Genomic DNA, 57,671 nt, shown 5'->3' with positions numbered 1-57,671 from the left:
CAGCCGGGCGACGAACATCATCATCTGCGGGAACGAGCGGAAGTAGCCGGAGCGTGCCATGGCCGACGTGGGGATCAGGGTCGGGTAGCGGTACTCCCGCGCGCCGAACTCGGCGGCGACCTCGCGGGTCAGCAGGACGTCCAGCCCGTCCATGAGGGACAGCACCGGCTCGCCCAGCGCGACCTGCCCCTCGCCGACCTCCACCGCGGCGCCGGACGCGAGCAGCTCGGCGAACACGTCGCGCGGCGCCGTGGCGGTGTCCACGGCCCAGAGCACCTGCTGGTCCACTTCCCGGCGGGCGAGGACGTCGGTGGCGACGACGTAGGCGAACTTGCGGGCGAGCTCCGCGGTGTCGACACCGTCCGCCAGCACGACGTCCACGCCGTGCACGTACCCGTCGGCGCGCACGAGCGTGAAGTCGAGGATCGACTCGGAGATGAAGAAGACGCGGGTGGCGAGGTGGTCGGCCTTCGACTCCGGCACCGGCGGGGACAGCTCGACGCGGTGCGCGGTGACCGGATCCGCGGGTCCTGCGTGGTGGCCGGTCATCCGGTCAGCCCTCCCCGCACGCCGAGGAGTTCGGCGAGCACGCCGCGCTGGACGGCCGAGGACCCCGCGTAGATGGGGCCGCCGAGCGCGTCCCGCAGCTCGCGTTCGATGCCGTTGTCGCTGATGTAGCCTCGTGCGCCGTGCACCTCGACGGCGGCCATCGCCGTCTGCACGAGGCTCTCGCTGACGAAGACCTTGGCGATCGTCGAGTCGAGCAGCGAGAAGCGCCCCTGCGTCTTGAGCCAGCCGACGCGGTAGAGGATCAGCCGCGCGAGTTCGAGGCGGATCTTCATGTCGGCGATCTTGTGCGCCACGGCTTGCAGCGCGCCCAGCGGCCTGCCGAACTGGCGGCGGGTGCTGACGTGCTCGACGCACCGTTCGAGCAGCCGTTCCATCGCGCCGACCTGGTTGGCGAACATGAACGACCGCTCCCACTCGACGGTACCGGTGAAGATCGCGTAACCCGAGCCCTCCCGGCCGAGCCGGTCGGCGGCCGGCACCCGGCAGTCGACGAACTCGACCGCGCCCATCTCGGTGGTCCGCAGGCCCATCTTGTCGAACTCCCTGCCCTTGCGGACCCCGGGCAGGTCGGCGGGCACCAGGAACGCCGAGAACAGGTCCTGCTCCCGACCGGGTCCGCCGGTGCGGGCGAACACGACGTACAGGTCCGCGGTCGGACCGTTGCTGACGAACCACTTGGTGCCGTTGAGCACGTAGTGGTCGCCGTCGCGCACCGCCGAGGTCCGCATGTTGAGCACGTCCGACCCGGCCTCCGGCTCGGACAGCGCGTGCGCGCCCACCACCCGACCCGAGCACAACGGCTCCAGGTACCGGGCGCGCTGGTCGTCGTCGCCGTGCTCCAACAGGTAGATGACGCAGCCCCACAAGTGGTTGTTGATGGCGAAGACCAAGCCGTTGTCGGCACAGCCGTAGCCCAGGGCCTCCAGCGCGATCATGGTCGTCAGGGGGTCGTAGCCGCTGCCGCCGTGCTCGACCGGCACCGGCCAGCCGAGCACGCCGAAGTCGGCGCACCGCTGCCAGTCCGCGCGGGGGAACGCACCGTCGCGGTCGTGCGCGGCGACCTCCTTGCCGAGTTCAGCCTGGGCGAACTCGACGATCCCCGCCCTGATGTCGCGCTGCTCCTGTGACAGTTCGAAGTCCACGTCGTGCCCCCTACCGGTTCAGACGGCGCCGCTCGTCCGGCTGCTCTTGCGTGCCGCGAAGTCCGCGATGGTCTCGATCGTGCGGAAGTTGTCGAGGTCGAGGTCCGTGCCCTCCACGACGACGCCCAGGGTGCGTTCGAGCCACATGACCAGTTGCACGATGAACAACGAGTTGACGTGGCCGCCGTCGAACAGGTCCTCGTCGTCGTCGACCAGCACGCCGTCCAAGTGGCCGAGGACGAACTCCCGGATCCGGGTTGCCGCGTCCTTCACAGCGTCACGCTCGCCTTCCGGTCGACCGGCTCCGCGACCTCGTAGGTGTGGAACCCCCGACCCGCTTTGCGCCCGGTCCGGCCGGCGTACACGAGCTTGCGGAGCAGGGGACAGGGTCGGTACTTGGGATCGCCGAACTCGTCGTACAGGACTTCCAGGGATCGGAGCACGGTGTCGAGACCGATGAGGTCCGCGGTCGCGAGCGGCCCCATGGCGTGCCCGAAGCACTCGCGGAAGAGCCGGTCCACGTCCGTCGCGGCGGCGACCCCTTCCCAGACCAGGAACACGGCTTCGTTGACCATGAGCATCGCCACCCGGTTGGTGACGAAACCCGGTGAGTCCTCGACCACCACGCACGCCTTGCCGACACCCCGGAGCAGCGCGACCGTCTCGTCGACCACCTCGGGAGAGGTGTGGGCGCCCCGGATCACCTCGACGGTCGGCTTGAGCGGCGCGGGGTTCATGAAGTGGGTGCCGATCACCCGTCCGGGCCCCCGGACCAGCGCGGCGATCTTCGTGATGGGGATGGCGGAGGTGTTGACGCCGAGCACCGCACCGGGCCTGCACACGTGGTCGAGCTCCAGGTAGAGCTCGCGCTTCACCCTCCAGTCCTCGGTGACGTTCTCGACGACGTAGTCGACCGGGGCGAGCTCGCCGAGCGCGGTGGTGAAGGTGATCCGGTCGAGCACGTCGTCCGGCGCGTGGTGCTTCGCGCCCGGCCGGATGAGAGGGCCGAGGCGGACGGTGCGCGCGATCTCGCGCCGCGCGCGGTCGAGGACCTCCTCGGCGACGTCCACCAGCACGACCTCGTGGCCCGCCTCGGCGAACAGCTGGGACACCCCGATCCCCATCGTGCCGGCGCCGGCGACGCCTATCCGTTTCATGTGGACGTCCTTCGGTCGGTTCGGATCAGGTCGGTGGTCACCGCGTCGGTGAGCAGGCGGCACAACCCGTCGAGGTGGTCCCGGGTGTGGAAGTGGCCACCTCGCCGCCGGTGCAGGTCGAACGGGCCCGCGGTGTGCTCCCGCCAGCCGGTCATCCGCTCCGCGCCGTCCACTTCCCGATCACCCACCAGGGCGGTGATCGGGGAGTCGACCGGCTCGCCCGGCACGTGCCGGTAGGTCTCGAGCACGGTGAAGTCGGCGCGGTAGCACGCGAGTGCGGCGGCGAGCAGCCGGTCGTCCGCCCCGACGGACGCGGGCAGCGGTCCCCATCGCCGCTCGATCTCGGCCCGCAGCGCCCGGTCGTCGAGCACGTGCAGCGGCGCTCGCGGCGCCGGCAGTGGCGGCGCGGTGCAGGACGAGACGAACAGTCGCAGCGGCGCCGAGCCACGTGCGCGCAGCTTCCTCGCCACCTCGAACGCGACCAGCGCGCCGAGGCTGTGCCCGAAGAGGGCGAAGGGCTCGCTGAACGCCACCTCGCGCACGACGGCCTCCACCAGCGGCGCCATGGCGGTGTGCGCCTGCTCGCCGAGGTGGTGGGCGCGGCCTGGCAGGTTGATCGCCGCGACCCGCAGGTCCGGCAGGTGCGCGGCCCACCGGGCGTACTCACCCGCCGCGCCACCGGCGTGGGGGAAGCAGTACAGGGTCGCCCGCGGGCTCCGGTCCACGGCACGGTCGATCACCCACCGCCGGGGCTCACCCATCGTGGACCGCCGCGGCCGTGGCGCCCTCCGCGAGCCTCGCGTCGATCAGGGCGGCGAGCTCGCGCACCGACGGTGCGACGTACACCGACCGGAGGTCGAGCACGACGGGGATGATCTCGCCGACCCGCGCGACCAGGCGGGTGGCGACCAGCGAGTCGCCGCCCAGGTCGAAGAAGCTGTCGTCGGGGTCGATGTCGTGGATGCCGAGCATCTCGGTGAAGAGGCCGGACACGACGTGCGCGGTGTCCCGCCCGGCGCCGGCGAGCGGGTCCGGTCCGGCCACCCGGCGCTGCTCGGGCTCCGACTCGACCAGGAAGCGTTGCCGCTGGAACGGGTACGTGGGCAGGGGCACCCGTGCTCGACGTGCTCGGTGGACCTGGTCCCAGCGAACCTCGACGCCGGCGAGCCACAGCTCGCCGAGGGCGGCGAGCGGGTCGGCCGCGACGACCGCGACGTGCTGGTTGGTCCACAGCGGATGGTCGGCGAGCGCGGCGCACAGCGCGCCGTCGCCGATCTCCACGAACACGCGGGCGGGATCGGCGAGCGCCTGCGCGAGCGTGTGCTCGGTCAGGACCACGTCGTGCGGCGCTGCGTCGCCGGCGCACGTTCCCGGCAGGTCCAGGGCCGCCGCGGTCGACGCGCCGCTCCCGCGGCCGAGGGCGAGGTCCGGGTCGAGGCCGAGAGCAGCCCACCACCGCGCCCGGGCGTGCTGATCGGCTCGGTCGTGCGCCGGGACGTCGGGGAACAACAACGCCACGGGCCGGTCCTCGCGGGCGTGATCGCCCGTGACCAGCCGTTCGGGCGCACCGCCCGTGAGGACGTGCACGGCGTCGTCCCGGCCGGTCACGACGGCGTACCGGCGGTACCCGTGCCGACGCCGTCCGACCTGGAGCGTCCACGCCACGTCCGCGAGGGCCTGCTCCGGGTGGCGGTCGAGGTGCTCGGCGAGTCGCCTGGTGGTGGCGTCCAGCGCCGCCGGGGTCCGCGCGGAGAGCACGAGGACCTGTTCGGCGGGTGCGGAGCCACGTGGCGCCGGGGCGGGTCGCTGTTCGAGCACGACGTGCGCGTTGGTGCCGCCGAGGCCGAACGAGCTCACCCCCGCCCGGCGCGGCAGCCCCGCGGGCGCCCACCGCCGCGGCTCGGTGACCACCGCGAACGGGCTCGCGTCGAAGTCGATGTCCGGGTTCGGCTCGGTGAAGTGCAGGCTCGGCGGGATGACCCCGTGCTCGACGGCGAGGACGGTCTTGATGAACCCCGCGATGCCCGCGGCGGCGTCCGTGTGGCCGATGTTGGTCTTGACCGAGCCGAGCCAGCAGGTCTCCTGCCGGGCCGACTCACCGAACGCCCTGGTCAGCGCGGCCACCTCGATGGGATCGCCGACCGGCGTCGCGGTGCCGTGCGCCTCGACGTAGGTGATGCTCGACGGCCGCACGCCCGCCACCCGCTGTGCGGCGCGGATCACGTCGGCTTGTCCCTCCACGCCCGGTGCGGTGAAGCCGACCCGGCCCGCGCCGTCGTTGTTGACCGCCGTGCCGCGGACCACCGCGTGGACGTGGTCGCCGTCCGCGAGGGCCTCCGACAACCGCTTCAGCACCGCGATGCCGCACCCCTGCCCGCCGATCACGCCGTCGGCGCTCGCGTCGAACGCGCGGCACGTGCCGGTGGGGGAGAGGATGCCGCCGGTCGTGAACCGGCCGAGCCTGGGTGGCACGTGCACGGAGGTGCCGCCGGCCAGCGCGAGGTCGCACTCGCCGGCCAACAGCGCCTGCGCGGCGAGGTGCACGGCGACCAACGACGTCGCGCAGGCCGCCTGCACGGCCACCGCCGGACCGCGCGTGCCGAGCTTGTAGGCGACCTTGCTGCAGAGGAAGTCGGCGGCCGTGCCCATCCGGATGTCCCAGTCGGTGACCGAGGGCATGTCGTCGCGCCGTGCCCGCAGGATCCGCGCGTACGAGGACTCGCTGCACCCCGCGTAGACGCCGATCGATCCCGGATAGCGCCCCGGGTCGTAGCCCGCGCTGTCGAGCGCCTCGACCGCGCACTCCAGCAGGACGCGGTGCTGCGGGTCGATCAGCAGTGCTTCGCGAGGCGTGTAACCGAAGTAGCCCGCGTCGAACCACTCCGGGGATCGCAGCACCCCGCCCCCCGGCACGTACTCCCGCCCGCCACCGGGCCCCGCGGCGGAGCGGGGCGGGAACCGGGTGACGCTGTCGACACCCGAGGACAGGTTGTGCCAGAACTCGGCCACCGTGTCGGCGCCCGGGAATCGGCACGCGAGGCCGATGACGGCGATGTGCGTGCTGTATAGGTCGTCTTCGGCGTCCCACGCCGGGTTCGGTGGATCAGCTGAGCGAGTCACGGTCGTCGCCCGCTTCCGGTGCGCGTCGGCTTCGCAACCGCGCCAGTCGGGAGCGCCCGTTCAGGCGTTGGTCGTCGTCGGTCGGGCCTACCGGCCGGGCCGCCGGGATCCCGTCGAGAAAACGGCCGAGCGCGCGAATCGACGGGTGCTCGAACAGGTCGGTCATGCTCGGTCGCACATTCATCCGCCGCGCGATCCGGTCCCGGACCACGTGCAGGAGCAGAGAGTAGCCGCCGACGTCGAAGAAGTTGTCCGAAATGCCCACTCCGTCGATTTCGAGCACGTCGCACCAGATTTCGTGGAGGACCTGTTCGGTTGCCGTGGCAGGCGGTTGTGCCTGTCCTGGCGCGCGGTCGTCGGACGACGTTGTCCGAGCTCTTGCGGTGCGCACGAAACAATCACGCCTCTCCGTGGGGTTGATCGAGTTCACTCGGACCGATTCCTGTGCGCCCGGCCGTCGCTCGACACGCGCGGGTGTGAAATCACGACGGACGTGAGTGTGAATTGCGGGAAGTGGGTCGGTTCGGAGGAGCGGCTAAGTGGACGCGAAACGCCCGGCCGATCGACTCCGGCGAAAAATGCGCCATTCCTGGCGAGCAAGCATGAACGTCTCCCCCTGGCACCTTCAGGCGGCCCCCGGTATCGCCGTTACAGCGATGCAGGGCCATTCAATCGGAAAACCGACAAGGGGGACACACCCGACCGGGTGAACCTGGCGGGTGGGATTCGAAATGACCGAGAATAAATGTGGCCGGTGCGAAGAGGGGCGTTATTCCATGATCTCGCGCCCACATATCTTCGTCGATCACCCGTGACGCGTTGATCGGCAGCAGGTTCAGTGATCTCCGCTGCGACGTTTGTCCGACCTCAACGCACCAGTTGGGTCGTGACCTCGTCGACGACGAGCCAGGAGAACCCGCCCGGCGACCAGTAGCCGACGAAGGCGGTGTAGTCGTTGCTCGCCTCCGACGGGAACCGCACTGACAGCCGCTGGTAGCCGACGTTCAGCGGACCGAACCGCACCTCTCGGTGCACCGCGCCCGTCGCCTTGTGCCGGACACCGAAGTAGCCGGCGGTGACGCTCAACGAGGTGCGTACGTAGGCGGCCAGCTCGATGGTGTCGTTCCGAGGGACCACGAGGTGCTGGGTGAGCGCGTTCCACTGCGTTGTGGTGGTCGCCTCGATGTAGGCGTTGTTGGCGCCCGCGTACGACCACCCGATCCCCCGGTCGACGCCCTTGGCATCCGGTCCTTCGCCGGTGCACCACGCCGGGACAGCCGATCCGTCCGTTGATGCTTCGAAGTCCGCGTTGACCATGTACATCATCCACCCCTGGCAGCCGTGCGCCGCCGTGGCGGCCGGGTTCGGCGCGAGGGACGCGGCCAGGGCCAGCCCGGCCGCGATGACGGCCCGCAAACCGTGACGGTTCCTCATCATCCACCTCTGGTTTCGTCGCCATGCGATGCCGGAACACCCGATCAGCCCAACTGGGTAGCGCCATCAGGCGTGCGATCGCGAGTATCGGAGCGGCTGTCAAAGTGGTGTCAAAGTCGGACTCCCGGAGGGTCGAGTGCACGATCTGCTGCGTGGACGCCTGAGCGTCGTGGTCGCCGCCGCCGGGTACGGCAAGACCACCGCGGTGCGGCAGTGGCTGCGCGACACGGGCGAGCAGGCGCTCGTCGTCGACGACGTGAGCGCCGATCACCTGCCGAGCCCGCAGCGCAGGCCCGACCGACTCGTGCTGCTGTCCCGCCGCCCGATCCCGGTCGCCGCGCTGCTGCGCTACGACCTCGGCGCGCCGATCGAGATCGGACCCCGGCAGCTCGCCTTGTCGCCGCGGCAGGTCGCCGTGCTGCTCGCCGGGCAGTACGGCGTCGACAACCCCGACACCGCCGCTTCGGTGCACGCGCTGACCGCGGGCTGGCCCGCCCTGGTCCACCTCGCGGCTGCCCACGTGGTTGCCGCGGGAGTCTCCGAGCCGTCCACGGACCTGCTGTCCCAGCCGGACAACCCGCTGTACGACTACGTGTGCGCCGAGGTGCTCGACGACCTCACCCCGGACGCGCTGGAGTTGCTCGCCCACCTGTCGGTCGTCGGCGCCGTCTCGGCCGAGCTGACGGCGGACATCGGCGAGGGCGGGCTCGGCGCGCAGATCGGCCTGCTCGCCCGGCTCGGCTTGCTGTTGCCCGAGAACGGCTGGCACCAGGCCGTTCCGCTGATCGCCGCGATCGCCGAGGCCCGACACCCGATGCCCCCGATGCGGCGGGCAGCGTTCGTCGCGCTCGCCGCGGACTGGCACCGCGACCACGACCGCCTGGTCGACGCACTCCGCTTGGCGACAGCGGCGGGCGACCAGACCCGGTGCGCGGACCTGCTGCGCGACCACGGCGCGGACCTCCTGGCCACCGGCGCGGGTAGCGGCATCGTGGCTGCCGCAGCGGTCCTGCCGGACGTGCTGCGAGACCCCGCGATCGACCTCGTCCACGCCGACGCCTTGCAAGCCACCGGCCGGACCCGGGCCGCTGTCGCCGCCTACGCCCGGCTCACCGGCGGCGCCGATTCCTTGCCACCCGGCCTGGCCTGGCGATACGGGGCGGCGCTCTACCTGTGGGGCGACCCGAACGACGCGCTGGCCGTGCTGCGCCGCGGCCGAAGCGGCGGCGACTCCGACCCCGACACCGCTCTGTTGCTGGCGTGGACATCGGCCGCGCACTGGCTCGCGGGCGACGAAGCCGAGTGCACCGCGTTCGCCGGCAAGGCCGTCGAAGCCGCACGCGCCACGGGTGACCAGCGCGCGCTCGCCGCCGCGCACGTCGCGCTGGCACTGTGCGCGGACCTCACCGGCGACCCGGTCGGGTTGCGCGCGCACTACAGCCGGGCGCTGGAGTTCGCCGAGGCGGCGGGCGACACCGCCCAGGTGCTGCGCATCCGGGTGAACCTGGCAGCCGGGCTGGAACAGGAGGGCAGGCTGATCGAGGCCCTCGCGGTCCTGCACCCCGCGGTGGACCTCGCCCGGTCCGCGGGCTACGACAGCTCGCTCGCCCTCGCCTTGGCGAATCAGGGCTCGCTGCTGCACAGCCTCGGGAGGCTCGACGAGGCACTCGCCGGCTACCACGAAGCCGTCCGGGTCTACGAGCGAATGCACTCGATGAAGGTCGCCTACCCGCTGACCGGACTCGGCGACGTCCACCGCCTGCGCGGGCAGCCCGCCCAGGCGAAAGCCTCCTACACCGAGGCCCTGCGCGCGGCCGTGCGCGACGGGCACCACCGGCAGAGCATGGTCCCCGCGCTGTGCGGCCTGGCCCGGGTGGCCGCCGCGACAGACCAGGAGGAAGCCGCCGTGCTCGCCGACCGCGCCGTCGAGCACGCCCACGGCCGCTGGGTCACGACCGCCCTGGTCGCCCGCGCCTGGGTCGCGTGGCAGCGCGGCGCGAGCGACGACGTGCGCAGGGACGCGCGGGCCGCCGCCGAGGTCGCCGCCGTGCACCGCGATCGCGGTGGGCTGGCGCGGGCGCTGGAGGTCGAGGCTGCCGCGACCGACGACCCGGCCGCGGCCAGGGAACTGCTGCGCGAGGCGTTGTCGATCTGGACCGAGTCGCAGGCGGTGCTGGAGGCCGATCGCATCCGGGTCGCGCTCGGCCGCATCGCGGGTGACAACGGCGACTTGCGGCTCAACGGCAGGCTCGCCGAGTCCAGACTCGCCGCCGCGGGCGTGGCGGATACGCCGCCCACCCGGCCGGGAGCGCCGCGACGGGTGGAGATCCGGGTGCTCGGCGGGTTCACCGTGCTGGTCGACGGCCGCCGGCTGCCCGCGCGCGCTTGGCAATCCCGGAAGGCCCGCGACCTGCTCCGCGTGCTCGTCGCCCGGCGCGGCGCTCCGGTTCCCCGCGAGGAACTGGCCGACCTGCTGTGGGGGCGGACCGCGCCCGCCGAGCGGCAGAAGGTGGCGCACCGGTTGGCGGTGGCGCTGTCGACCCTGCGCGCGGTGCTCGACCCGGACCGGCTGGGGCCGGTGGACCACTTCGTGCTGTCCAGCCAGAAGGACATCGCCGTCGACCTCGGCATGCTCGACGTCGACGTCGAAGACCTGTTCGCCCAAGCCCAGTACGGGGTGCGGTTGCAGGAACGGGGCGAGTTCGCCGACGCCTGGGCGGTGCTGACCGCAGCCGACCGCGCCTACACCGGCGAGGTCTTCGCCGACGATCCGTACACGGACTGGGCACGCCCCCTCCGCGAGGAGGCCAGGGCCGCGCACCTGCGGATCCTGCGGACCCTCGTCGACCTGGCCCGGCGCGCGGGGGAGGTCGACGACGTCGTGCACTACCTGCTGCGCATCCTGTCCGTCGATCCGTTCGACGAGCAGTCCCACCGCGACCTCGTGGCCAACCTGTCCGAGGCGGGCAGGCACGGCGAGGCTTCGCGCGCGTTCAACCGCTACGCCGAGGCGATGCGCGAGATCGGCGTGCTTCCACGGGAAGTGCTGGGCGTCACTCGCCACCCGGCGCGTTGACCGCGCTTTGACCCTCCCCTGACACCGGTGAAGACGCTGGTCGGCGACGGCCGATGCCCGGCCGTGAACCGAGTCGAAAGGAACGACCGTGATCAGGTTTCGCACCCCTGTGCGCGTGGCGCTGGCCGCGTTGGCAGCGCTGTTCGTCCTCTCCGCCCCACCTGCGGCGGCCGCGGCGAGCCCGGCCTCGGACACCGTGTCGACCATGTCCACCTGCGTGCCCGGCGCGTGGACGCAGGTCCACTGGTACATCACCCCGATGTGGGTGGCCAACTACCGCTACCGGGTCGCCGACGGCGTGCACGTGAAGTGGCGCTGGTTCTCCGGCGGCGTGCCGCCGTACTGGGAAGGCAGCTTCACCACCAGCGGCGACATCTGGACCCCGCCCAGCTGGTACACGAGCGTCGAGTTCATGTGCTCCAGCCCGACGAGCGTGGTGATCACACCGCTGTAGCGCGACCGGGTGCGTGCGGCTGCTCGGCCGCACGCACCCGCACCAGAAGCACCACCACGATGAGCGAATGGCATGTCCGGAAGGCGAAGATGCGACGGAGTGCCACCGAGGGTCTGAGTTGGGGCGTGGCCCATGACACCCCGATGAATTCCCTGAACACCCCGGCGGTTCGCGCATTTCAAGGCAAGCTTTAGTGTGCATACGTCGATTGGCGTGCGCAGACCGACCCGCCCCCTGACGGCGGCGCGGAGGTGTTTGCGGGCTGCCGGGTTCCGCGAGGTCGGCGTCGTCTGGCGGAGTGGTGACGACGTCGTGCAGGTCGCCCTGCGCTGAACGGGGTTCCGCCCGTGTTCAGGTGAGTTGTTCGCGGGAGCCGGGGAACGGGTCGGCGAACCGCAGTTCGGCCGCCAGCGCCAACTCCTCGTCGGTGAGCAGCGCTTCCCGCAGCGCGGAGGTGATCACCTCGGGTGAGGAGCGGTGGGAGACGACCACCAGTTCCTGAGCGCGGCCGCCGATGTCGGGGTCCCGGGTCGCGACGGTCGCGGGCCGGCACTGTTCGTCCACTTCGGACCAGTCGTCCGCGGCGGCGAGCCACGGGCCCGCTTCGCCGATCCGCAGGGACCGGCCCGCCGCTTCCAGCCACATGACCGTGTCGTGGCGGCTGGCCAGCCAGACCCGGCCCCTGACGCGGACGACGCCTTGGCAGAGCGCGGTGAGCACCCGGTGCAGGCGGGCGGGGTGGAAGGCGCGTCGGGCGGTGAAGTGCACGAGGTGCACGCCGTGGGTGGACTCCGACGGTGGTTCGCCGTGGAGGACGGGGTCGAAGGTGTCGTCGACCTCGCCGCGACGGGCGTCGGCGGGGATGGCGGCCAGCAGCGCCGGCACGTCCAGGTGTGCCAGCTCCTGCCGGGCGGCGGTGGGGTTGAGCCGGTCGAGGACCGCGCTCACCCGCTGGTCCGGTGGTCCGGTCAGGACCAAGGCGTCGGCGAACTCGGCTTGGCCCACGACCAGTTGCGCGGCGGTGCGGTCGTCGCCGGGGGTGGCGCCCAGTCCCCGGTCGGCCAGCAGGTCGCCGCCGGTCGCGTCGGTCAGCCAGGTGGCCCGGTCCACGACGGTGATGACGGCCTCGACGCGGATCGGCTCGTCCATCAGCGCGAAGCACACCGCCTCGGGCTCCAGGGCAGGGTCCAGGTGCACCACCACCGGTCCGGTCAGCTGCCGCAGCAGCGGCAGCAGGTCCAGTCGCATCGTGCACGACACGCAGCCGTGCTCCAGTCGCAGTTCGGTCAACATCCCGTCGACCCACCGCCGCACCACGCCCACGGCCAGCGCGCTCAGGTCGTGACGAACCAGCACCGAGCCCGGCAACGCCCGCCACACCTCCTCGGCCACGACGTGCTCGCCCAACCCGGCCACGAGGATGACGGAGGTGTCCATGGCCCTCACCGTAAACGACAATCATTTTCAGTTCAAGCCCGGATCGGCGCGCACTGGGCTGTTCGGGCGAACGCTGGAGCTGCGGCATACATGCGCATGACCTAATGTGTGCTGCGCTCGGTCACGAGCGTTGGGACATCCGGGTGACACGGAGCCCGGGACATCGAAAGGCGGGTCGCCCATGACCACCGCACACCTTGAGCACACCGACCACGCCCACGCCCACGGCGAGGGCTGCGGCCACGTGGCCGTCCCGCACGCCGATCACGTCGACTACGTGCACGACGGCCACCTGCACCGGGTGCACGACGGGCACTTCGACGAGTGCGAGCCGGGCGACCACGGCGCCCACGACGATCACGGTCACGTGCACGGCGAGGGCTGCGGGCACGTGGCGGTCCCGCACGGCGACCACGTCGACTACGTGCACGACGGCCACCGCCACGCCGTGCACGGCGAGCACTACGACGAGCACTGACTCACCTCGGACCGCTTCGCAGTGCGCGGATCTTCCTGCGGACGCGCCAGAGCGCGAGGATGAATCCCCAGGGACACCGCCACGACGGCCGGGGCGGTCCAGGGCACGGCCCACGCGGAGGCGTGACGGCGTTGCTGGGCGGCAGTTCCGGCCGCACCTGGCCGGTGGTCGAGCGCTCGCCGAGTCGGCGAGCCGCGTGGCACGGAATCGGCGGCCACCCGGGCCGCAGTGCGGCGTCGGTGACGTTCTCGGTGGTGCGCGCGGGGTCGAACCGGGTGGTCCCCCCGTCCACATCGGACTGTCCTGCCACCGCCGGTGACCCGCTTCGAGGAACGCCGACACGAGGCCGGCGTGCCCGGTGTCGCGACACCCGTGGGCTTCGCGGCGAGGGACGCGCGCGCGTGGGACCGCATCGTGGGGACCGCATGGCTCCCTCTCGCCGGACTCGATGAGGCCACGCTGATGCAGATGATGAGCCTTCTCACCCGAAAGGTCCGCAGTGCTCACCCGGGCGGTGAGCACTGCGGACCCGGTGGTTCAGACCTCCGGGGAGGTCAGGGCTGCACGGTGAAGGTGTAGCTCTTCTGGCCGGTGGTGACCGAGCCGCCCGCCGCCTTGGTGGCGGTGACCTCGAAGACGGCGGTGTAGGTGCCCGCCGCCTCGAACGCCCAGTTGGCGTGGGCGTGGCTGTTGATCGCCAGGGTGCGGCTGTCGGGCAGGCCGTTGCCGCTGTCGAACCACACGCTCACCGAACCGCCGAAGCCGGTGGTGTAGACGCTGAAGTCGGCGGGGCCGGTGACCGAGACGAGCTTCACGGTCACCGAGTTGTTCAGCAGCGCGCCGGCGGGGACGCCGCTGGTGTCGAAGCCCGGCCACAGGATCCCGGTCACGGAGTTCTGCGGCAGGACCCAGAACGTCGATCCCGGTGCGCCGAGGAACGAGTAAGCGCTGCCGGAGGGCACGGTGGACTTGCTGGCGGACACGGCGTTGAGCGTCACGGTCGACGGGTCGCGGTCGACGGCGGGTGACACGGTGCTGTCGCGCAGGTCGAGCGTGAGCGCGGTGCCGGTCCAGTCGACGTCGATGACGTCGACGTGACCGGAGGAGATGGTCACCGCCGCGTGGGCGGTGCCCGTGGAGAGCAGGGCGAGTCCGGCGGCGAGCGCGGCGGCGGAGAGTCGGGCGATCATCGGTTCACCTTGAAGGTGTAGGTGGCGGGGGAGGACGCGACGCGCTCGCCGGTGGCGGCCAGGGTGCCGGTGGCGCGGACGGTGATGCTGTAGGTGCCGGCCGCCTCGAACGCCCAGTTGGCGTGCTGGTGGCCGCCGGGGGCCAGGTCGATGCGGTCGGGCAGGCCGTTGCCGCTGTCGACGAGCACGTCAGGCGCGCCGACGGCGTCGGTGGTGAAGATGCTGAAGTCGTCGGGGCCGCACACGGTCACGACTCGCAGGCGCAGCGAGCCGTCGACGAAGACGCCGGGCTCGACCTCTTCCGCGGCGATGCCGGGCCACAGCAGGTTCGGGTCCTCGATCTCGGGCAGCACCCAGACCGGCGCGCCGGGCGAGCCGAGGAAGGCGTAGGCGGGGTCGGCGGGCACGGTGGTCTTCGCCGCGGACTTGGCGACGAGCAGGACCTCGGCGGGTTCGTACTCGGCCTCGGCCGCCTCGTCGTGGACGTGCAGGTGGAACGCGCCGTCCTCGAAGGCGACGCCGAAGACGTCGACGTGGCCGGTGTCGATCGTGACGACCGGTGCGGCCGTCGCGGGCGCGGCGGCGAGCCCGGACAGGCCGGTCACCGCCGTCAGGAGCAGGGCGATGCGTGCAGTCGTGCGCAAGGTGGTTGCACTCCAATCGTGCAGGTGGTGCGGCCCCGGGAGGGGCGCGCCTGAAGAGTTGCACACGACTATCGTTTTCAGTACGACCGAACGGAGCACTTCTCGGGGTGCGGGAGGCGCTGGCCGGTCGCCGCGTCGCGCGCGTGCCGCCGGGCCCAGTGTGTCAATGGCAATCGTTGTCAACAGCGGCCGGACGGCGTATTGAAAACGGTTGTCGTTGGTATTACGTTCGCGGTGCCCCCGCCGGTCGGGTGACGGGCGTCTGGAGGTTCGAGAACACATGCGAGTGCGTGCGCCCTCCCGGGCCGCCGCGTCCTTGTGCGCGGTCCTGCTCGTCGTGACCGCGTGCAGCTCGGCCGGGGGGCAGGGCGGTGACGACGGCCTGTCCGTGGTCGCCACCACCGAGATCCTCGCCGACCTGGTGCGCAACGTCGGGGGAGACCGGGTCCGGGTCGACTCACTGGTGCCGCCCGGCGGTGACCCGCACTCCTACGAGCCCACGCCCGCCGACGCCAAGAAGGTGGCCGCGGCGGACGTCACGTTCACCAACCACCTGCTGCTCGAGGAACAGCGGCTGATCAAGGCCATCGACGCCAACGCGCGCGAGGGCACGCCGAACGTCTCGCTGGCCGAAGCGTCGGAGACCTACGGCGCGCACGTGATCCCGTTGGTGGAGAACGTCGGGCTCGACGTGCTGTGGCTCGGGCTGCGCGTGCGCGGCGACGGCAAGCAGCGCGGGGCCACGCGCACGTCGGAGGTGCGGCTGACGGCGACCGCGGTGGAAGGGCCGGGCAAGCTCGTGGCCTACCTGACCGAGTCGTTGGGCAGACCGGTGGTGTACTTCGACTCCGGCGACGGCCTGTCCGATGTGGACTCGACCACCTTGCCGCCTGCCGCGCACACGCACCTCAACTGGGCGTTCACCGCGCCGGGCACCTACCGGCTGACGCTGCGCGCGTCGCTGCTCGACGGTGGCGACGAGGTGTCGCTGGGGGAGAGCACCTTCACCTTCGCCGTGGGCATCGACCCGACCGGTGTCGCGGGCACCGTGCTGAACGAGGGGCACACGGACCTGACGGTCGACCTGGACACCGGTGAGCTGTACACGTTCAACGACCGCGCCGGCGGCACCACCCAGGAGGTCGTGCCCGCCTCGGAAGCCGTCATCGAGGTGCCGAACAAGGCGATCACCACCGTGCCCGACGACGCCCGGTTCGCATTCCTGGGCGCCGGCGGCGCGTCGGTGCACCAGCTGCCGCAGGCGGTGCTGGGCAAGCACGTGCACGGCGAGATCGACCCGCACCTGTGGCAGGACGTCCGCAACGGCCGTGCCTACGCCGAGCTGATGCGCGACACGCTGCGGGCCGCCGACCCCGACGGCGCGGCGGACTACGACCGCAACACCCGCGACTACCTCACCCGGCTCGACGAACTCGACAAGCAGGTCCGCGACACCGTGGCCGCCGTGCCCCGCAACCGCCGCCACCTGGTCACCACGCACGACGGGTTCGGCTACTTCGCCAGCGCCTACGACATGACGGTGGCCGGGTTCGTGGTGCCCAACCCCGCGCAGGAACCCAGCGTCGAGGACGTGCGCAAGCTGACCGAGACCGTCCGCAACCTGAAAGTGCCCGCCGTGTTCATGGAACCCAACCTCGCCCAACGCGGCTCGGTGCTCACCCAGGTCGCCCGCGACCAAGGCGTCCAGGTGTGCCTGCTCTACGGCGACTCCTTCGACGACAACGCCCGCAGCTACACGGACATGATGCGCCACAACGCGGAAGAGGTCGCCCGGTGCCTCGCCTGATCCGCGTCCTGCTCGCGGCCACCGCGGCGCTCCTGCTCGTCCACCCGGCCGCTCACGCCGAGGCACCGGTCGTCATCGCCGACGGCCACGTCGACCTCGGCCCACGCGTGGTCGACGACCAGTGGACCCTTCAGATCCGCGACGACACGGGTGACGGGCCGGTGTGGCGCGAGCCCGCCGACGTGGTGCTCCAGGTGGCTGACGCGGCGAAGACCACCGTTCCCGACGACCCCGCGTACGCGTTCCTCGGCACGCCGGGCAGCGACATCTGGGTGCTGCCGCAGGTCCAGGACCGGAAGGTGGTGTGGCCGGGGTGGAACACCCAGGACCCCAGCATCACCGAGGTCTCCGGCCGCGAGGTGGACTGGCGGCTGCACGGCGTCGAGGGCCCCGGCCGCTTCGAGCTGTTCCTCACCGGCAACTTCGGCACGCCGGAGACCATCTTCAGCAGTGACCGCCCCTACCCGCAGGAGACCGGTGTCGAAGCCGGCACCCACGTGCACGGGAACTGGGTGTTCACCGCACCCGGCGGCTACTCGCTGGACGTGGAGATGGCCACCGCCGACGGTCGCGCCGACCGCGCGACGCTGAAGGTGCACGTCGGACCGGGTGACCCGGCGACGGCGTTCGCGACGACCGCGCAGAGCACTCCACCCTCCGGCACGGCCGAGGCGCAGCCCGCCGACACCGCAGCCCCGCCCCGGGTGTGGATCGCGGCCGGTGGCGTGCTGGTGGTCGGCGCGGCGGCAGCGCTCATCGTCCGCTCCCGTCGTGCCGCCGGGAGGAGCGATGACTGACCCGGTCCTCGACCTCACCGGCGTGACCGTGCACCTGGGCGGCCGGGAAGTGCTGTCCGATGTGGACTTCCGGTTGCGGCAGGGCGAGCTGGTCGGCCTGATCGGTCCCAACGGCGCGGGCAAGACGACCCTGCTGCGCACCGCCCTCGGCCTCGTCCCGGTCCACCGGGGCTCGGTCGTCGTCGGCGGTCGCTCACCGCGCCAAGCGCAGGGGTCGCTGGGGTACGTGCCGCAGCGCCACGAGTTCGCCTGGGACTTCCCGATCACGGTGGAGGGCGCGGTCGCCACCGGCCGCACCCACCTGACCGGCCTGCTGCGCCGCCGCACGGCCCGCGACCGCGAGGCGGTGGCCGAGGCCTTGGACCGCGTCGGCATGGCGGACCTGCGGACCAGGCCGGTCGGCGAGCTGTCGGGCGGCCAGCGGCAACGGGTCCTGGTCGCCCGCGCGCTGGCCCTGGGTCCGCGGGTGCTGCTGCTGGACGAGCCGTTCACCGGCATCGACGCCCCCACCCAGGAGTTGCTGGGCACGTTGCTCACCGAACTGCGCGACGAGGGCGTGGCGGTGCTGATGACCACCCACGACCTCGCCGCCGCGACCACGTTGTGCAACCGGCTGTGCCTGCTCAACCGCACGGTCGTCGCCGACGACGAACCCGCCGCGCTGGCCGACACCGACATCTGGCTGCGCACCTTCGGCCTGGACCGGGCCGAGCAACTGCTCAAGGCGCTGGGGGTGACCGGGTGACCGGGGCCCTGGAGTTCCTGACCGCGCCGTGGGAGTACGACTTCTGGCGGCGCGCGCTGCTGGTGGCGCTGCTGTCGGGCCTGGTCTGCGGCGTGATCGGCAGCCACGTCGTGCTGCGCGGCATGGCGTTCATCGGCGACGCCGTCTCGCACGCGGTCTTCCCCGGCATCGCGGTCGCCTTCGTGCTGGGCACCAACCTGGTGCTCGGCGGTGCGGTCGCGGGCGTGATCACCGCGTTGCTGATCGCGGTGTTCTCGCAGAACCGCAGGCTCAAGGAGGACTCCGTCATCGGGATCTTCTTCGCCGCCTCCTTCGGTCTCGGCATCGTCATCCTCAGCACCGCCCCCGGCTACGGCGGGTCGCTGGAGTCGTTCCTGTTCGGCTCGATCCTGGGCATCAGCGACTCGGACGTGGTCTCGGTCGCGGTGATCGGCGCGGGCGTGCTGCTGTGCACGGCGCTGCTCAACAGCCGCTTCGTGGCTGCGACGCTGGACCGCGAACAGGCCCGCGCGGTCGGCCTGCCGGTGTTCTGGCTGGACGTGGCGCTGCACGTGATGGTGACCCTGGCCATCGTCATCTCGTTGCAGGCGGTGGGCAACATCCTGGTGCTCGCCCTGCTCGTCACCCCCGCCGCGGCAGCGCGCCTGCTCACCGACCGCCTCGGCGCGATGATGCTGCTGGCGCCGCTGATCGGCGCGGGCGGCAGCGTGCTGGGCCTCTACCTGTCCTACGCGCTCGACCTGGCGGCCGGCGGCCTGATCGTGCTGACCCTCACCGCGATCTTCCTGCTCTGCTGGCTCTTCGCGCCGCGCCACGGCCTGCTCACCCGGCCTCGCCGGACCGCCGTCCCCGTCCTCGCCGAGGAGAAGTCGTGACCCCCGCCCGGACCGGCGCGCTGCTCGGCGTGGCCGCCGCACTGCTGATGACGGCGCCCACCGCGGTCGCCGGCCCCGAACCGACCACCCCGCCCGACGTGCCCACCGCGCACGCCGTGCTGGACGTGGAAGCCGGCCGACTGTCGCTCGACGGACCACCGGACGCCCTGGCCCTCACCGAGGCAGAACAGGTGGAACTGAGCTGGGACACCACCGCCATCGAACCCGGCGCGGTCTTCGGGGACCGGGTCGAACTGCGCACCTCCCTCACGAACGCGTCCGCGGTGGAGGCGCCGCACGGGGATCCCGTCACGATCCCGGTCGCCGCGAGCGGAACGCTGAGCGTCGAAGCGCCGGCTCCGGGCGAGCACCTGCTCCGCGTCGAAGCCGCGGCCCACGCGCTCGACGGCCGGCCGCTGGCCGTCGAGCGCGAGTACCGGTTGGTCGTCACCGAAACCGCCCGACCGGAGGTCGACCGGCCCGAGGTCGCCGCCGAGCCCCGGTCACTCCCGCAGCTCCCCGCTGTCGCCGCACCGCTATCGCAGGCCGCCGCCGCTCAGCAGCCGCCGACGGCCACCGGCCGCGTCACCCTGGACCGCGGCCACGTCGACGCCGTCGCGCCCCGCCTGCTGCCGGACGGCCTGCACGTCCAGGTCAAGGACGGCACCGCGACCGGCGTCACGACCTGGCGCGAACCGGCGGACGTCGAGTTCCGCGTCACGGCCGCCGCCCGCACCGAGCTCCCGGCGCAACCGGCGCTGTCCTTCCTCGGCGGGGCGGGCAAGCAGGTCTTCCTGCTGCCGCAGACCCAGCGCGCCGACCTGCTGTGGACGGGCTGGAACACCGAGGAACTCCGCCCGGCCGAGGTGTCCGGCCCGGTCACGTGGACGCTGACCGCGGTCGAGGGTCCGGGGCCGTTCGGCCTGTTCACCACCGGCTCGTTCGGTGCGCCGCAGATCATCTTCAACAGCACCGACGGCCTGCCGGACACGCTTTCGGTCCCGTTGGGCACTCACGCGCACGCCAACTGGGCGTTCGCCGAGCCCGGTCGCTACCGCCTGACCTTCACCGTCGCGGCGCCCGGCGCGAACGGCGCCACGCTGACCGACACGGAGGCCCTCACCTTCGTCGTCGGTGACGGCGCCCCGGCCCAACAGCAGCAACCGGGCAACACCGACCGGCAGACCGGCACGCCGAACCGCCTGGCCTCGACCGGCCCCGCCGCCCTGCCCGCCACCGCCGGCCTCGCACTCGTTCTGGTCGCGACCGGCGCCGCCGCGCTCGTGCTCGCCCGCCGCCGCCCCGCCAAGGAGAACCCGTGACCACCCCGACCCGGGTGAGAGCCGCGGTCGCCGCCGCCGCGGTCGCCGCCGCCGCGGTCGCCGCTCTCGCCGCGCTGTCCCTCGCCCCGGCCTTCGCCCAGGAGTCCACGGCCGTCGTCGACGTGGGGCACGTGGACCTGCTCGCACCGGTCGTCGCCGACGGCGTGCTGGACATCCGCTACAAGGACGGCAACACCACGCCGCCGACCGTGCGCGACCCCGAACAGGTCGTCACGCACGTCAAGCCGGAGTCGCGCATCCAGGTGCCCGACATCCCCGAGTACGCCTTCCTCGGCCCGGTCGGCAGCGACCTGTGGCTCATCCCCGAGATCCAGGACCCCAACGTCGTCTGGGCCGGCTGGAACACCGAATCCCTGACCGCCGACCAGGTCGACCCGGACTCGGTGCGCTGGACCCTCGACGAGATCGGCGGCGACCTGCCCGGCAGCGCCGCACCCGGCAAGCTCACCGTGTTCCAGAGCGGACCGGTCGGCGAGCCTCTGCCGCGCGTGTTCGACACCGCGCACCCGCTGCCCCAGCAGTACCCGTTGCTGATCGGCACCCACGCCCACGCCAACTGGACGTTCTCCGCCGAGGGCGTCTACCGGCTCACGTTCAGCGTCACGGCCACCACACCCGACGGGACGCCGCTGCGCGACACCACGACCTACGCCATCGCCGTCGGCGCGGTCGACCCCTCCACCGTGAAGCCGGGTACCGGAACCGATCCCTCCACGACGACCACGACAACAACCACGACCACCACGACCACCACGACGACGACAACGGCCACAACCACCACCACGGGCACGACGACAACCACCGCGCCACCCACCTCGTGCGTGGTGCTCAACGACGGCCACGTCGACCTCATCGCCCCGCGCGTCCTCGACGGCAACCTGACCACCCAGGTCAAGGACGGCACCGCAGGACCCGACCGGGCCGTGTGGCGCGATCCGGCCGACGTCGTGCTGCACCTGGTCCCCGCCGCGCGCAACACCGTGCCCACCGACCCCGCCTACTCGTTCCTGGGCACGCCGGGCGCACCGGTCTGGCTCATCCCGCAGACCCAGATCCCCGGCATCGTGTGGGCCGGCTGGAACACCGAGTCGCTCAGCCCGCAGGTCGTCGCCGGAGGCATCGACCTCCGCGTGACCGCCGTGGACGGCCCCGGCCGACTCGGCGTCTTCCTCACCGGCATCTCCCCGACCGTGCTCGTGGACTCGGGGAACGGGCTGCCGGACGTCATCACCGTGCCGCTGGGCACGCACGCCCACGCCAACTGGGCCTTCGGCGCGGAGGGCGCCTACCGGATCACCATCGAGGTGGTCGCCACCCTCGCCGACGGCCGCACGGTCACCGACAGTGACGTCTTCACCATCGCCGTCGGCGACGTCGACCCCACGGCCGACGGGGCCTGCGCACCCCCGAGCACCACCTCCACGCCCACCGCCACGACCACCGGTCCGATCCCGACCACGTCACCGGCGGCAGCCGCACCGAGGACCGGGCTGGCTTCCACCGGTGTCGGTTCGGCGGGGACGGCGGTGCTGCTCGCCGTGCTGCTCACCGCGGCCGGCATCGTCACGGTGTTCTTGACCCGTCGCAAGCGGGTCAGCTGACGCGGGAGGGGCACGCGGCCATCGACCCCGCTCGGCGAGCCCTGAGCCGGGGACCAGGTCACCGCGTGCGCTGCGCTTGGCGCAGGTCGACGATCCGGTCGCAGCGGGCGAGGGTCGCCGGGCGGTGGGCGATGACCAGCACACCGACGTTGTCGCCCGCTGACGTGAGCGCGGCGGTGATGGCGGCGTCGGCGTCGGCGTCGAGGTTGGCGGTTGCCTCGTCCAGGACGAGCACCCGGGGGGTGACCAGCAGCGCCCGGGCGACGGCCACCCGTGCTCGCTGACCGCCCGACAGGCCTGCGCCGGCCTCTCCGACGACGGTGTCGAGCCCGGCGGGGAGCCCGGCGCGCGGGTCGAGGATCCCTGCCCTGCGTGCCGCGTGCTCGACGTCGTGGTCGTCCGCGTCGGGGCGGCCGAGCCTGATGTTGGTCGCGATCGTGCTGGCGAACAGCCCGGGCTCCTGGGGGACGGCGCTGATCGCACCGCGCAGGTCGTCGTCCGCCAGCTCGGTGAGGTCGACGCCGTCGAGGGTGATGCGACCGGCGTCGGGGTCCCACATCCGGGTGGCCAGCAGCGCGCAGGTGGTCTTCCCGACACCGGACGGTCCGGTGAGCGCGACCCGTTCACCGGGGTGGACGGTGAAGGACACCTCGCGCAGCACGGGCGGGCCGTCGCCGTAGCGGAACGTCACGCGGTCGAACACCAGGCCGGTCGCCCGGTCGCGCGGCGGCAGGCGCCGAGGCGCGGTGGTCTCGTGGACCGCCGGTGTGCGGTCGAGGACCGCGACGACACGGGCTCCGGCGGCGCGCAGGGTGCCGAGGTTGCGCAGCAGGTCGGAGATCTGCGAGACGGGGCCGAGCGCCGCCGTGGCCAGGATCATCGCGACCGGCGCGAGCGCGCGGCCGACCGCGTCGAGGTTGACCGCGCAGACCGCGAGGGCGCCGATCGCGCTGAGCGACAGCGCGGCGTCGGTGATCGCGCGTTCCACTCCGGTCCGGGAGCCGATCCGCGCCTGCACGGCGGTCAGCGTGCCGGTGTGCCGGTCGAGGGCGGCGGTGCGGCGGTCCAGGGCGCCGGCGGCGCTGAGCTCGTCGAGGCCGCGGACGGTGTCGACCAGTTCGGCGTTCAGCGTGGCGGCGGTCTCGGTCAGCTCGGCGCCCTGCCGGGTGGCGACCCGGTCGAACAGCCAGGGCAGCGCCGCCACCACGACGACGAACGGCGCCCACACCAGCAGGAGCCACGGTGTGACGAGCAGCGACAGCGCCGTGGTCGCGGCCACCAGCACGAGGGACGTGAGCGCCTGGGCCGCGGTGTGGGCGTAGAGCCATTCGAGCCGGTCCGCGTCGGCGAACGCCACGGAGGCCAGGTCGCCGCTGCGGCGCGGTGTGCGGCGGTCGGGCAGGCTCAGCCGGAGCCGGTCGAACACGCGGGCGCGCAGGGTGGTGATCAGCCGGTAGGCCAGGTCGTGGGAGACCCACGACTCGCGCCAGGTCATCGCGGCGGTGAGCACCGCGACGCCGCACAGGACGACGGCCACGGGCACCAGCGGCGCGGCGCCGGTCGCGGCGGTCCGGCCCGCGAGCCACGTGCCGACCACGGCCGTGGTCAGCGCGCCGACCTGGGCGACGGCGTTGGCCGCGATGGTCCAGCCGAACGTGGACCGCTGCTCGGCGATGACGGGCAGCAGCCGCCGCAGCGGGCCCTTCACCGGCCCGCCGCCGTGGCGGCGACGCCGGTCACGCGGCCGGACTCGATCGTGACGACCGCGTCGGCGTCGCGCAGGGCGCTCTCGCGGTGGGCGATCACGATCCGGGTGGTGCCCGGGCAGTGCTCGGCGAGCCGGGTCAGCACGCGTCGCTCGGTGTCGACGTCCAGCGCGGAAGTCGCCTCGTCCAGCAGCAGCACGGGTGTCGCGGCGAGCACGGCCCTGGCGATGGCGAGCCGTTGCCGCTGCCCGCCGGACAGCCGAGCCCCGTTCTCGGTGAGCTCGGTGTCGAAGCCCGAGGGCAGCGCCTCGATGAAGTCGAGCGCGTCGGCGACGTGGGCGGCGGTCCGGACTTCCTCCGGCGTGGCGTCGGGGCGGGCGAGGCGCAGGTTCTCCTCGACGGTGCCGTGGAAGAGGTAGGTGTGCTGGCCGACGACGCCGATGCTCGCGCGCAGGGCGGCGAGGGTGTAGTCGGCGATCGGCGTCCCGTCGAGGTCGATCGTGCCCTCCTGCGGGTCGGCGTGCCGGACGATGAGCCGGGCGAGCGTGCTCTTGCCCGCACCCGACGGGCCCACGATCCCGGTGGTGGCGCCCGGTGCGCAGTCGAAGCCGACGTCGGTGACGCCCGCCCCGTTCGAGTACCGGTAACCGACCTGCCGCAGCCGCAGCCCCGCCCCGGGACGCGCGGGTTCGGTGCGCGTGCCGGTGTCCGCGACGGCCGGGCGGGCGGTGAGGATCTCGTCGATGCCCTCCACCGCGCCGAGCCCCTGGTAGCCGACGTGCCAGTGCGCGGACAGGTCGAGCACCGGGCGGAAGCACTCCCTGGCGCACAGCAGGAACAGCAGCACCGACGAGGCGGGCGCGGCGCCGCCGAGAACACCGGCGCAGGCGACGACGATCGTGGCGGCGGTGCCCAGGTGCAGGGCGAGCGAGCTGACGGCGGACTCCACGAGGGACACCCGCAGCTGGGTCATCGTGGTGCGGTGCAGGTGTTCGCCGCGTTCGGCGAGCGCGTCCCCGGTCCGCCGGCCCGCGCCGAACACCCGCAGGACTCCGATCGCCTGGGTCGCCTCCAGGTAGTCCGCCGCGAGCTCCTCGTAGGCGCGCCACCGGGTCCGCCCGGTCCGGAGCAGCCGGGCGTCCCAGAACCGGGGGACGACCACGGCGGACAGGATCGCCGCGGCGAGCACAGCCGCGGCCGGGGCGGAGACGGTGAACAGCCACCCGGTCACGGCGGCGGGCACGAGACAGGTCACCAGCAGTTGGGGCAGGTAACGGCTGTAGTAGGCGTCCAGGGCCTCCACACCGTCCACGACCGTGTGGGTGATCGCGCCGGACCGCTCGCCCTGCACCCAAGCCGGCCCCAGCGCGGTGATGCGGCGCAACAGCTCACCGCGCAACCGGGTGCGGATCGCGATGCCGAACCTGGCCGCGGCGACTTCCCTCAGCCACAGCAAGGCCGCGCGCACCGCGACGACGCCGACCAGCGCCGCGATCAACGACGCCGCGGCGGCGCCGTCCCCGCCGACGAGGTCGGCGAGGACGGCCGCCGTCAGCACGGCTCCGGCGACGTGGGAGGCGGACACCAGAGTCGACAACAACGCCAGGAGCACGACCGGTCCGGCGACGACACCCGCCAGGTCCAGGAGCCTGCGGTGGATCACGACGTGAAGGCGTCCGGGTGCAGCCGCTCGGCGATCTCCCGCACCACGGCGACGTTCCCGAGGGTGCCGGGGTAGGTGTCGGCGGCGTCGATCGCGATCAGCCGCCGCTCGCGCACCGCGGTCATGTCCGGGAACGTGCGCGTCAGGAAGTCGACGGTCGTCCGCTCGTGCTCGGGCGAGTTGACCGCGAACACCAGCGCGTCGGGATTGGCGGCGGCCAACGACTCCGGGGTGATCTGCGCGGCGAAGAACTTGGCGAACTGCGGGTCCTGCGGCGAGAACACGTTGTCGCCACCCGCCCGCCGGATGATGTCGTACTCGATCCCGGCCCCGATGGCCGTCACGGTCGTGCCTTCCAGGTACACCTGTGCGACGGTCGGCTTCGCCCGACCCGCGAGGGCGGTGTCCACCGCGGCCAGGTCGGCCTTCCCCTTCTCGATCAGCGGCGTGGCCTTGTCCGACGCGGCGAAGACCTTGCCGAGGTTCTCCAAGTCGGTGAACACGTCCTCGACCGTGCCGCTCATGCGCCGCTCGGCGCACCCGCCCGTGGCGACGTAGGCCGCCACCCCGGCCTGCTGCAGCTGCTCCAGGCTCGCGAAGCCCTGTTCGGCGTTGAACTCGTACATCGTCGGGGAGAACACGAAGTCCGGCTTCGCGTTCAGCAGCTGCTCCCGGCTCGGCGGCCCGGACTCGCTCAGCACCGGGACGTCGGCGGCCGGACCCGCCACGTCCTCCGACAGCGGCGCGGTCGCGGTCTGCGCCTGCCCGACGAGCGAGTCGGCGAGGCCCAGCCGCAGCAGCAACTCGGTCTGCGACGGGCTCAGCCCGACCGCCGCGCTCGGCACACCGTCGACGGTGACGTCCCGGCCGCAGTTGCCGATCGTGACCGCACCGCCGGTGGCGCTCGTCGGGGTGGTGGGGGTGACCGAGGTGCCGCAGCCGGCGACCAGCGTGACGCTGACGCCCAACGCGACGAGGGACAGGGTGCTACGCATGGATCTCATCTCTGTGCTCGGTGGGACCTGGACCGGTCGGCCGCGGGTGGTCGAAGACCAGGACGGGACGACCGGTGCGCGGATGCGTGAGCTGGTCGACACCGACCCGGAACACGTCTTCGACCACGCGTGGTGCGAGGGCTTCGGCCGGTGCGCCCGCGGCGACGAGCCGTCCCCCGCGCAACACCGCGATCTCGTCGCAGTGCGTGGCGGCCAGGTTGAGGTCGTGCAGCGCCGCGATGATCGTGCGGTCCAGGTCGGTCGCGATCCGCATGAGTTCCAGCTGGAAAGCGATGTCCAGGTGGTTGGTCGGCTCGTCGAGCACGAGGACCGGCGCGTCCGCGGCGAGGGCGCGGGCCAGCATCACCCGCTGCCGCTGCCCGCCGGAGAGCCTGCCGATGAGCCGGTCGGCGACGTCGGCGGCGCCCACCCGCTCCAGCGCCCGCCACGCCAGGTCGAGGTCGGCGTCGGTGTCGCGGCCGAACCCGCGCTGGAACGGCACCCTGGCCAGCAGCACGGCGTCCAGGACCGTCAGGTCGAACTCGGTCGGCGTCTCCTGGGTCATGACCGCCACCGACCGGGCGACGGTGCGCCGGTCGACCCGCCACACGTCGTGCTCGTCCAGCAGCACCCGGCCGGACGACGGCGCGACGGCGCGGTAGAGCGTGCGCAGCAGTGTCGACTTGCCGCTGCCGTTGGGGCCGACCAACCCGAGGAACCGACCCTGGCGGACCTCCAGGTCCACGTCGTGCAGCACGTCGCGGCCACCGAGAGTGGCGCTGACGTGGTCGAAGCGCACCCTCATCGGTCCAGCCCCGCCCGCGCGCCCGTGTCGCGGCGCATCAGCCAGAGGAAGAACGGCGCGCCCACCACTGCGGTGAGGATGCCGATCGGCACCTCCGCGGGTGCCGCCACCGTGCGGGACAACAGGTCCGCGAGCATCAGGAACGCCGCGCCGCCGAGCACCGCCACCGGCAGCATCCGCCGGTGGTCCGCGCCCACGAGGATGCGCGCCGCGTGCGGGACCACGAGGCCCACGAAGCCGATCCCCCCGCTCACCGACACGACCGACCCGGTCAACAGCGCCGCGGTCACCAGCAGGACGGCCCGCAGCCGGTTGACGTCCACGCCCAACGCCGTCGCGGACTCGTCACCGGTCAGCAGCGCGTTCATCGCCCGCGTCCGCAGGCCCACGACGACACAGGCCACCACGAACGCGACCGCGGGAACCACCAGGGAGCTCATGGACGCGGCCGACACGCTGCCCAGCAGGAAGAACAGGACGCTGAAGACGTTCTGCGCCTCGGTCGTCAACGTCAGGTAGCTCGTCACCGCGCTGAACAGCGAGCCCAGGGCGACCCCCGACAGGATCATCCTGGTCGGCGACAGCACGCCGCGGTGCCGCGCGACCAGCGCGACGCACGCACTGGCCACCAACGCGCCGACGAACGCCGCCACGCCCAAGGGAAGGCCGCCGACGGCCGCCGAGCCGAGGGTGATCACCAGCACCGCGCCGACCCCCGCGCCGGACGACACGCCGAGCAGGTACGGCTCGGCCAGCGGGTTGCGCACGATCACCTGCATGATCGCCCCCGCCAGCGCGAGCCCGGCGCCCGCCAGCCCGGCCAGCAGCGCGCGGGGCAACCGGAACTGCCACACCGCCTGGTCCTGCAGCACGGTCAGGCTGCCGTCCGACATCCACGGCACGTTCGGCACCAGGTGCCCGACCACGATCCGCGTCGTGTCCACGAGCCCGACCTCGACCGTGCCGATCGAGCCCGAGGCGATCACCAGCGCCAGGATCGCGAGACCGAGGGCCGCGACCACCACGCGCTGCACGATCCGCGACCGGCGGACGGACGCCCGCCGGTCGCGGTCGACCGACGCGGACGACCGCGGACGAACAGCCATGACGAAGCCGATCACTCTGGGGGCGTGGACTGCGCGAGCGTAACCGCATCTGATAACCGTTATCAACAGTGACGTCGGTCATGATCGCGTGGCCCGGCGCGCCCCGTCGTCACGGCCGCCGCAGCGGCGGGCGCTGAGCCGGGAACGGGTGCTCGTGCAGATGGGCTTCCAGGTCGTCCCACGGGGGCAGGGGGTCGTCGAACCGCCGCCACGCGGCCGGACCGGCCGCGAGTTCGGCGTCGGTGAGCAGGGCGGGGTCGAGCCTGTGGCGGGGTTCGTCGCGGTCGAGGTCGATGCCGATGAACACCAGTTCCTGGCGCGCGGTGTGGCCGTCGAGCAGTTCGCCGGGCTCGATGGTCAGGTTCGGACCGGCCTGGGACCAGACGGCGAGGGTGTGCGGTCGGCTGGCGATGTGGCAGAAGCCCTTGCTGCGCACCACCCCGTGCCAGTCCTCCAGCGCGGCGGCCAGGCGGGCGGGGTGGAACGGTCGGTCGGCCCGGTAGGTGACCGAGCGGATGCCGTACTCCTCGGTCTCGGGCGTGTGCGAACCGGTCAGCTCCTCGGCCCACCCTGGTGACGTGGCCGCGGTGACCGGGTCGTAGCGGCCGGTGTCGAGCACCTCGGCCGGCTCGACCACGCCGCGGTGCGACCGGATCAGCCGGGCGTTCGGGTTGAGCTTGCGCAGCAGCCCTTCCGCGGTGGCGAGCCGTTCGGGCGTGGCGAGGTCGGTCTTGTTGAGCACCAGGACGTCGGCGAACTCGACCTGGTCGACCAGGAGGTCGGAGATGCCGCGTTCGTCGTCCTCGGCGGCGGCGAGGTCGCGTTCGTCGAGGCGGTCGCCGCGTTCGAGTTCGGTCAGGAAGGTCGAGGCGTCGACCAGGGTGACCATCGTGTCGAGTCGCGCGTGGTCGGACAGGCTCGTGCCGTCCTCGAACGTCCACTCGAACGTCGCGGCGACCGGCATCGGCTCGGAGATGCCGGTGGACTCGATGAGGATCGTGTCGAAGCGGCCTTCGCGGGCCAGCGCGCCCACGCTCTCCAGGAGGTCTTCGCGCAGGGTGCAGCAGATGCAGCCGTTGGTCAGCTCCACCAGCCGCTCGCCGCCGCGCCCGGAGACAAGGGCGGCGTCGATGTTGACCTCGCTCATGTCGTTGACCACCACCGCCACCCGCCGCCCGTCGCGATTGGCCAGGACGTGGTTGAGCAGGGTGGTCTTGCCCGCGCCGAGGAAGCCGGACAGGACGGTGACGGGGACGCGTGGATCGGCGGTCATGTGGTTCTTCCCGGGAGGAGGGCGGGGGTGCTCCACCGGCTGGGCGGAGCACCCCCGGTCGGTCAACGCCCCTGGCTGGGATAGGGGAGCAGCGCCATCTCGCGTGCGTTCTTGATGGCGGTGGCCACCTGGCGCTGTTGTTGCGGAGTCAGGCCGGTGACGCGACGGGAGCGGATCTTGCCGCGGTCGGAGATGAACTTGCGCAGCAGCGCCGCGTCCTTCCAGTCCACCTCGGTGATGCCCTCCTTGCGCAGCAGGTTCACCCGGCGCTTCGGGGCGCGTTCGATCTTGGGCACCCGGCTCACCAGCTCGACTTGTGGACGCCGGGCAGTTCGCCGCGGTGCGCCATCTCGCGCAGGCGGATGCGGGACAGGCCGAACGCGCGGTTGAACGCCCTGGGGCGACCGTCCACGGCGTCGCGGTTGCGCAACCTGGTGGGGCTGGCGTCGCGGGGCAGCTTCTGCAACGCCCGCAGGGCGTCGTCACGGCGATCCGGGTCGAGCCTGATGATCTCCTTCAGCTCGTGGCGCCGCTCGGCGTGCCGGGCGACGACCTCCCGCCGCTGCCGGTCCTTGGCGATCTTGGACTTCTTGGCCATCAGCGCTCCTCCTTGAAGTCGACGTGGCGGCGCACGACGGGGTCGAACTTGCGCAGCACGAGGCGGTCGGGGTCGTTCCGGCGGTTCTTGCGGGTGACGTAGGTGTAGCCCGTGCCCGCGGTGGACCTCATCTTGATGATCGGCCGGACGTCGGTGGACTTGGCCATCAGACCTTCACCCCCTGGCGGCGCAGGTCGGCCACCACGGACTCGATGCCGCGGCGGTCGACGGTCTTGATGCCCTTGGTCGACAGGGTCAGCAGGACGTACCGGTTCTCCGACGGCAGCCAGAACCGCCGCCGCTGGGTGTTGGGCAGCCAACGCCGGGACGTCCGTCGCTGCGAGTGCGAGACCTGCTTGCCGAAACCGGGCTTGCGCCCGGTGACCTGGCAGTGCCGTGCCGACACGTTACCTCCAGTTTTAAAACGACAATCGTTTCCGTTAGGCTAGCGCACATGGGTACCGAGGTCGTACTGGTGGCCGGTCTCGTGGAGCACGACGTGGCCGAGGAGCTGTGGCGCGCGTTGCCGGGTTCGGTGCTGGTGCGCCACGACCTGCGCGACCTCGCCGAGGGCGTGGTGCGCCGCTGGGTCGACGGCGAGCTGACCGTGCTGGAGCTCGCGCACGGCTGCGTGTCGTGCACGCTGCGGCTGGACCTGCTGCCGTTGCTGGAGCGCCTGGGCGGTCGGGTGGTCGTGCACCTGGACCCGGCGCTGGAGCCGGAGGCCGTCTGCTTCGCCCTGCGCGAGGTGGACGTGCGGGTCGAGGCCGTGATCACAGTGGTGGACCACGAGGCCTGGCTCGCCGACGCCACCGGTGAGGACGCGATGGACGACCGCGGCTTGGGCGCCGGTGACGGTGACGAGCGCACCGTGGCGCAGGTGGTCGTGGGACAGGCGGAGTTCGCCGACGCGATCGTGCTGACCGGCGTCGGCGACCACGCCCTGGACGCCGTGCTCGACCGGCTCAACCCGCTCGCGCCGCGCCGCCGCCGGGACGTCCTCGACGTGCCGGAACTGCTCACCGCGATCCCCGAGGGCGCGCGCCGGGGCCGTTTCGACGACGGCTTCGGCGTGCTGTTGCACGGCCGGCCGCCGCTGGAACCCGCACCCGGTGCGGCCGTCGTCCACTTCACCGAACGCCGTCCGTTCCACCCCATGCGGCTGCACCAGGCCATCGACGTCCTGCTGGACGGCGTGGTGCGCACCCGCGGCCGGGTGTGGGTGGCGAGTCAGCCGGATGTCGCGCTGTGGCTGGAGTCCGCCGGCGGCGGTCTGAACGTCGGCAACCTCGGTCCCTGGCTCGCGGCCGTCGACGACTGGTCCGGGGTGCCCGCCGAGCGCCAGGTGATCGCTTCGGCGGCATGGGACCCCTACTTCGGCGACCGGTCGCAGGAACTGGTGGTCATCACCGGGTCCGCGTCGCCGGACGAGATCACGGCGGCACTGCGCGAGGCGCTGGTGACCGACGAGGAGCTGGCGCTGATCGACGAGCTGGAGTTCGTCGACCCCTTCGCCGAGTGGCACGACGAGATGGAGGAGTTGTGAAGCAGGGCATCCACCCCGACTACCACCCGGTGGTCTTCCAGGACCAGGCGACCGGGAAGGCGTTCCTGACCCGGTCCACGGCCACGTCCAGCCGCACCATCGACTGGGAGGACGGCAACACCTACCCGCTCATCACCGTGGACATCACGGCCGACTCGCACCCGTTCTGGACCGGCGCCCAGCGCGTCATGGACACCGCCGGCCGCGTGGAGAAGTTCAACCGCCGCTACGGCAAGAGGAACCGCTGACATGGCCGTCCCCAAGCGCAAGACGTCGCGCAGCAACACCCGTCACCGCCGTTCGCAGTGGAAGGCCGAGGTGCCGCAGCTGGTGCCCGTCACCACCCTGGACGGCCGCAAGCTGACCGTGCCCCGACGGCTTGTCGCCGCCTACCGCCGCGGACTGCTCTGACGCCGCGGACGGACGCACGGCAGAGGAGGTCCCGGGAAGGGGCCTCCTCTGCCGTCCTCTGCCGAACGTCAGTGGAGTCTGCCAACCGGGTGGTCGACGCCGCCCGCACCACCGCTGCGGGTTCGACGGCGAACACCTCGCCGCCCTCGGGCAGGCTCGCGACCAGCGCCCGGGTGAACAGGCCGGCGCCGGAGCCGATCTCCACCGCTCACCCCCCTGCCGGCCGGCAGGGGGGTGAGCGCCGCGCGCATCGCGTCGCGTTGTGCGGTAGGGAGGATCAGGTCGCAGGACTGGGCGTTGACGGCGTAACCGCCCGCGCCCCTGGTGTCGGTCACTTGGATGACCCAGTGGTTCGGCAGCGTGGGCACACCCCGGTCAACGCCGCGGACAGGTAGATGTCCGAGAAACCGTGGGCGACCGCGGTCTCCACGGCCCACTGCGCGACGACGGTGGCCTCCACGGGGACTCCGAGGCTGCAGCTCGTGCACATGAGCGTGTGGGTGCGCCCGTCGTCCGACCGCAGGTAGTAGAGGTGCTGGCCGGTGTCGTCGCGCATCGCGCCCGCGGTGCCGGTCTCCACCAGCGAGGCGAGGTGCCGGTAGATCGTCGTCAAGCCGATCCGCGCGCCCGTGTCCCGCGCGCGGTGGTGGATCACGTACGCGGTAGCAGGCCCCGGCAGTTCCTCGAGCACGCGCAGCACCACTTCGCGGTGCGTCCTCGTCCGCGACGGGGTGGTGCCCCCGACGGCATCTCGAAGCACCGTCCACTCCTGTCGAGCTCAGACCGGAACGGCTTCGACGAGGGAGAATCCCGACGGTGGCAGCGGGATGACGTCCGCGACGGCGAACCCGCTGCCACCCAGCAGCGCGTCGAACTCGGCCTGGGTCCGTTCGAGGCCCCCGAGGTTGACGAGCATGTTGAGGTCGCTGAGGTAGACCACGGGCGAGGCGTCGTCCCGCACCACGTCCGGCAGGACCGGTTCGACCACGAGCAGTCGACCGTGCTCGGGCAGGACCTCCCGGCAGTTGCGCAGGATCGTCGTGGCGCGCTGGTCGTCCCAGTCGTGCAGAACGCTCTTGAGCACCAGCACTTCCGCTTCGCCCGGCACCGAGTCGAAGAAGTCGCCCGTCCGGATCGCGCAACGCGAGGCCACCCCCGCGGCGTCGAGCACGTCCCCGGCTTGCGCGAGGCCTCCGGCGGTGTCGAACAGCACTCCGTGCAGCCCTTCGTGCCGGCTCAGGATCGCGGCGAGCAGCGTGCCGTCACCCCCGCCGACGTCCACGACCGCCTCGAACCGGCCGAAGTCGTAGGCGCCGGGCAGCACCGAGGCGACCACTTGGGTGCCCTGGCTCATGGCAGTGTTGAACGACGCGGCCAGTTCGGGCTCGGTGTCGAGGTGGTCGAAGAACTCCGCGCCGAACGCGTGCTCGAACGTGGTCCGGCCGGTGCGCACGGCCTCGTCCAGCCGGTGCCAGGCCGTCACCATCACCGGGTCGGTGAACACGCGGGCGAACGTGCTCAACGACCCTTGCCCGGTGGAACGCAGCATCGCCCCGGTCGGCGTGAGGGCGAAGCGATCCGCTCCCTGGTCCGCCGCCAACCCCAGCGCTGAGGCGGCGCGCAGCAGGCGGCGCACCGTGTCGGCCGGGGCCTGGCACGCGGTGGCCACCTCCTCGGCCGAGCGCTCGGTTCCGTCCAGGGCGTCGGCCACTCCGAGCTTGACGAACGTGCCGACGACCTGGGCCGACATCGAACCGAAGACGAGTTCCACCAAGGCGCGGCGCGCGGCGGTGGTCGTGTCGTGTGACGTGGACATCGGTGCCCCCAGGGTGCCAGGTCGACAATGATTATCAAAACCGACAATATCCGGTTTCCGGGATCGCGCACACCGCGCTCGGCGGATCCTCGATCCACCGGGTGGATGAGTGGGGCGAGGCGGGGCGGTCCGCATCGGCGTGCGGTCCCTTTAGGACTCCTGTCACCGGCCGGTGACTCCGAAGTGCGCGCATGCTCTGCACCGCAGGGGTTTTGGTTCGCTGTCATCAAGCCCTCCCGGATCTCGGACGGCAGTCCCCGGTGGCGGGAGACCTTCGGCAATCCGAACCGCCGTGCCGTCGGCTCGGGTTTCGCACACCCGGTCCGAGGTCGCGTGCGCCGCCGCTTCGCGCCGCTGCCGATCGTGGATCGCGTGGTCTGCGCCCAACTGGGCGATCGGTCGATTCGTGCCCGATCCGAATTCACGGGCCGCATGTCGACGCCGGTCACAGTGTGGGGTCGACGCCGTTCGGACTGTGGCGTTGTCGAGCGCGCCTGTGCTAAAACGATAATCGTTGTCGTGGTCGTTGGTGCTGACGGACGACCGCCGGAACGTCGTCACGCTCCTTCGGAAAGGATCACTCGCTGATGCGATACCCCATGCGGCGCACCGGGTTGGTGCTGGCGTCCGTAGTAGCCCTGACGGCCTCCGCGTGCAGTGGTGCCGATCGGGGGACGCAGACCGCCGCCGAGGGTTACCCGATGACGGTGCGGAACTGCGGTCGGGACGTGACCATCGAGAAGCGGCCGGAGAAGTTGTACGTCCTCGGCGGTGAAGCGGGAACTCTGGTGCACGCCGCGGGCGCCACCGACCGGATCGGCACCTTCTCCCCCCTCGCGGGCGAGCCCTTGGGCGACGCCGGGGAAGCGCTCAAGCAACGGCCGCAGGCGCCCATCAAGAGCTCGAAGGACATCTCGCGCGAAGCGATCATCGCCGCGAGCCCCGACCTGGTCGTCACGTACGGCCTCAACGACTTCGGCCCCGAGGACCTGGCCGAGGCGGGCATCCCGACCCTGGTGATCAGCGGCTACTGCGGCGGGTTCGGCGCGGGTCAGTCGGATGTCACGGACCCGCTGGGCGAGATGTTCTCCGACGTCGAGACCCTGGGCGAGGTGCTGGGCACCGGCGAGCAGGCCACGCGCGCCGCCGCCGGGCTGCGCGACCGGGTCGAAGCCGTCCGCGAGAAGGCCCGGCAGACCCCGCCGGCGAACGGCGAGACCGCCGCGGTGTTCGTCGCCACCGCGGACAGCCCGCTGGGCGCCTACGGCCGTCGCAGCATGATCCACCAGCAGTTGGAGGGCGTGGGCCTGTCGAACGTCTTCCAAGAGAGCGACGAGCGCTACTTCGAGCCGAACACCGAGAGCCTCGTGTCGGCCGCTCCCAAGCGCCTGATCGCCCTGTACGAACCCGGTGACATCGACGAGAAGTCGGTGCGCGACGCGCTGACCGCTCGCCCCGAGCTGGCGACGATCCCGGCGATCGCCGAGGGCCGGGTCCTGGTGCTGGACTTCTACTACTCGGGTCACGGCACACTGGCCGTGGACGGCATGGAGCGGCTGGCCGAGCAGCTCGGCGGTTGACACGCCCGTCCCCATCCGGGCGCACCCCGCCGTACCTCGGCCCGGTTCTCCGACCGGGCAGTCGGACCACGAGACCACCGAAAGGCGGCACGATGGCAACGGTCACCGGGACCGTCCGGGACGGGGACGGCACCACCCCGGACGACTTGGACCGCGGGTCCAGGTCCAAGCGGACGGTCCTGTGGGTGACCGGCCTGTCCTTCGTCCTGTTGACGAGCGTGCCCGTCGCGATCGGGCTCGGACCGGTGTCGATCCCACCTGGCACCGTGGCGGGAATCCTCGGGCACCACCTCTTCGGCGTCCCGGACGTGACCTGGACCCCGGCCGAGGACAACGTCGTGTGGCTGGTCCGCGCTCCCCGCGTGCTGCTCGCCGTCGTGGTGGGCGCGGCGTTGGCGATCTCCGGTGTGGCCCTCCAAGCGCTGGTGCGCAACGTGTTGGCCGAGCCGTACCTGCTCGGGATCAGCGCGGGCGCGTCCACGGGGGCGGCCCTGACGCTGCTGTTCGGCGTGGGCGCCGCCCTCGGCGCCGGCTCGTTGGCCGGCAGCGCGTTCATCGGCGCGGTCGCGGCCACCGCGGTGGTCTTCGCGTTGGCGCGGGGCAGCGGCCGGATCACCGCGGTGCGGCTGCTGCTGGCCGGGGTCGCGGTCGGGTACGTCCTCAACGCCGCCACCAGCTTCCTGATCTTCGCCTCCGACACCCCCGAAGGCGCGCGAGCCGTGCTGTTCTGGCTGCTCGGCTCGCTGACCAGGGCGCAGTGGTCCGGTGTGCTGATCGCCGGCGCGTTGACGCTGCTCGCCTTCGTGGTGCTGGTGATGTGGTCACGGCGGCTCGACGCGCTGAACTTCGGCGACGACACCGCCCACGCGCTCGGCAGCCCGCCCGCCAGGGTGCGCGCACAGGCGCTCGTGGTGGTGGCGGTCTGCGTCGCCGCCGCGGTGGCGGTGTCCGGCGGGATCGGGTTCGTCGGCCTGATCGTGCCGCACGTCGCGCGGTTGTGCGTCGGTGGCGTGCACCGCCGACTGCTGCCGGTCGCCGCCCTGATCGGCGCGTCGTTCCTGGTGTGGGCGGACGTCGTCGCCAGGCTGGCGTTCGCCCCGCGCGAGTTGCCGCTGGGCATCGTCACAGCGGTCGTCGGGGCGCCGTTCCTGGCGATCCTGGTGCGCCGCCTGCCCTAGACCGGACGGTACCGGACCCCGTGCCGGGAACACCCTGGAAGGTGCCACGTGATCAGCGCATCCGACGTGACGTTCGCCTACGACGACACCCCGGTGCTGGCGGGGGTCACGCTGAAGGCGGGTTCCGGCGACGTCGTCGGGCTCATCGGGCCCAACGGGAGCGGGAAGACGACCCTGCTGCGCGTCCTGTACTCGGCGCTGGCACCGCGGGGTGGCGTCGTCCTGGTCGACGACGAACCGGTCACGGCGCTGCGCGGGCGGGAACGGGCCCGGCGGATCGCCGTGGTCGCCCAGGAAACCCCGTCCGACATGCCGGTCACCGTGGCCGACATGGTGCTGCTGGGCCGTGCGCCGCACCGGTCGGCCCTGCAGTCCTACACGGTCGAGGACCACCGGGTCGCCGCCGCGGCGTTGCGCCGGGTCGGGATGCGCGAGCTGGCCGACCGTTCGTTCGCCGCCCTGTCCGGTGGCGAGCGGCAGCGCACGCTCATCGCGCGGGCCATCGCCCAGCAGGCCGGTCACCTGCTGTTGGACGAGCCCACCAACCACCTGGACATCCGGTACCAGCACGAGGTCATGGGGCTGGTGCGCACGATCGGTATCACCACGGTAGTCGTCCTGCACGACCTGAACCTGGCCGCGCGCTACTGCGATCAGGTGGTCCTGCTGAACGGCGGTGACGTCGTCTCGGCGGGCCCGCCGGTCGAGGTCCTGGCGCCGGAGGTCCTCGAACCGGTCTACGGGGTGGGCGTACGGGTGCTCCAGGAGGAGAACTGCGTCCAACTGGTGTTCAGCCCTGGACTGCGGACCTCGGCTGAGCGATAGGCGACGTGTCCGGCGACACGGCACGCGCGGCGCGGTTCGTCTGACGGGAGACGTCGACGCGCAACGCACGCGCTGCGATACCAGAAGCCGTTGGCGCCGGTCCAGGGTCGGGAGAAGGACCGGCTTCGGAACACCGATGCCGTGCCGGGTTCTTGTTGTGCCGCAGGCCCGGCTCCTGGGCTTTCCGCTCCACGAGCCTTGCATTGGTAATGATTATCGTTCAAGGTAAGGGTGGCCGGTCTAGCCGTGGAGGGCAGATGTCACGTCCTGGTCCGACGACCACGTCGCTCGTCGCCGCAGTGGCAGCACCTGCTCGTCGGAAACCGTTGCGCCGCAACGACCGCTCACGCTCGCAAGGCGATTCTGCGATCAACCGTCGTCCGTGACGGGCAGCTCGACGCGACCGCTCCGCACTGACGCGCTCTTGCGAGCGGATCGCGTCGGCCGGACCGCCCGTACAGCGCGACGTGCCGACCGGCACGTCGCGAACGGCCGTGCGCCGTCACCACAGGAGGAACGAGGATGGACGTCGTCGTCGAGGAACTGCCACCGATCCTTCCCGCCGAGCACATCATCGCCATCAACAAGCCCAAGCGCGACTTGCACACCGAACGCGACTACAGCTGGAACGGCATGGACTTCCGCCTGCCGCCGGGGGTGTTCCACCCCGGTGAGACCAGCCGCATGCTGCACAAGTGGCTGCTGGACGGCGAGATCGAGACCAAGGACCGGGTTTACGCCGCGATGGGCGCCGGCGCCGGTGTCGAAGCCGTCGCGGCGGGATTGAGAGGGGCGCGGGAGATCTACGCCCTCGACATCCACCCCGAGAGCGTCACCGTGACCGAGCAGCACTACACCGCTCACGTCGGACGGCGTCCGGGGACCGACTTCCGCCCACTGGTGTCGGACCTGTTCGACGCCGTGCCGGACGGCACCCGGTTCGACGTCGTCACGTTCAACCCGCCCGCGGTCAGCCAGACCGTGAGCGACGACCCCGACGTGATCCGCAACGTCTGCGTCGGCGCGTCGCTGGTCACCCGCTTCTTCGACCAGCTGGTCGACCGCGACCTGCTCGCGGAGGACGGCGAGGTGCTCATCATCGTGTCCAACACCGCGGACCTGCGCACGGTGGTCGGCCACGCCGTGGAGCGCGGCCTGGTCGCGCGCGTCCGCTACCGGCACGACTGGGACGACGGCGTGATCACCTTCCTGTTCGGCCTGACCCGGAAGGCGGCGTGATGGGACCGACCACGGTCGACGAACTGCTCGCGGCGGTGCGGGAGGGCGGTTACGGCCCGGACCCGACCACCACGGTGGCCACGAGCGTCTTCTGGGCGCATCACGGAACCCGTTTGGCGGGAGGTGACACCACCTATCGCAACCAGTACGTGTTGGTGCGGGTCGGCACCGCGATCGGCGGGTGTTCCTTCGCCGAAGGAGAGGTGGATCCGGCGATCTGCGCGGAATCGTCCGGGGCCACGCTGGCGGACCTGCTGGCCGACGCGCCGACCGCGGTGCGAGTCGCCGCACTGGACGCCTACCTCGCCCACGCGAGTCCACACCGGACCAGCGAGGCCGAGCAGGTGGTGCTGCCCGCGGGCACACCGGAGGAACGGGCCAGGGCACGCGACGCCGCCGTGGCCGGTCTGCTCGATCCGCGGCCCGGCTCCAAGGTCGCGTTGATCGGCGTGGTCAACCCGCTGGTCGCCGCGATCCGCGAACGTGGCGCCGAGTGCCTGCCGTGCGACCTGGTGCTGCGGACCACGCAGTGGGGGGACCCGGTCGCCACCGACATGCACGAGGTGCTCGACGTCGCCGACGCGGTGGTCGCCACCGGCATGACCATCGGCAACGGCACCTTCGACGAGATCCTGACGACCTGTCGGGAACGGGACGTCCCACTGGTGGTGTACGCCCAGAGCGCCAGTGCGGTGGCGCGGCACTTCCTCGGCGCGGGCGTGACCGCGCTGTCCGCGGAGCCGTTCCCCTTCTCCCAGTTCAGCGCCGAGGAAACGGTCCTGTACCGCTACCGCGCCCACTCCTGACCGGACCGAGGACGAAGTGGACCACCACATCAGCGACGCACTCGGTCGCCCGGCACTCGTGCGCCTGGACGACCGCACCGCTTGCCTGCGCTTCGAGACCATGAAAGTGGCCTCGGCGCTGGCGGCGGTACGCCACCTGTTAGACGACGGCACGATCGGCCCCGGCGACACCCTCGTCGACAGCTCCAGCGGCATCTACGCGCACGCCCTGGCGCTGGCGTGCCACCGGTACGGCCTGAAGTGCCACATCGTGGCCTCCACCACGGTGGACAAGACCTTGCGCGTCCAACTGGAGATCCTGGGTGCGACGGTGGAACCGATGCCCCCGACGGTCAACCTCAAGCTGGACCAGAACCGCAGGGTCTCGCGGGTGCGCGAGATCCTGCGGGACAACCCGGGGCACTACTGGATGCAGCAGTACCACGACGACATCCACTACCTCGGCTACCAGCCGATCGCCGAGATGCTGCGCCGCGAGCTGGGCGGCGAGCCGATCACGTTGGTCGGAGCGGTCGGCACCGGGTCCTCGACCGGCGCGCTCGCGCGCTACCTGCGCGAGAGCCGGCCCGACACCCGCCTCATCGGCATCCAGCCCTTCGACAGCATCACGTTCGGCAGCGAGCACGTGCGCGACCCGGAGATCATCATCGCGGGCATCGGCAGCTCGATCCCGTTCGCCAACGTGGTGCACGACCTCTACGACGTCGTGCACTGGGTGGGCTTCGACGCGGCTCTGGCGGGCAGCGTGGCACTGCTCCGGGAGCACGCCGTCTTCGCCGGCTTGTCGACGGGTGCGGCGTACCTCGCGGCGCGTTGGGAAGACCGATCGACCTCTGACGGGCACATCGTGTTCATCGCACCCGACACCGGCCACCGCTATGTCGACAGCGCCTTCTCGAGGCACCGCCAAGCGCCTGCCGCGGACGAACTGCGCCCGCGCGAGATCGACGCCCTCGACGACATGGCGCTGCCCTGGTCGCGGATGGACTGGAACCGGGCTCCCGCGCCTCCTGCCGCGGTCGCCGCCGCCCTGTCGCCGTCCCGCGGCCGCTCCGCGCCGCGGCCCCGGAGCGGCGTGGTGGCCGAGGAGGTCCGTTCCTCTGCGTACCTCTCCCGCTTCTCGTCCTCGACCTGACCGGGGGCGGCGGACCGGCCGGCGCACCGGCTCGCACGTGCACGCAGTCGATCGAGTCGATCGAGTGTGAGGAGCGGAGAGTGGGCGGGGATGCCGATGACAGCGTCGGTGGAGTGCGGCGGACGTCGCAACGTCGAGCGGTGCTGCGCGTGCTGCAGGACTCGCCGGGTCCCACGACGGCGCAGGAGATCCACGAGCGCGCGCGGACGGCGGGCGAGCGGATCGGCCTGGCCACCGTCTACCGGCACTTGGCCGCGCTGACACGAGCAGGAGTCACCTGCACGACGCAGAACCGAAGCGGGACCCACCTGTACCACCTGAGGTACGACGACCAAGACGACCACCACCTCACCTGTGCGAAGTGCGGTCGCACCATTCGGGTGAACGCCTCGGCCGTGGTGCGGTGGGCCGTTCGAACCGCAGGTGTCCACGGCTTCTCGGACATCCGGTTGTCCCTCGACCTGACCGGTCTGTGCCTCCGGTGCCGGAGCGATCAGGTCGACCGACCGGAGCGGCTCGGCCGTTCGAGTCGTGACCCGCCCGATCGCACTTGAGGTGCGGTCGTGGGACGGTGCCGAAGACACCGCCCACGACCGCGGGATCACCCGTCGACCTCCGCCTCCCGGGAGGGACGACGCGCCAACCGGGGGTCGGCGAACTCCCGCGTGCCCGGCACGGCCAGCGCGCCGAGCGCCGAAACCAGCGTCAGCACCCCGCACACCACCAGCACCGGGGTCTGCCCGACGGAGGTCAACGCGTACGGCAGCACGATCAGCCCGAGCGGCGCCACGCCGTGCGAGACCATGAAGTCGAGGGAGAACAGCCGCCCCATCCGCTCCGGCGGCACCTCCCGCTGGATGGCGCTGAACCACGGGATGTTGAACGCCTCGATGCCCGCACCGCCGAGGAAGTACGCGACCAGCACCAGCGCCGCCCCGAGGTGCGGGGACACCCCCGGCACGGTGAGCGCGAGCGGAACCAGACCGTAGAGGCTCAACCCGACGAAGGCGATCAGGCCCGGCCGGCGCGGCGTCCAGCGGCCCATCAGGACGGCGGCGGCGACCGCCCCGGCGGAGTAGGTGCCCAGCGCGATCCCGATGAACGTGTCGCCGCCCAACTCGGTGCGGCTCACCAGGGGCAGGGTGAGCTGCTGCACGGCCCACCCCAGCGCCAGCCAGATCACCAGCGCGCCCAGACCGGCCACGAACCAGCGGTGCCGACCGGCCTCGCGCAGCACTTCGGCGAAGTCGGCGAACGGGCGGCGGCGGGCGTCGTCGGACGGCCGCGCTTCGCCGCGCGGCAGGCGCAGCGCCAGCCCGGCCGAGCCCATCCAGAGCACCCCGGTGGCCACCAGCGTGGCCGCGCCGCCCATCGCCACGTACAGCAGGGTCGCCGCCGTCGGGCCGGCGATCAGCAGCAGCCTGCTGCTCAGCGTGGACAGCGCGTTGGCCCGTTGCAGGTCGTCATCGGGCACGACCTCGCCGATCAGCGCCTGGTAAGCGCCGCGGAACAGGCCTTCGCCCACCCCGGCCATCAGGATCGCGGCGCAGATCGCCGGCACCGACACGGTGAACGCGGGCACCACTGCCAGGATCGCCGCGCCGCGGACGGCGCTGGCCAAGGTCAGGACCGTGCGACGGGCGAAACCGTCGGTGAACACCCCGCTGAGGACCGCGCCGAGCACGAAGCCCGCGGTGCGACAGCCGAGGACCAGTCCCAGCACGGTGATGCCGCCCTGGGTGTCGAGCAGGTACAGGGTGAGCGCGACCGGCATGACGGAGGTCGCCGCACCGGAGGCGGTGGAGCTCAGCCACGCGAGCCGGAACCGGGAGTTGCGCAGGATTCCCAGCATCGCCGGCTCAGTAGGTGGCCGACGGGCGCCAGTTGCGGCGCGCGTCCTCGAAGTCGCGGCCCGCGGCAACCAGGAAGGAGGCGAGCTGGGTCAGCGGGACCGGGTCCCCGCCCAGGGCCTCCAGCGCCTGGGCGCAGGTGGGGCAGGTGTTGACCTCGTAGACGACGAGTTCTCCCGTTTCCTCGTTGCGCGCGACGTCCACGCCGGCCCAGAGCGCGTCCATCGTCTCGGCGGCGCGCTCGCCGATCTCCACGAGGTCCGGGGTGAGTTCGAGCCGACGTCGGGTGAAGCCGTCGGCGGTGCTGATCCAGGAGTCGTCCGGCGCGGTCCGCTCGATCGCGGCCACCGCCTTGTAGTTCACGCACAGCACGCGGATGTCCTGGTGCCGCGCCGGGACGTAGGGCTGGACGTAGTAGGTGTCCGGGCCGGGGTCGAGCTCGCGCACGTGGGCGCGCACCGCCGCCTCGTCTTCGAGCAGTTGCAGGCCCCGGCCGCAGGAGAGCATCAGCGGCTTGGTCACCAGCGGGTAGCCGCGCTCGTTGGTCCAGGAAGCCAGCGTGTTCTCGTCACGACCCCACAGCACCGGCAGGTGGGGCACCTTGGCGCCGTTGAGCAGCGCCGAGTTCAGGTACTTCGACTGGCCGCGCATCAGCGTCATCGCCGAGTTCACCATGGGCACGCCGGCGAGCCGGGCGGTTTCCAGCTGGTTCATGCCCAGGATCAGGTAATCCTCGTACACCCAGCCCATCATGAGGTCGATCGCCAGCTCCTCGCCGCCGACGAAGAACCGGGTGGACGCCGGCGTCACTTCGATCGTCAACTCGTCGGGGTGCACCCGTAAGGGGCGCCCGCCCAAGCGTTCGATCTCGGAGAACACGATGCGGTGGTCGCTGTCGTCGTCGTCGTTGCCGAGCAGGACGATCAACGGTGTCTCGGTCATGCGGGACTCCTCGACGGGTAGTGGGGCAGGTCGCGATCGCCGGCGGCGCACCGGGATCGGGCGGAGCGGAGTGCCGACCACGGCCGTGCTCGTGCCGGTCGACAGGGGACCGTTTGTGCAAACGATTTTCATTACTAACATATCCGACCGGGTGTCGCCACCGTCGAATGGAGCACTTGTCCGTCGCCGTCCCGGCATGCGGTTCGGCACTCCGAAGAGCACGGCCGGTGCGAGGCCGGTGAGTGTTGGCCGTGCGGGGGTGTCGCCCCGGTGGGCGACCCCGCTATTGGTAACCGTAACCATTGCAAGTACGGTAGGCGGCTGCTGCACACTGTTTGCAGTTGCTGCGCCAGGGCGGGAATCGGACGCCCGTCGGAATCGATACAGGGGGACGCTGGGTGGTTACGTCGTCGATGTCGACGGAGGCGGGGGAGGCCAGTCGGGTGCCGTCGATCCTGCGTGAGCCGGACTTCGTGCGGCTGTGGACGGGGATGACGGCGTCGGGGCTGGCGACGTGGGCGCTGCCGTTCGTGCTCGGGTTGGGAGTGCTGGAGCGGGAGTTGAGCGCGGCCGGGCTCGGCGTCGTGCTGGCCGCGCGGACGGCCGGGTTCCTGATCGCCCTGCCGGTCGCCGGGGTGCTGGCGGACCGGTACTCCCGGCGCGGGGTGGTGCTGTGGGCGGGGCTCGCGGCGGCGGTGGGCGCGCCGGTGATCGCGCTGGGGCTCGGCTGGTCGGTGCCGCTGATGGCGGTCGCGGCGGTCGTGGTGGGTGCGGGGCAAGGTGCGTGCCGGCCGGCGTTCCAGGCGTTGGTCGCGGAGGTGGTGGACGTCGAACGGCGCCAGGCCGCCAACGCCGCGCTGGCGCTGGCCGTGCGCATCACCACGCTGACCGCGCCCGGCCTGACCGCCCTCCTCGCCACCGTGCTGGACACCCGTGCGCTGCTCCTGGGTACCGGTGTGGTCTGGTTGTGCGCCGCGGTCATTCCGCCCAAGGGGCGGCCCGCGGCGACCCCCAGCACGAACGCCCGCAGTGCCCGGGTCCGGTTCCTGGCCGAGTTCGCCGAGGGGGTGCGGGAGGCGCGGCGGCACCCCTGGTTCCTGGCCGGGCTGGCCGCGCTCACCGCGGTGATCGCCACCGGCTACTCCGCCACCAGCGTCGCCCTGCCGCTCATCAGCCGTGACCGCTTCGACACGGAGGTGGTGCTCGCCGCATCGGTGACCGCCTACACGGTGGGCGGGCTGCTCGGCGCGCTCCTGGTGACCCGCCGGCGACCGCGCGCCGAGGGCTGGACCGCGTTCGCCGCGCTCGCCTGCTACGGCTTCGCGCCGCTCGCGCTGCTGTTGCCGGTGCACTGGGTGGTCATCGTGGCCGCGTACGTGATCGCGGGGCTGGGGATCGAGTTGTTCAACGTTCCGTGGTTCACCGCCACCCAGCGGGAGGTCGAGCCGGACAAGCTGGCCCGCGTGTCCTCTTTGGACTTCCTGCTGTCGTACGGTCTCGCCCCGGCCGGACTCGCGCTCATCGCGCCGGCCATCGACGCGTTCGGCGTGACCACCGTGCTCGGCGTGTGCGCGGCCGTGTGCTTCCTCGCCCCGGCCGCCGCCGCCCTCGTGCCCGGCACCCGGGACTTCGCCCGGAGCCCTGGCGGGGCCCGTCGATAACCGGCGTTCGTGTCCGCGTCGTGCCCGTGCCCGTTGACGCGTCGGCTGGTCCGGCGGGCGCTCGCCGAGAACGCACCTCCGTGCTCCGGGACGGGCTGTGGGTTACCGCGAACCCAGGCATTGATGCCTCTGCCTTGCAGTTGCCACCATGTTGTAATTGTCCGGTCGGTAACCGGATCGGACACGGGGAGCCGCAGGTGACTACGTCGTCGACGTCGACCGGCGCGGAGAGCACGGCCGGAGCCGACCGGTGAACGGCCGGGACCTCGGCGTCGTGCCTGCCCGCGTGGACGCCCACGACACCGACAAGGCCGGTGAGGCGCTCGCCGAAGCGGGCGCGGTGATCCTCACCGGCCTCCCGGTCACCCCGGACGCCTTGGCGGTGGCCGCCGCGCACCTGTACGGCCGGCACCTGCGACAGTTGTTCCCGATCCGCGCGCGGACGTCCCACGACGGTGGGCCGGTGCACCTGCACGCCGACAGCTTCGACCAGGTGGTCGACATCGGCGGGGTGAGGTCCCGGCGACGCGACCCCGACGAGGACGCCGTGCTCGTCCAGTGCGTCCACCCCGCACCCGCCGGTGGCGACTCGTTCGTCCTGGACGCCTACCGCTACCTCGACACATGCCCTGATCAGGAGCTGGTCGACTTCCTCACGGGCGTGGACGTCGACCTCTACGGCGAGTGGGCGGGGCTGCGCGGGCTGCCCGCGACCCCGCGCGTGGGCCGGCACGTCGAGTACACCCGGACCGGTCGGCGCATCGCCCGGCGGACCGACGGGGCCGTGCCCCTGCACCGCGACCCCGCCGCCGAGCACATCACCGCGATGGTCGACCGGTTCCAACGAACCGTGCACGCGCTGGAAGCGGATCTGCCCCGCGTCCGCCTGGAGGAAGGCGACATCCTCGCGGTCGACAACTACCGCTGCTGGCACGGCCGCGACCCGCACACCGGCGAGCGTGCGGTGCAGATCCTGACGCTGCGCACCGACGCGGCTCGGTAGCACCTGCGTTGAGTGCGAGCCCGGCGTCCACCGACGACCTCGATCAACCTGCTGGGCGAACTGGACGTGATCGGCCCTGTGTCAGCTGCCCGAAACCATTTCACCGGCGCATTCCCTCGTGACGGCAATGTTGGGCGCCTTGGTCACCGCGCAGCCGCGTCCGCCGTCGTCGGCCCACCGCTGGTGTCCGCCTCGGCCGAGCTGGAAGCCGCACCCGTAGCGGGTGCGGCTTCCAGCATGAAGAACACGTAGACGCCCTCGAAGGTGACCGTGCAGTCGACGTGGAAGAAGTCGCAGGCGGTTCGGTAGGTCGACTTCTTCGCGATGAGGTGGCGGTGCCATCGCGGGATGGCGCCCGGCGTCACCAACCGGTGTCGCCGCAACCAGTCGGGTAGGTGTCGCACGAACGCGGCGAGCAGAACCAGCCGGCCAGCGAGCCGAACGAGATCAGGCACAGCACTCGTGACGCCACGTCTCACGATCACGCCCAACCCTCCATGATGCACGATCGCCGCAACTCGGCGCCCCAATGCAGAGTTCCGGCAGCCCACAGTCACATCCGCTTGACGCCGTGGCGGCGCTGGTCGCCACCGAACTGGAAGCGGTCACCGTTTCATCGACCCACCAGATAAGGAGGTTCGAGCCGGTCGTGCGCGACCGATGCAGCCGCCGGACCCGTTGAAGGGGTTGATCAGGCCGCGGCGCCTTGCCCCGGAACTCGCCGGGGTGGCCGGCGTACACGTCGCGGGCCACGCCGCGAATGAGACCTTCGCAGCTGCAGGTGTTGCTGTTCTGCATGATCTTCCTACCGCGACGACCCGCGCGTGTGCGGTGCGGGCGGCCGAGGCTGACCTGACGTCGACGGGGACACCGGGGCGCGCAACGGGCTGGACCGCACGCTCGACTCCACCACTGGAACGACCTGTACTCGCTGGAAGTCCAGCTGCCCTGACCGCCCCGGCCGGTCGTCTACCCGGCGGCGGGCGGGCTGCTCCTGCCGGGTGGCGACGCTAACGTGCGCGTCGGTGACGCCGTTACCGTATGAGGTCCCGCGCATCCCGCAACCCCCGGCGAGGTGGTCGTCCGTGTCGTCGCACGATTCTCGGTTGCCGCTGCACTACACGATCATGGTGCTGGACGTGGATCGCTACGGAGACCCGTCGCGGACGGACGCCCACCGGGTGGCGGTGCACGATGGGCTCAACAGGGCAGTGCGCGGCGCTTTCGCGGAGGCGTCGGTCCGGTGGGATTCCTGCGAATGGCAGGACGGTGGCGACGGCGCGTTGATCCTGATACCTGCGGCAACATCGAAAGTCGTGGTGCTCGATCGCGTGGTGCGCCATTTGGCCGACCGCCTGCGCGAGCACAACGAAGTTTCCGCGACTGAGGCGCGTATTCGGCTCCGATTGTGCCTGCACGCTGGCGATGTGCGCCGTACGGAGTACGGGGTCGCGAGTAGCGCCATCATCCTCGTGAGTCGCCTCTTGGACTCCGCAATATTGCGGGAAGAATGCAGGAACTCTCCGGAACCGGTCACGCTCGCGGTGACCGACGGGTTCTACGACGACGTGGTGCGCCACTACCCGCCAGCCGAGCCGGAGCGGTTCCGGAAATTCCATTTCAGGGTGAAGGAGGCGGACTCGACCGCGTGGCTGAAGGCCGCCCACCGACTCGCCACGCCGGTCGCCCCACCAGTCCCGCAGCCGGTCGTGAGGTCTGTCGACCACCTGACCGCGCTGGTGGAGGCGCTGCTGGAAGTGCCGAGCGTCGAGGACGAGGTGAGCAGGCGGAAAGTCCTCGAACTCCTGCCCGCCTCGGTGAAAGGCGCCGTCCGCTACCACCCGCGGGCCCGGTTGCACGTATTCGAACTGGTGCGGACTTGCCGCGACTACGAGCATGGTCTGCGCGACCTTTTCACCGCGCTCCGCAAACTGGAAGGAGACTCGGTTCCGGTTCGCCGGGCCGAGGGGGCAGCACGCGAATGGATGACGTCCGAAGGAGTGGGAGAATAACGGGACCGGGCCTTACGATACGTGTGGCGGCATGGCGGTCGACCACAAGGGGGCGCAGAAGTGCGGACACCGAGGGAGCCCGAACGGGGAGTCTTATGGCAGTTGGTTGAATCCCTCAGCCTCATCCAGGTGCTCGGCGACCTGCACGGGCGCAACCTGGTCGTCAGAATGCTCTGCGAGGAACTCGGAGAAGTCCTCCCGGTGGAGGAGCACGGCTATACGCTCATCCACCTCTACGACATCGTCGCCGCCTGCTACCAGCGCCCGCTGGGGCTGTCCGCGCTCGTGCGCGTGGTCGGCAGGCTCGACAAGGGCTCGCTGCACATGGCCAAGGTGCGCGACGTGGTCTTCGACATGACCGTTTTGCCCCTGTGGTCCTCCGACGTCCGCCACACCGTGCTGACGCTGCTGCGCGAGGTGAACGTCGAGGACGTCGACGAGGCGTACCGCGCGGTCGCGGGTCCGACCGCGCCGCACCTGCCCAAGAACTCGAGCTATCTCGACGCGTTCAGTCTGCTGGAGACCCTCAACGCGCGTCCGGACGGCCTGCCCAAGGCACTGGTGTTCATCGAGCACCTGGCCGCGAAGGCACGCCCCGAGATCGCCCTGGAACTGCACCGCTGGGCGGGCCTCCAAGCCGAGCTGATGGGGCTGGCCGACGAGCTGGCCGCCGTCCGGCACGACATCCGCAACGCCCGCGCGCCGCTCACCAAACCGCTCAAGGACTACGGCTTCCTGGTGTTCTCGCTGCAACGGGTCGGTGCTTCCGGCGACCGCTTCGAGCTGGTCCACTGGCGGCAGCTCGGCATGCAGGACGGCTGGTACCCGATGCGCGCGTTCGAGCACGTCGGCGACCTGGAGTCGGTCAAGCACACGGTCGCGATGCTCATCGAGTACATCGAGGGCCACTGGGTCGACTTCGACCCGGTCTACCACGTCGAGTTCGTGCTCTCGGCGGAGATGCTCAACCTCGACGTGGACCAGTGGAAGTGGGAGACCGACACGAAGATCCCGCAACTGCTCGGCTGTCGCTACCCCGTGGTGGTGCGCAGCCTGGAGCGGATGGGCAAGCGCCAGTGGCACCGCGAGTGGAAGACGCGCTGGGCCGAGTTGGCCGCGCAGCTCGACCGCGCGGGCGTGATCGCCGAGGAATCCAGCTGCTGGGGTCGGGACGACAGCCCCGACGCGCTGCGCGAGCTGATCGCCGCGTTCTCCCGGAAGCGGTCGGCGGTGTCACTCGTGCTCAGCTCGCCGCCGCGGGCCGAGTTCTCCGGCCGCGACGAGGTCGCGGTCGGGCTGCGCGCCGGGGTGCCGGTCATGCTGTGGCACCGTGTGAGTTGCGACTCGGCGTTCATGGACACCGCGCGCAGGCTGCTCCACGACGGCGACCACCTCGGCCTGCTCGAACGCATCCGCGTAACGCGCACCGAGGCCTTCGCGGAAGGACCGGGCGGCACGCACTGCGGCCACGCCCTGACGGTCCTCTACGACGACCCGGACCGGATTGTGGTGCCGATCGACCCGACGGCACCGGAAGGAGCCTCGGCTGCATGAACGCGAACACGGCCACCCTCCAGCCGACGACACCACGCTGGCACCTCTACCGCGGCACGGCCGAAAAAGCACTGCGGCCCGTGCGGGACTGGCCGCCCGCACCGCCGTGGCGGAGGTTCTCCGGGCAGGGCACGACCTTCCGCCCGGACGACGACGGCGGCGAAGCCGACCGCCACGTCGGCAACGCCCGTACCGTGCGCCGCATCCCGTACCCGCGCGAGGTCGACATGGTCAACGCCGCGATCAGCCTGCGGCGTCCGCTGCTGGTCACCGGCAACCCGGGCACCGGCAAGTCGACGCTGTCATACCTGGTGGCCAGGGAGCTGGGACTCGGGCCGGTGCTGCGGTGGCCCGTCACAAGCCGCACCCGCCTGGGTGACGGCCTCTACACCTACGACGCCATCGGCCGCGTCCAGGCCACTGGCGCGGGCGACCGCGACCGGGCGGGCGACGCGGACATCGGCGACTATATCCACCTCGGCGCCCTGGGCACCGCCCTGCTGCCTTATGACCTGCCTCGCGTGCTGCTCATCGACGAGCTGGACAAGGGCGACATCGACCTGCCCAACGACTTGCTCAACGTCTTCGAGGAGGGCGAGTACGCCATCCCCGAGCTGGTGCGGATCAGTGGCGGGCGGCCCGAGGTGCAGGTGCGGACCACGGACCACGGCGGCACGGCGAACGTCGTCGGCGGCGTCGTGCGGTGCCGCGAGTTCCCCGTCGTGATCATCACCAGCAACGGCGAGCGTGAGTTCCCGCCCGCGTTCATGCGCCGCTGCCTGAAGCTCCATGTCGACCCGCCCAACTACGACCAGCTCGGGCAGATGGTGGCGGCCCACTTCGGGGCACCCGAGGGCGTTGAGCTCAAGCGGCTCATCGACCACTTCCTGGAGCACAGCAGGCAGGTGGGCGGCTTGGCGTCCGACCAGTTGCTCAACGCGGTGCACCTCGCCGTGCAGCTCGCTACCTCCGGGGAGTACCGACAGGACCAGGAGTGGGACGAGTTGCTGAAGTCGATCTGGCACCCGCTGTCCACCGAGTCGTGATGGACGGGCCGCAGCGAGGCGTGGAGAGCTGGGCGGGGGTGCGCGCCGCGGTCGCCCAGTCGCCGCACGCGCGAACGGATCCGACCCGCGACCTGCCGACGAGCGCTCTGCTACTGCGCGAGCTGCGCGACGCCCTGTGGCTCGCGCTGGTGCTCAGGGGCGAGGAGTCGCTGCCGCCTCCGGACCACGCGCTGTGGCCTCCGCCGCCGACAGCCGTGGGCGGTGGACCGGACACCTCGTCAGGACGCGGCGGTGCCGTGCCCGAGGGCACGGCGACCGATGACGAGTCCGAGGAAGGCGAAGCCGGGCCCGCCGCCGACGGGTTCCAGGAGTGGACGATCAACTCCACCGGCGCGGTCAACGGCCGGGCGTCCGACGCAGGCGGCCCGACCCTGGCGGCGTCCTCGGCGTGGCCGACGGTGCCCGCCCTGCCCGACCGCAGGCGCATTGCACGCGCGCTGCGGCCCCTGATGCGCGGCTCACCGTCTCCGCGCGACGAGGAACTGGACGAGGAGGCCACCGCCGCCCGCGCGGCGCAGGACAAGCTGTGGATGCCCGAAACCCGTCCGACGCAGTGGCAGCCGCTGGAGGTGGCCCTGGTCGTCGACCGGTCCGCGTCGATGTCGATCTGGCAGCAGACCGCGCAGGAGTTCCGGGACCTGCTCATGCACCAAGGCGCGTTCCGCGACGTGCGGCTCTATCACGCGGACTTCTCCGCGCGGTCACCCTCGGACCTGGTGCTGCGCGCCGAGACCGCCGAGGCCAGGCCGATGAGCTGGCTGAGGCTGGCCGACCCGACCGGCAGGCGGCTCGTCCTCGTGCTGACCGACGCCGTCGGCACGGCTTGGTACACCGGCGCCGCCGAGCACGTCCTGTACCAATGGGCCCAGAAGATGCCGGTGGCCGTGGTCCAGATGCTCGAACAGCGTCTGTGGTACTGGACCGGCCTCGCGGCCAGGCGCGTCCGACTGTCCGCGCCTTACTCCGGCGCACCGAACGGGCAACTGCGCATCTCGCCGGCGGAGCCGGACTTCGCGTTCCCCGACAGCGCCGAGCGCGGTGCCACCGCCATCCCCGTGCTGGAGTTGTCGGGCTCCTGGTTCACCGGGTGGGCCCGGCTGCTGAGTACGGCGGGCTCGGAATGGGTGGAGACCACCGCCGCGCTCGTCCACCCGCTGCACGGCGCGCCGCCCGCGTACCGCCCGCGTTCGGGGGCCGACAAGTCGCTCAGTGCGCGGGAGAAGGTCCTGGAGTTCCGGACCGTGGCATCCTCCGCAGCGTTCCAACTGGCGGGGCTGCTCGCCGCCGCGCCACTCGACCTGCCGACGATGAAGCTCGTGCAGCGCGTGCTGCTGCCGAAGGCGGGTTTGACCGTGCTCGCGGAGGTGCTGCTCGGCGGACTGCTGGTGCGCGACCATGGCGAGGGTCCGCCGGATGTGTTCTACGACTTCCACGTTGGCGTGCGCGAGGAACTGCTCTCGGGCGCCCACCGGGCCGACACGGTGCGCGTCGCGCGACTGGTGGCCGAGCACGCCGTGCCGGGCGCGACCGTGCTGCGCAACCTGGCCGCCGCGCTCGACCAGCCCGAGACCGCACTTCCCGACATCTCACCCGAGAACCTGCGCCATGTCCGCGTGCAGGAGGCGGTGTTCCGCGCGTTGTCCGGTCCGTACATGCCCAGGGCGAAGCGCCTCGCCGCGCTGCGTTCGGAGCTCGATGCCGGGCACGGGGGCCAAAGGGGCACAGCGGGGGTGTCCACCGCAGGAGGCGACATGAGCAGGCGCGAGCAACAGCGTGGACCGGACCATCGACCGCAGGTGTGGGGACGGGTACCCCTGCGCAACAAGGACTTCGTCGGCCGGGAAGCGCTGTTGGAGCAGTTGCGCCGAAGACTGGCCGAGGGCGGCGCAACCGCTGTCCTGCCGGAGGCACTACATGGCATGGGCGGTGTGGGGAAGTCGCAGACGGTCGTGGAGTACCTGCACCGGCACGAGTCAGAGTACGACCTCGTGTGGTGGGTGCCCGCCGAGCACCAGGCGCAGATCAAGACGAGCTTCGTGGAGCTGGCGGATCGGCTCGACCTGCCGGCGGGGTCGGCGGACGCGGCAGTGCCTGCGGTGCTGGAGGCGTTGGCCGGCGGCGAGCCGTACTCGCGGTGGATCATCGTCTTCGACAACGCCGAGCGACCCGAGGAGCTGCGCCGGTTCCTGCCGACCGGCTCCGGCCAGGTCGTGGTGACCTCGCGCAACTCGGACTGGAGCGGCTACGCGCACGCCGTCGAGGTCGACCTGTTCACGCGCGCGGAGAGCATTGAGCTGCTGCACCGGCGTGGCGGCGAGCTGGACGAAGCCGAGGCGAACGCGCTGGCGGAGGCGTTGGGGGACCTGCCTTTGGCCATCGAGCAGGCCGCGGCATGGCGCGCGCAGACCGGGATGCCCGTGCCGGAGTACCTGGAGTTGTTGCGGCTCAACCGGTCGGAGCTGGTCCGGGCCGGCTCGTCCAACGACGACCAGCTCCCCGTCGCCGCGGCGTGGAACGTGCCGCTGAGCGTGCTGGGCCGTGACCACCCGGCGGCGCTGCAGCTGCTGCAGATCTGCGCGTTCTTCGGCGCGGAGCCGATCTCGCTGCCCCTGTTCCGCGGCGTGCGCGACGTGCCGGTACCACCGGAGCTGGCGGAAGCGCTGGCCGTTCCGATCAAGCTCGACCGCGCCATCCGGGAGATCAAGAAGTACAGCCTCGCCAAGATCGATCACCGCAGCAACACCATCCAGCTCCACCGGCTGGTGCAGGCTGCGGTCAAGAACCGGCTGGCGGAGGAGGACTGGGAGAACATGCGGCACGCGGTACACGTGCTGCTGGTCAGCGGCGACCCCCAGGTGGCGGAGGACGCGGCGAACTGGCAGCGGTACGCCGAGCTGCTGCCGCACGTGATGGCGTCGGAGGCGATGGACTGCAAGTTCACCTGGGCGCGCGCGATGATGACGAACTTCGTCAAGTACCTCCTGGCCAGCGGCGACTACGACGGCGCGATCGACCTGTCTGAGCACGGCGTCGAGGTGTGGCGGGGGATGCTGGGCGAGAACAGCCTGGAAACGCTGGAGATGCGCCGGCTGCACGCGGCGGGGTTGCGGCGTGCGGGCAAGGCGCAGGAAGCGACCCTGATGAACAACCGGACCTACGAGATGCTACGCGCGGCGGTCGGCGACGACCACGAGCAGGTGATCAGCATGATGGACACCGTCGCGGCCGACCTGCGGTCGCAGGGCCGGTTCAACGACGAACTGGTGGTGCAGGAGGACGCCTACGAGCGGGCGTGCCGGGTGCTCGGTGATGACGATCCGAACACGTTGCGATATGCCCACAACCTCGCGGGCTGCTACCGGCTCGTGGGGTCCTTCGACCGCGCGCACCAGCTTGACGTCGACACGCTCGATCGACGTTTGGCGGTCTTGGGCTCGGATCACTTGTGGACGCACCGCTCGCAAGGCGCACTCGCCACGGATCTGCGCGAACTCGGCAATTACGAGGCGGCGCGGGCGATGCAGGAAGTCACGCTCACGCGGCAACGGGAGCTGTTGGGCGAGGATCACCCGCACACCATCGGCACGGCCCGCAACCTCGCGGTCACCCGGTGCCGCACCGGGGATCACATGGGCGGCCGGGTGCTCGCCCAGGAGTGCTACAACCGGTACCGGAGGAGATTCGGCGAACGGCACCTCGACTCGATCACGTCGCTGATGACCCTGTCGGTCGACCTGAGGCACCTCGATGACATCACCGGTGCCATGGAGATGGCCGAGCGCAGCCACCAATTGTTCGTGGAGATCCAGGGCGCGGAGCACCCGCACACGCTCATCGCGGCGACGAACCTCGCGGTCAACTACCGGCTGTCGGGCCAGCTGGAGCGGGCGCGTGACCTCAACGAGTCGGTGACTGGCACGCTGCACCGGATTTTCGACAGCAATCACCCGTTCGCGCTCATCAGCGCCATCAACCTGGCCAGCGACCTGGCGGCGCTCGGTGAGCACGCGCGGGCGAAGGAGATAGACGAGGACATCGTGGCCCGGTCGACCAGGGTGCTGGGCGGCGACCACCCGTCCACGTTGGCGGCGGCGCTGAACCTCGCGATCGACCTGCGGAACCTGGGCGGGCTCGAAGAGTCCGCGGCGCTGCAAGCCAGGACGGTCGAAAGACTCCGCCTCGTGCTGGGCGAGAAGCACCCCACGACCGTCCTGGCAACCAAGCTCATCCGAGCGAACTGCGACATCGACACGATGCAGCTGTGACGCCGCTCAGCCCGCCGACCACCCGGCCAGCAGCACCGGGTCCGGTCGATCGACGGGACGCGTCCGGAGTTCCCGGTGCAGCGCGCGGACGACCTCTGGCCGAGCTGTGTTCAGGGTGAGCGCGAGACCTGCCCACGCCTGCTCGTCATCGGGATCGGCTTCGAGGCGGCGTCGATAGGCGGCGGTGGCAGCCTCGACGTCGCCTGCCGCGCACGCGAGATCGGCTGCGTCCGCGTTGATGGTCGCCAGGCCGAGGGCTTGGGCTTTGAAGAGCGGTGCGCGATCCGACGCACCGGGCACGGGTTCCTCCGCGATCCGGTGGTCCAAGGCGGATCCAGTGGGTTTCGCCTCGCCGGCGAGGTAGGCGTCGGCGAGTCCGGCGATACCCGGTCCGTCCGGCATGACGTGCCTGACGCGCCACAGGGCGCGGTGATCGGCGACGAGCTTCGCGACGGGGCCGGTGCGCTCGGCCTCCGTCAGGTCGTCCTCACAGGCGGCCAGGCGGCTTGACAGCTTCTCCAGGAAGATCTGTCCCCAGTGGTTGAGCTGTGCCGTAGAGGCGATGTCCTCAATGGCCATGCGCACTTGCAGAGCTCTTAGAACGAAGGCGTAGTCGGCTTTCGCGGCCCGACCCTCCGAGACCAAGCCACGTCGCGCACGCCAGAACTCGACCACGCTGGTGAACGCGTAGATCCCATGCAGGACGCTGTTCAAGGGCCTGGGATCGTCGCGCCAAGGCGCGTAGAAGTAATCCACTTCGTCCGTCCCGTGCAGACTCACGCACTCCAGGACCGCGTTCAGCTTGGAGTGTTGGAGTTCGTGCACGAGCGCGTCGGCGAGTTCGTCGGCCGATGCCTTCTCGCACAACGCTATCGCGCCGAACGCCGACGCCGAGGAGGCGCCGACCAGCTTGCCCTCCCGGGTGAGCGGCGCCAGGCTCATCAGCCCGACGGACAACTCTTCCGCGTAACGCCGGTTCCAGCCGACCAGGATCTCCCAGGCGGCGTCGAGTTGGGCGCACCAGCGCTCGAACTCGGTGTCGCTGAGCGGATCCGGCGCCGCGGGACTGTCCGCGAACGCCCGGTGCGGGTCGGTGTCTTCGAAGACCACCTCCAGCACCACTCCTGATGCCGTCGAACGGTGTCTGCGGACCGGTCGGAACTTGACGTGCTCCACCTTCGTGCCCGATTCCGAGTGGTGCAGCGGCATGAAGTCGACTGACAGGTCGACGGCGACCTCGTACTGCCCCACTGTGGGCAGGCTGACAACACCCTGTGTGACCGGTACCCTGATGTCGAACGACAACCCGGCCCGCAGGGCGGCGGCGGCTGCGACCGCGTGCACAACCCCGATTTCCGCCCGCTTCGCGGGTGTGTCGATGTGTCCGTCGACGACGGTCTCAAGGGCACGTCTGAACCACAGGCCGACGGTCGGGAACATGATGACCTCATCGACTACACCCGGTGCTGCGTCCTCGGCGAGGAGAAGAAGGTCCCAGGCTTCCCCCAGGTCCGGGACGAGCACTTCGACGTCGGCCAGCGCGCGCGTTTCCCGTTCGAATCCGAGAATGAGCAGCTTGCGCTGCGTGTTCTCGATGCGACGGAGGAGGTGCATCACCTCGCCGCGCACCGGGCCTTCACACACTTCGGCGAAGAATGCCTCGGACAGCAAGCTGCTGCCTACCTGCGGAACGAGGTCGACAGAATTGTGAACGCTAGTCACGTTGTCCCTGCGTATCTGCGGACAGGGTCGTATTGTGGGCCCGATTTACAATCGACGCGACGGCTGCGTCTACGCGCGACGACTTGCTGGACAGCAAGACGCGCAAATTCACCACACTGAGATCAATGGCACTTGACCTTGTGTCGAGTGGCGTGCTTGGCGACAACTGAAGCCTCCAATCCGTTCTACGCCTGGCGGCGTAGAAAAGGGGTACACTACACAACTTCGTGACAGCCACCTCCGGTGACACGGCTGTTATCGCCACCTGGCTGGCATCGTTACCGTTGGTGTCCGCCTCCGCTGTGGCGGAGTGCTCGAAGGCGCCGCGGCGCTGCGGGAGCGAACCGACTGGCTGATCGTGTTCGACAACGTCGCCGGTCCTGACGCCGTTACGCCCCTGGCTCCCCGGCGGCTCGGTCGCACGCTGATCACCAGCCGGATCCGCGGACGTGGCAACCTGGCCGCGCAAGTCGACCTCGACAGGCTCACGCGCGAGGAGTCATGGCCTGTCTGGCCCGTGCGGTCGAGCGCTACGACCCGGCCGCCGTCGGCGACCTGGCCCAGGCGCTGGGTGACCTGCCGCCGGCCCTCGTCCAGACCACCCGCCGAGAGTTCTGCGGATACCGGCCTGCGTCGTCACGACCTGGCTGCCGCACCACGAACAGCTCGCCGAGGACGAACCCGCGGTCCGGCAACTGCTCAGGCTGTGCGCATTCCTCGACCCCGAGGACCTCGACCTGCACCGGCCGCTGTCCGCCCCGAACTCATTCTGCCCGAACTGGCGACCAGCCTCGCCCGGTCGTTCGACCACGAGCGCGTGGTCGGCGCGCTGATCCGAACCACTCTCGTGATTAGGATCGAGCAGATCGGGATCAGGGCGCATCGGCTGGTGTCGCAGGTGACGCGGCTGCATCCGGGCGCCGGCGCGTGGGCAATGTGGGCCGCCACGCTAGTGTCCTGCGCCTGAAGTTCGTTAATGAATTGTAGAGTTGTCGGGTGGCTCGTAGGGGTCGGCCGGTGGCCGTGGTGACGTTGACAGACGA

At 71.4% G+C, this 57,671-nt stretch carries 52 protein-coding genes (1 of these 52 running past the window's edge); 25 read left to right on the top strand and 27 right to left on the bottom strand.

The annotated features are described in order from the left end of the window. From AB0H12_RS32980 to AB0H12_RS32945, 8 genes are all read right to left on the bottom strand, one after another. A protein-coding gene (locus AB0H12_RS32980) for a class-II aminoacyl-tRNA synthetase family protein (protein ID WP_499628310.1) crosses the window boundary here: on the bottom strand, positions 1-549 show its beginning. 666 nt of this gene lie to the left of the window's left edge; 549 of the gene's 1,215 nt are visible here — the first part of the coding sequence; it begins with the start codon at positions 547-549; its stop codon lies beyond the left edge, outside the window. Beyond that, a complete protein-coding gene (locus tag AB0H12_RS32975) occupies positions 546-1,712 on the bottom strand; it encodes an acyl-CoA dehydrogenase family protein (RefSeq protein WP_499628309.1) in 1,167 nt (388 codons plus the stop codon). The genes AB0H12_RS32980 and AB0H12_RS32975 overlap by 4 nt, the downstream gene beginning before the upstream one ends. An 18-nt stretch (positions 1,713-1,730) precedes the next feature. Further along, the gene (locus AB0H12_RS32970; protein WP_499628308.1) at positions 1,731-1,985 is read right to left on the bottom strand and encodes an acyl carrier protein; all 255 of its coding nucleotides are present in this window, start codon (positions 1,983-1,985) and stop codon (positions 1,731-1,733) included. After that, positions 1,982-2,869 (bottom strand): 3-hydroxyacyl-CoA dehydrogenase family protein, encoded by an 888-nt coding sequence (locus tag AB0H12_RS32965; RefSeq protein WP_499628307.1) that lies wholly within the window; start codon positions 2,867-2,869, stop codon positions 1,982-1,984. The genes AB0H12_RS32970 and AB0H12_RS32965 overlap by 4 nt, the downstream gene beginning before the upstream one ends. Then, a complete protein-coding gene (locus AB0H12_RS32960) occupies positions 2,866-3,594 on the bottom strand; it encodes a thioesterase II family protein (protein ID WP_499628306.1) in 729 nt (242 codons plus the stop codon). Before AB0H12_RS32960 ends, AB0H12_RS32965 begins: the two co-directional genes overlap by 4 nt. A 28-nt stretch (positions 3,595-3,622) precedes the next feature. Beyond that, the gene (locus AB0H12_RS32955) at positions 3,623-5,989 is read right to left on the bottom strand and encodes a type I polyketide synthase (RefSeq protein ID WP_499628305.1); all 2,367 of its coding nucleotides are present in this window, start codon (positions 5,987-5,989) and stop codon (positions 3,623-3,625) included. After that, positions 5,973-6,380 carry a phosphopantetheine-binding protein gene (locus tag AB0H12_RS32950; RefSeq protein WP_499628362.1) on the bottom strand — a complete coding sequence of 136 codons (408 nt, stop codon included), beginning with the start codon at positions 6,378-6,380 and terminating at the stop codon, positions 5,973-5,975. The genes AB0H12_RS32955 and AB0H12_RS32950 overlap by 17 nt, the downstream gene beginning before the upstream one ends. A gap of 476 nt (positions 6,381-6,856) precedes the next feature. After that, a complete protein-coding gene (locus AB0H12_RS32945; RefSeq protein ID WP_499628304.1) occupies positions 6,857-7,423 on the bottom strand; it encodes a hypothetical protein in 567 nt (188 codons plus the stop codon). Positions 7,424-7,559: 136 nt separating this feature from the next. Here AB0H12_RS32945 and AB0H12_RS32940 point away from each other — a divergent pair, with 136 nt between their 5' ends. Together AB0H12_RS32940 and AB0H12_RS32935 are read left to right on the top strand one after the other, a co-directional pair. Continuing rightward, complete coding sequence (locus tag AB0H12_RS32940; protein WP_499628303.1) at positions 7,560-10,499, top strand: AfsR/SARP family transcriptional regulator; 2,940 nt, start codon at positions 7,560-7,562, stop codon at positions 10,497-10,499. Between the two features lie 88 nt (positions 10,500-10,587). Further along, positions 10,588-10,953 carry a hypothetical protein gene (locus AB0H12_RS32935; RefSeq protein ID WP_499628302.1) on the top strand — a complete coding sequence of 122 codons (366 nt, stop codon included), beginning with the start codon at positions 10,588-10,590 and terminating at the stop codon, positions 10,951-10,953. 351 nt (positions 10,954-11,304) lie between these two features. Here the strand turns inward: AB0H12_RS32935 and AB0H12_RS32930 are convergent, their stop codons facing one another. Beyond that, entirely contained in the window at positions 11,305-12,390 is a 1,086-nt protein-coding gene (locus AB0H12_RS32930; RefSeq protein WP_499628301.1) for a GTP-binding protein, read from the bottom strand. A 181-nt stretch (positions 12,391-12,571) separates the two neighbouring features. Here AB0H12_RS32930 and AB0H12_RS32925 point away from each other — a divergent pair, with 181 nt between their 5' ends. Beyond that, positions 12,572-12,868 (top strand): hypothetical protein, encoded by a 297-nt coding sequence (locus AB0H12_RS32925; protein WP_499628300.1) that lies wholly within the window; start codon positions 12,572-12,574, stop codon positions 12,866-12,868. A 554-nt stretch (positions 12,869-13,422) separates the two neighbouring features. On the opposite strand, the gene AB0H12_RS32920 is transcribed toward AB0H12_RS32925, so the two are convergent. Both AB0H12_RS32920 and AB0H12_RS32915 read right to left on the bottom strand, forming a co-directional pair. Then, positions 13,423-14,058, bottom strand: a complete 636-nt coding sequence (locus AB0H12_RS32920) for a choice-of-anchor M domain-containing protein (protein WP_499628299.1) — start codon at positions 14,056-14,058, stop codon at positions 13,423-13,425. Next, the gene (locus AB0H12_RS32915) at positions 14,055-14,702 is read right to left on the bottom strand and encodes a choice-of-anchor M domain-containing protein (RefSeq protein WP_499628298.1); all 648 of its coding nucleotides are present in this window, start codon (positions 14,700-14,702) and stop codon (positions 14,055-14,057) included. The genes AB0H12_RS32920 and AB0H12_RS32915 overlap by 4 nt, the downstream gene beginning before the upstream one ends. 280 nt (positions 14,703-14,982) lie before the next feature. On the opposite strand from AB0H12_RS32915, the gene AB0H12_RS32910 reads away from it, so the two are divergent. The 6 genes from AB0H12_RS32910 to AB0H12_RS32885 are packed head-to-tail and all read left to right on the top strand — an operon-like array spanning position 14,983 to position 21,870. Beyond that, positions 14,983-16,509 carry an anchored repeat ABC transporter, substrate-binding protein gene (locus AB0H12_RS32910; RefSeq protein ID WP_499628297.1) on the top strand — a complete coding sequence of 509 codons (1,527 nt, stop codon included), beginning with the start codon at positions 14,983-14,985 and terminating at the stop codon, positions 16,507-16,509. Continuing rightward, positions 16,497-17,306: a choice-of-anchor M domain-containing protein gene (locus AB0H12_RS32905; protein ID WP_499628296.1), complete on the top strand. Its 810-nt coding sequence runs from the start codon at positions 16,497-16,499 to the stop codon at positions 17,304-17,306. Before AB0H12_RS32910 ends, AB0H12_RS32905 begins: the two co-directional genes overlap by 13 nt. Further along, the gene (locus AB0H12_RS32900) at positions 17,299-18,051 is read left to right on the top strand and encodes an anchored repeat-type ABC transporter ATP-binding subunit (RefSeq protein ID WP_499628295.1); all 753 of its coding nucleotides are present in this window, start codon (positions 17,299-17,301) and stop codon (positions 18,049-18,051) included. The genes AB0H12_RS32905 and AB0H12_RS32900 overlap by 8 nt, the downstream gene beginning before the upstream one ends. Beyond that, entirely contained in the window at positions 18,048-18,926 is an 879-nt protein-coding gene (locus AB0H12_RS32895) for an anchored repeat-type ABC transporter permease subunit (protein ID WP_499628294.1), read from the top strand. The genes AB0H12_RS32900 and AB0H12_RS32895 overlap by 4 nt, the downstream gene beginning before the upstream one ends. Next, positions 18,923-20,248, top strand: coding sequence for a choice-of-anchor M domain-containing protein (locus AB0H12_RS32890; RefSeq protein WP_499628293.1), 1,326 nt, complete (start codon positions 18,923-18,925; stop codon positions 20,246-20,248). Before AB0H12_RS32895 ends, AB0H12_RS32890 begins: the two co-directional genes overlap by 4 nt. After that, positions 20,245-21,870: a choice-of-anchor M domain-containing protein gene (locus tag AB0H12_RS32885; protein WP_499628292.1), complete on the top strand. Its 1,626-nt coding sequence runs from the start codon at positions 20,245-20,247 to the stop codon at positions 21,868-21,870. Before AB0H12_RS32890 ends, AB0H12_RS32885 begins: the two co-directional genes overlap by 4 nt. A 58-nt stretch (positions 21,871-21,928) precedes the next feature. On the opposite strand, the gene cydC is transcribed toward AB0H12_RS32885, so the two are convergent. The 10 genes from cydC to rpmB form a co-directional block, all read right to left on the bottom strand. Continuing rightward, a complete protein-coding gene (cydC, locus tag AB0H12_RS32880) occupies positions 21,929-23,578 on the bottom strand; it encodes a thiol reductant ABC exporter subunit CydC (RefSeq protein ID WP_499628290.1) in 1,650 nt (549 codons plus the stop codon). After that, the gene (locus AB0H12_RS32875; protein ID WP_499628288.1) at positions 23,575-25,239 is read right to left on the bottom strand and encodes an ABC transporter ATP-binding protein/permease; all 1,665 of its coding nucleotides are present in this window, start codon (positions 25,237-25,239) and stop codon (positions 23,575-23,577) included. Before AB0H12_RS32875 ends, cydC begins: the two co-directional genes overlap by 4 nt. Continuing rightward, positions 25,236-26,234, bottom strand: a complete 999-nt coding sequence (locus AB0H12_RS32870) for an ABC transporter substrate-binding protein (RefSeq protein ID WP_499628287.1) — start codon at positions 26,232-26,234, stop codon at positions 25,236-25,238. Before AB0H12_RS32870 ends, AB0H12_RS32875 begins: the two co-directional genes overlap by 4 nt. Then, positions 26,227-27,039: an ABC transporter ATP-binding protein gene (locus tag AB0H12_RS32865; protein ID WP_499628286.1), complete on the bottom strand. Its 813-nt coding sequence runs from the start codon at positions 27,037-27,039 to the stop codon at positions 26,227-26,229. Before AB0H12_RS32865 ends, AB0H12_RS32870 begins: the two co-directional genes overlap by 8 nt. Then, the gene (locus tag AB0H12_RS32860) at positions 27,036-28,145 is read right to left on the bottom strand and encodes a FecCD family ABC transporter permease (protein WP_499628285.1); all 1,110 of its coding nucleotides are present in this window, start codon (positions 28,143-28,145) and stop codon (positions 27,036-27,038) included. Before AB0H12_RS32860 ends, AB0H12_RS32865 begins: the two co-directional genes overlap by 4 nt. A 109-nt stretch (positions 28,146-28,254) precedes the next feature. Continuing rightward, on the bottom strand, positions 28,255-29,418 hold the full coding sequence (locus AB0H12_RS32855; protein ID WP_499628284.1) for a GTP-binding protein: 1,164 nt from the start codon (positions 29,416-29,418) through the stop codon (positions 28,255-28,257). Positions 29,419-29,480: 62 nt separating this feature from the next. Beyond that, positions 29,481-29,714 (bottom strand): 30S ribosomal protein S18, encoded by a 234-nt coding sequence (gene rpsR / locus AB0H12_RS32850; protein ID WP_499628283.1) that lies wholly within the window; start codon positions 29,712-29,714, stop codon positions 29,481-29,483. Positions 29,715-29,719: 5 nt separating this feature from the next. Then, positions 29,720-30,016 (bottom strand): 30S ribosomal protein S14, encoded by a 297-nt coding sequence (gene rpsN, locus AB0H12_RS32845; protein WP_499628282.1) that lies wholly within the window; start codon positions 30,014-30,016, stop codon positions 29,720-29,722. Beyond that, positions 30,016-30,183 carry a 50S ribosomal protein L33 gene (gene rpmG / locus AB0H12_RS32840; protein ID WP_053715063.1) on the bottom strand — a complete coding sequence of 56 codons (168 nt, stop codon included), beginning with the start codon at positions 30,181-30,183 and terminating at the stop codon, positions 30,016-30,018. Before rpmG ends, rpsN begins: the two co-directional genes overlap by 1 nt. Then, complete coding sequence (rpmB, locus tag AB0H12_RS32835) at positions 30,183-30,422, bottom strand: 50S ribosomal protein L28 (RefSeq protein ID WP_499628280.1); 240 nt, start codon at positions 30,420-30,422, stop codon at positions 30,183-30,185. The genes rpmG and rpmB overlap by 1 nt, the downstream gene beginning before the upstream one ends. Positions 30,423-30,470: 48 nt before the next feature. Here rpmB and mrf point away from each other — a divergent pair, with 48 nt between their 5' ends. From mrf to rpmF, 3 genes are read left to right on the top strand one after another with little or no spacing between them, the layout of a single operon-like run. Further along, the gene (gene mrf / locus AB0H12_RS32830) at positions 30,471-31,562 is read left to right on the top strand and encodes a ribosome hibernation factor-recruiting GTPase MRF (protein WP_499628279.1); all 1,092 of its coding nucleotides are present in this window, start codon (positions 30,471-30,473) and stop codon (positions 31,560-31,562) included. Then, the gene (locus AB0H12_RS32825) at positions 31,559-31,810 is read left to right on the top strand and encodes a type B 50S ribosomal protein L31 (protein ID WP_499628278.1); all 252 of its coding nucleotides are present in this window, start codon (positions 31,559-31,561) and stop codon (positions 31,808-31,810) included. Before mrf ends, AB0H12_RS32825 begins: the two co-directional genes overlap by 4 nt. A gap of 1 nt (position 31,811) precedes the next feature. Then, positions 31,812-31,973: a 50S ribosomal protein L32 gene (gene rpmF / locus AB0H12_RS32820; protein WP_499628277.1), complete on the top strand. Its 162-nt coding sequence runs from the start codon at positions 31,812-31,814 to the stop codon at positions 31,971-31,973. A 331-nt stretch (positions 31,974-32,304) separates the two neighbouring features. Here the strand turns inward: rpmF and AB0H12_RS32815 are convergent, their stop codons facing one another. Beyond that, positions 32,305-32,733, bottom strand: coding sequence for a Fur family transcriptional regulator (locus AB0H12_RS32815; RefSeq protein ID WP_499628276.1), 429 nt, complete (start codon positions 32,731-32,733; stop codon positions 32,305-32,307). An 18-nt stretch (positions 32,734-32,751) separates the two neighbouring features. Further along, complete coding sequence (locus AB0H12_RS32810; RefSeq protein WP_499628275.1) at positions 32,752-33,789, bottom strand: methyltransferase; 1,038 nt, start codon at positions 33,787-33,789, stop codon at positions 32,752-32,754. Positions 33,790-34,376: 587 nt separating this feature from the next. On the opposite strand from AB0H12_RS32810, the gene AB0H12_RS32805 reads away from it, so the two are divergent. The 7 genes from AB0H12_RS32805 to AB0H12_RS32775 all read left to right on the top strand — a co-directional run bounded on the left by AB0H12_RS32805 (position 34,377) and on the right by AB0H12_RS32775 (position 41,106). After that, positions 34,377-35,369: an ABC transporter substrate-binding protein gene (locus AB0H12_RS32805; RefSeq protein ID WP_499628274.1), complete on the top strand. Its 993-nt coding sequence runs from the start codon at positions 34,377-34,379 to the stop codon at positions 35,367-35,369. 92 nt (positions 35,370-35,461) lie between these two features. Further along, entirely contained in the window at positions 35,462-36,547 is a 1,086-nt protein-coding gene (locus AB0H12_RS32800) for a FecCD family ABC transporter permease (RefSeq protein WP_499628273.1), read from the top strand. A gap of 48 nt (positions 36,548-36,595) precedes the next feature. Next, positions 36,596-37,372, top strand: coding sequence for an ABC transporter ATP-binding protein (locus tag AB0H12_RS32795; RefSeq protein WP_499628272.1), 777 nt, complete (start codon positions 36,596-36,598; stop codon positions 37,370-37,372). Between the two features lie 522 nt (positions 37,373-37,894). Then, a complete protein-coding gene (locus AB0H12_RS32790; RefSeq protein ID WP_499628271.1) occupies positions 37,895-38,611 on the top strand; it encodes a methyltransferase in 717 nt (238 codons plus the stop codon). Beyond that, entirely contained in the window at positions 38,611-39,417 is an 807-nt protein-coding gene (locus tag AB0H12_RS32785; RefSeq protein ID WP_499628270.1) for a Rossmann-like domain-containing protein, read from the top strand. Before AB0H12_RS32790 ends, AB0H12_RS32785 begins: the two co-directional genes overlap by 1 nt. 16 nt (positions 39,418-39,433) lie before the next feature. Continuing rightward, on the top strand, positions 39,434-40,552 hold the full coding sequence (locus AB0H12_RS32780; protein ID WP_499628269.1) for a pyridoxal-phosphate dependent enzyme: 1,119 nt from the start codon (positions 39,434-39,436) through the stop codon (positions 40,550-40,552). Positions 40,553-40,632: 80 nt separating this feature from the next. Further along, positions 40,633-41,106, top strand: coding sequence for a Fur family transcriptional regulator (locus AB0H12_RS32775; protein WP_499628268.1), 474 nt, complete (start codon positions 40,633-40,635; stop codon positions 41,104-41,106). Positions 41,107-41,153: 47 nt separating this feature from the next. On the opposite strand, the gene AB0H12_RS32770 is transcribed toward AB0H12_RS32775, so the two are convergent. Beyond that, the gene (locus AB0H12_RS32770; protein WP_499628267.1) at positions 41,154-42,404 is read right to left on the bottom strand and encodes an MFS transporter; all 1,251 of its coding nucleotides are present in this window, start codon (positions 42,402-42,404) and stop codon (positions 41,154-41,156) included. A gap of 7 nt (positions 42,405-42,411) precedes the next feature. Beyond that, positions 42,412-43,344, bottom strand: coding sequence for an ATP-grasp domain-containing protein (locus AB0H12_RS32765; protein ID WP_499628266.1), 933 nt, complete (start codon positions 43,342-43,344; stop codon positions 42,412-42,414). 413 nt (positions 43,345-43,757) lie between these two features. Here AB0H12_RS32765 and AB0H12_RS32760 point away from each other — a divergent pair, with 413 nt between their 5' ends. Both AB0H12_RS32760 and AB0H12_RS32755 read left to right on the top strand, forming a co-directional pair. Next, positions 43,758-45,005: an MFS transporter gene (locus AB0H12_RS32760; protein WP_499628265.1), complete on the top strand. Its 1,248-nt coding sequence runs from the start codon at positions 43,758-43,760 to the stop codon at positions 45,003-45,005. A gap of 250 nt (positions 45,006-45,255) precedes the next feature. Further along, a complete protein-coding gene (locus tag AB0H12_RS32755; RefSeq protein WP_499628264.1) occupies positions 45,256-46,008 on the top strand; it encodes a TauD/TfdA family dioxygenase in 753 nt (250 codons plus the stop codon). Positions 46,009-46,151: 143 nt separating this feature from the next. On the opposite strand, the gene AB0H12_RS32750 is transcribed toward AB0H12_RS32755, so the two are convergent. Next, positions 46,152-46,463, bottom strand: coding sequence for a hypothetical protein (locus tag AB0H12_RS32750; protein WP_499628263.1), 312 nt, complete (start codon positions 46,461-46,463; stop codon positions 46,152-46,154). Positions 46,464-47,114: 651 nt separating this feature from the next. On the opposite strand from AB0H12_RS32750, the gene AB0H12_RS32745 reads away from it, so the two are divergent. The 4 genes from AB0H12_RS32745 to fxsT all read left to right on the top strand — a co-directional run bounded on the left by AB0H12_RS32745 (position 47,115) and on the right by fxsT (position 54,906). Beyond that, on the top strand, positions 47,115-48,020 hold the full coding sequence (locus AB0H12_RS32745) for an effector-associated domain 2-containing protein (protein ID WP_499628262.1): 906 nt from the start codon (positions 47,115-47,117) through the stop codon (positions 48,018-48,020). A 102-nt stretch (positions 48,021-48,122) separates the two neighbouring features. Continuing rightward, entirely contained in the window at positions 48,123-49,574 is a 1,452-nt protein-coding gene (locus AB0H12_RS32740) for a VMAP-C domain-containing protein (RefSeq protein WP_499628261.1), read from the top strand. Next, entirely contained in the window at positions 49,571-50,620 is a 1,050-nt protein-coding gene (locus AB0H12_RS32735) for an AAA family ATPase (protein ID WP_499628260.1), read from the top strand. The genes AB0H12_RS32740 and AB0H12_RS32735 overlap by 4 nt, the downstream gene beginning before the upstream one ends. Then, positions 50,620-54,906, top strand: a complete 4,287-nt coding sequence (gene fxsT, locus AB0H12_RS32730; protein ID WP_499628259.1) for an FxSxx-COOH system tetratricopeptide repeat protein — start codon at positions 50,620-50,622, stop codon at positions 54,904-54,906. The genes AB0H12_RS32735 and fxsT overlap by 1 nt, the downstream gene beginning before the upstream one ends. A 6-nt stretch (positions 54,907-54,912) precedes the next feature. Here the strand turns inward: fxsT and AB0H12_RS32725 are convergent, their stop codons facing one another. After that, positions 54,913-56,577, bottom strand: a complete 1,665-nt coding sequence (locus tag AB0H12_RS32725; protein WP_499628258.1) for an aKG-HExxH-type peptide beta-hydroxylase — start codon at positions 56,575-56,577, stop codon at positions 54,913-54,915. Between the last annotated feature and the right edge of the window lie 1,094 nt (positions 56,578-57,671).

Source organism: Actinosynnema sp. NPDC023794, from assembly GCF_040639675.1.
Classification (GTDB): Bacteria; Actinomycetota; Actinomycetes; order Mycobacteriales; family Pseudonocardiaceae; genus Actinosynnema; species Actinosynnema luteola.
Note: the sequence above shows the minus strand (reverse complement) of the source record. Positions and strands in the feature narration are given on the sequence as shown.

Bases quoted from the DNA above. Each gene is read 5' to 3' on its own strand.
- rpmF (WP_499628277.1), top strand. From the start codon at position 31,812: ATGGCCGTCCCCAAGCGCAAGACGTCGCGCAGCAACACCCGTCACCGC.
- fxsT (WP_499628259.1), top strand. From the start codon at position 50,620: ATGGACGGGCCGCAGCGAGGCGTGGAGAGCTGGGCGGGGGTGCGCGCC.
- AB0H12_RS32785 (WP_499628270.1), top strand. From the start codon at position 38,611: ATGGGACCGACCACGGTCGACGAACTGCTCGCGGCGGTGCGGGAGGGC.
- AB0H12_RS32770 (WP_499628267.1), bottom strand. From the start codon at position 42,404: ATGCTGGGAATCCTGCGCAACTCCCGGTTCCGGCTCGCGTGGCTGAGC.
- AB0H12_RS32870 (WP_499628287.1), bottom strand. From the start codon at position 26,234: ATGCGTAGCACCCTGTCCCTCGTCGCGTTGGGCGTCAGCGTCACGCTG.
- AB0H12_RS32855 (WP_499628284.1), bottom strand. From the start codon at position 29,418: ATGACCGCCGATCCACGCGTCCCCGTCACCGTCCTGTCCGGCTTCCTC.
- AB0H12_RS32860 (WP_499628285.1), bottom strand. From the start codon at position 28,145: ATGGCTGTTCGTCCGCGGTCGTCCGCGTCGGTCGACCGCGACCGGCGG.
- AB0H12_RS32925 (WP_499628300.1), top strand. From the start codon at position 12,572: ATGACCACCGCACACCTTGAGCACACCGACCACGCCCACGCCCACGGC.
- mrf (WP_499628279.1), top strand. From the start codon at position 30,471: ATGGGTACCGAGGTCGTACTGGTGGCCGGTCTCGTGGAGCACGACGTG.
- AB0H12_RS32865 (WP_499628286.1), bottom strand. From the start codon at position 27,039: ATGAGGGTGCGCTTCGACCACGTCAGCGCCACTCTCGGTGGCCGCGAC.
- AB0H12_RS32945 (WP_499628304.1), bottom strand. From the start codon at position 7,423: ATGAGGAACCGTCACGGTTTGCGGGCCGTCATCGCGGCCGGGCTGGCC.
- AB0H12_RS32810 (WP_499628275.1), bottom strand. From the start codon at position 33,789: ATGTCCACGTCACACGACACGACCACCGCCGCGCGCCGCGCCTTGGTG.
- AB0H12_RS32760 (WP_499628265.1), top strand. From the start codon at position 43,758: ATGTCGACGGAGGCGGGGGAGGCCAGTCGGGTGCCGTCGATCCTGCGT.
- AB0H12_RS32930 (WP_499628301.1), bottom strand. From the start codon at position 12,390: ATGGACACCTCCGTCATCCTCGTGGCCGGGTTGGGCGAGCACGTCGTG.
- AB0H12_RS32910 (WP_499628297.1), top strand. From the start codon at position 14,983: ATGCGAGTGCGTGCGCCCTCCCGGGCCGCCGCGTCCTTGTGCGCGGTC.
- AB0H12_RS32735 (WP_499628260.1), top strand. From the start codon at position 49,571: ATGAACGCGAACACGGCCACCCTCCAGCCGACGACACCACGCTGGCAC.
- rpmG (WP_053715063.1), bottom strand. From the start codon at position 30,183: ATGGCCAAGTCCACCGACGTCCGGCCGATCATCAAGATGAGGTCCACC.
- AB0H12_RS32765 (WP_499628266.1), bottom strand. From the start codon at position 43,344: ATGACCGAGACACCGTTGATCGTCCTGCTCGGCAACGACGACGACGAC.
- AB0H12_RS32920 (WP_499628299.1), bottom strand. From the start codon at position 14,058: ATGATCGCCCGACTCTCCGCCGCCGCGCTCGCCGCCGGACTCGCCCTG.
- AB0H12_RS32790 (WP_499628271.1), top strand. From the start codon at position 37,895: ATGGACGTCGTCGTCGAGGAACTGCCACCGATCCTTCCCGCCGAGCAC.
- rpsN (WP_499628282.1), bottom strand. From the start codon at position 30,016: ATGGCCAAGAAGTCCAAGATCGCCAAGGACCGGCAGCGGCGGGAGGTC.
- AB0H12_RS32805 (WP_499628274.1), top strand. From the start codon at position 34,377: ATGCGATACCCCATGCGGCGCACCGGGTTGGTGCTGGCGTCCGTAGTA.
- AB0H12_RS32800 (WP_499628273.1), top strand. From the start codon at position 35,462: ATGGCAACGGTCACCGGGACCGTCCGGGACGGGGACGGCACCACCCCG.
- AB0H12_RS32900 (WP_499628295.1), top strand. From the start codon at position 17,299: ATGACTGACCCGGTCCTCGACCTCACCGGCGTGACCGTGCACCTGGGC.
- AB0H12_RS32965 (WP_499628307.1), bottom strand. From the start codon at position 2,869: ATGAAACGGATAGGCGTCGCCGGCGCCGGCACGATGGGGATCGGGGTG.